Below are 57,671 nucleotides of genomic sequence, written 5' to 3'. Positions count from 1 at the left end.
TCAAAAACATTTTCATTTGCATGATAGTTGTATTTTGCGCCTCATCTAAAATAACAAACGCATCTTCTAAGGTCCGCCCACGCATATAAGCTAAAGGGGCAATTTCGATAATCTCACGCTCCATCAAGCGTGTCGTTTGTTCTTTCCCTAGAATCTGATAAAGCGCATCATAGACTGGACGTAGATAAGGATCAACCTTTTCCTTTAAATCCCCTGGTAAAAAACCTAAGCTCTCACCAGCTTCCACTGCTGGACGTGTCAGAATGATACGCTTGACCTGTCCACGCTTTAGGGCCGTCACGGCTAAAGTCACCGCCAAAAAGGTCTTTCCTGTCCCAGCAGGACCAATACCAAAGACGATATCATGATTTTTGACGCTATCGACATAGGTCCTCTGCCCCAAGGTCTTTACACGAATGGGTTTACCATAACTATCTTTGATGATTTCTTCTTCGTAAAGCGCTACAAATTTATCAATAGCATCTTGGTTGACCATATTAAGTGCCGTAACGACATCAGAGGTATTGATGAGCATGCCACGTCCGACAAGGACAAGGAGCGCCTGAATCACCAAACTCGCTTGAGTAACCGCCTCCTTGTCCCCAATGATTTGAACACGCTCTAGCCTAGCGTGGATAATCACGTCTAATTCTTTTTCTAGTAATTTTAAATGACGTTCATTGCTCCCAAACAGACTCATCATATCATCTGGATGATTAAGAGCAACCTCAACAGAATAATCTTGCAAATTCATTCTCCTTGATGTATTTCATTCATTATATCATTTTCTCAATCTGATTGAAAAGTCACAAGTGTAGGCTAAGCTAGTCTTTTGACTGGTCAAAACTGTCTTTTAAGGCTTGCAGTTTATCCAGAGAATCTTGTGACATAGCACCTGTTATCTCTAACATATGTCGTTTTTTGATGGCTTTAGCCTTCATATCTTGTGTCCTTGGTGGCAAACTGGCTTTCTTAAGCTTGAGCTTGTCATCTTGTTTTGCTAGCTGTTTTGAAGCCGATAAATCTTGGTCAACTCCAGCCGACTCAACGACTTTCTGATCTGCTTTATGAAATTTAGTCCTAAAAAGACCTACTAAGCGCTTGAGTTTTTTTAGAAAAGAGCTCTTTTGCACAGAAAGATAAGGCATATAGACTATTTCTTGTAATGGGTAAAATCGCTCCACATCACAATGATAGCTCATCTCAACAACAGACCTTGCCTCTAATGTCCATACATCCCCATCAAAGTGAGCCCTATGAGGGAGTCGAAAGAGCATTTGTTGCTCTTTTTCTTTCCATCTTGTTTCATAAAGCCTCTCAAACGTATTTAAAAAAGCTTGCGATAAATCTGTAATATAAAGAGGATGGTCACGACTCGCTAACTCCCGACGAATATTGATAACTCCTGTCACCAATAATCGTCGAAGCTCTTTTGCGATTGACTCAGACAAATAAACACGCTTATTATCTCTAGCATAGTCCTCTCTAAGGTAAAAGGTACGCTTTTTAAAGGTTCTTTGCCGATAGGCATCCTGGTAAAAGAGCTGCACTCGATTATCAGACCACTTCTCAATCACTTTTAAAGCCTGATAACTCTCAAAACTAAAGCGTGTCCAAGACTCATTTAAACTCTTATCAATACGTGCTCGCAACGTCTGGCGGTTACTTCCTTTATAATCAATAGTCGGTACCGCTAAGTAGGGAACAGTAGCCTTGTGATCACTAAAACGCAAGACCTTATAATAATATCTATCGCGTAAAACGACGATATAAAAGGACCCCCTTTTACCGATACTCGTCTTTACAAGAAGCTTTTCTCCCTTTTGAAGGGTCTCAGCCACCAAGTCCAAAATCAGCTCATACGTTTTCTCCAAATCTTCCATTTAAACTGCCTCAATGCCACTCATACATATCCCAAATAGCATCAAAGTCACTTAGATTAAAGCTACCATAGACATTATCTTCTAAATAGCGGCTAATCGTCTCAAAATCGTGACTTTGTCTTGGAAAGGCTACATCTTCAAAAACCAAATCCGCTAATCTTGCTAGGGCTGTGTCTGCATTGCTATGGCGGTGTGTCATCAGCCATGTGTAAAATGATTTTCTCATCCCTAAGACTCCTCTCATCGTCATCATCTGTACTTTTTTCTATTGTAACAAAAAAAGAGCGTTAGGGAAAACCCTAACCTCTTTTTAATCTTGAGATGGTCTCGCTTCTAACAATTCTGTCCCAAGACTATCTTGCTTGATTTTCTTTGCCTTCATCAAACCACCTAAAGCTTTTTTAAACTGTCCTTTAGAAATACCAAAAGTGGCTTTAATCTCTTCTGGAGAAGATTTGTCATTTAAGGTCATAAAACCACCATTGGCACTTAGATAGGTCAGTATCATCTGCGCATCATTTTCAAGCATCTCATAAGAACGTGGTTTCAAAGAGAGATTGAGCGTACGGTCAACCTCACGAAAACCAATGACACGTACATCAAGGACTTGACCCAAACGTGGCTCTGTGTAGCGCTCATTAGGGTGAATAAAACCAAGCATATTATTTTCAGGAAGGTAAACAAAGGTCCCTGATAGTTTGAGTCGATACACAATAGCTGGCCAATTTTGATTGTGCATATTGTCATAAGCAGGCTGTGCTAAGCGTTGAAAGACTTCTGCTGGCGCTGGATAAGCCCACATACGTCCCTTTTTATCCAGTTCATAGCGCACATAAAGCTTATCTCCTTTTTTAGGCCATAGCTCCTTTAAGTCAGGTAAGACATCTAAGGAGATGACGACTTCTTTATCAGGTAGCCCAGTATCAACAAAAACACCCAGGTCACGACGTACCTCCGTCACAACTCCCCATCCATAATCAGTAAGACTCGCTTTTTGAGGAAGGGTTGTTAGACGTGGTTTTTGATGTTTATCCACATAAGCAAAGCCCTCCACCATCTCACCAATAGCATACTCTCCTTCTGCCTTATCTAAGGCAAAGGTTATTCCTTCTTTTTGTACAAAGTAATAAGATGTATTCTCATCAGTCACCATTGCTACGATAGTCGTTGCTAGTAAATTTTCCATTGTAAACTCCTCAAATCATTTAAAAAAAGGCAATGATAAGTCACATCATCTTGGCGAGCTTATCATCCACCTCCTTTTTTATCATAGCTTAAACTTCTAACAATTCTTTTTCTTTGTTAGCTGTCATTGTATCGATATGCTTAACAGCAACATCAGTCGCCGCTTGAATATCCTTTTCAAGCTTTTTCAATTCGTCTTCTGTGATTTCTTTGGCTTTTTCTTGCTTTTTAGCTTCATCCATAGCATCACGACGGATATTACGGATAGCAATTTTAGCATTTTCACCCACTTTTTTAACATCCTTAGCCAATTCCTTACGTGTCTCCTCAGTCAAGGCTGGGATAACCAAACGAATAACTGAGCCATCATTAGCAGGATTGATACCAAGATCAGACTCATTGATAGCACGCTCAATATCTTTGATAGAACCTTTATCAAACGGTGAAATCAACAATACACGAGCCTCTGGCACAGTGATAGAAGCCAGTTGGTTAAGAGGAGTTGGGGCACCATAATACTCCACTTCAATACGGTCTAATAAAGACGCATTTGCACGTCCAGCACGAATACTTGCAAATTCACGGGCTAGAGAATGATGTGATTGCTCAAAACGCTCATTTGCTTTATCAATAATAGGGTTTGCCATAATTTACTCCTCAGATACTTTATTTGAAACGGTTGTACCGATTTGCTCACCAAAAACAACACGTTTGATATTACCAGACTCATTCATATTAAAGACAACAAGGTCAATATCATTGTCCATAGAGAGCGTTGACGCAGTAGCATCCATAATCTTAAGGCCACGCTTAATCACTTCCACATGCGTCAATTCGTCAAATTTAATCGCATTAGCATCTTTTTTAGGGTCTGCATTATAGACACCATCTACGCCATTTTTAGCCATCAAAATAGCTTCTGCTTCAATCTCAGCTGCACGAAGAGCGGCTGTTGTATCCGTTGAAAAATACGGAGATCCTATACCAGCTCCAAAAACAACAATACGATTTTTTTCGAGATGACGCAGGGCACGTCCTCGAATATAAGGCTCTGCAACATTTTGCATCGGAATGGCAGTCTGCACACGTGTATCGACACCATATTGCTGAAGGCTATCTGCCATTACCAAGGCATTCATCACAGTACCAAGCATGCCTGTATAGTCAGCTTGGACACGGTCCATACCAGCCTGCGCCGCTGGTTCACCTCGCCAGAGATTGCCCCCACCGATAACTAGAGCAATCTGCACGCCTGATTGGTGAACTTCTGCAATCTCCCTTGCCATAGCTTGAACGGTTGGTAAATCAATACCAACACCCTTGTCACCAGCCAAAGCTTCACCTGATAATTTAATCAAAATACGATGATATTTTGGTTCAACCATTTTTTCTCTCCCTTGTTTTATCCTATTTATTTTATCATATTTAGGGGTAATCTCCTAGTCTTAGGAGCTACTTTTTTTAGAGAGAGCTAGGTTATTTTTCCTTTAGCCAGTTTTGATAACGTTCTAGTAGATTAACAGCCATTTGACTAGCTAGAGCAACTGAAAACGCTTCTGTACCTTCTAAATAATCCTCTGCGACTTCTTGCTTTGTCTCATTGTAGATAGAAGATAGACTCTCTTGCGACAAGGTTTTTTTAAATGCTTCAAATTCTTTCATAGTATTATCCTCTTTTAATCTTACTATTAGTTTATCATCAAGTCAGTCAAAAAGCTAGCTAAAACAAGCTAAAAAGCTCTGATAAACAGAGCTTTTAGACTTATAGAGAACTTGGATCAACTTTGATACCAACACCTTGTGTTGTTGTGATAGACAAGTTTGTGATGTAAGTTCCTTTAGTTGTAGCTGGTTTTGCTTTAACGATAACATCGTTGAAAGCTTTGAAGTTTTCAACCAATTTATCTGTGTCAAATGATACTTTACCGATAAGAGCTTGTACGTTACCTGCTTTATCAGCACGGTAAGTGATTTTACCACCTTTAGACTCTTCAACTGCTTTAGCAACATCCATTGTTACAGTACCAGTCTTAGGGTTTGGCATCAAGTTACGTGGTCCAAGGACACGTCCAAGACGTCCAACGATAGCCATCATATCTGGTGTTGCGATAACAACATCAAAATCAAGCCATCCACCATTGATTTTAGCAACCAAGTCATCTTCACCGACAAAATCAGCACCTGCAGCTTTAGCTTCTTCAGCTTTAGCACCGCGTGCAAATACAAGTACACGAGATGTTTTACCAGTACCGTTTGGCAATACCATTGCACCACGGATTTGTTGGTCAGCTTTTTTAACATCAATGTTTAAGTTGTAAGCAACTTCAACAGTTGCATCAAATTTTGCAAAGTTAGTTTCTTTTGCAAGTGCTACAGCTTCTTCTACGCTGTAAGCTTTTGTGCTGTCGATTTTTTCAAGAGCAGCACGCAAGTTTTTACTTTTTTTAGCCATTATAAATTTCTCCTTGTAATGTGGTCTAACGATTTAGCTAAATCTCCCACGTCACTCATCAGATGTTGATGAAGTCTTGCGGGTTTAGTGGGGTTCTTTAGTCAACAACAGTGAATCCCATTGAACGAGCAGTACCTTCAATCATACGCATTGCAGACTCGATGCTTGCTGCGTTTAAGTCAGGCATTTTAGTTTCAGCGATTTCTTGTACTTGTGCACGTGTCACGCTAGCAACTTTAGTTTTGTTTGGTTCACCTGAACCTTTTTCAACACCTGCAGCCTTTTTCAAAAGAACAGCAGCTGGCGGAGTTTTTGTCACAAAATCAAATGATTTGTCTTCATATACTGAGATAACAACTGGGATAATCATACCAGCTTGATCAGCTGTACGAGCGTTAAATTCTTTTGTGAATCCCATGATGTTGATTCCTGCTTGACCAAGAGCTGGTCCGACTGGTGGAGCTGGTGTCGCTTTACCAGCAGGAATTTGAAGTTTAACAACTTTTTCGACTTTTTTAGCCATTTTAAATGTCCTCCTGTTGTGGTTCTTTCGGTAATTGTAGATTTTTACCTCCCACAGATATGCCATAGCATACCTTACTATTATACCCTATTTAGAAGATAAATCAAGGATTTTACTTAAAAAAGTTTACAAGTGACCGCTAAAAAGCTACAATAGATCTATGATGTATAAACTAATCGCGATATTACTACTTATCTTAACCCCTATTTTTTCATCTATTGTTGTGAAATTGTTGGCACTTGATCGTATCAAGTTGCTATTAACTGATATTGCTTTTCCACTCTATCTTCTAGAAATTATGCTCATTTCAGATAAATTTTTGAATCAGGCAGTACTTCCTTATCTCCTTATTTTACTTGCTATACTAGCTATCAGCATTAGCCTATTTTTAATCATCAAACATCAACGCTTTAGCTACAAACGTTTTTTAAAACTTTTTTGGCGTGTTGGGTTTTTGCTCAGCTTTATCTTTTACCTCGTTCTTATCATTTTAATTTTTACTATCTAGCCTTGACTAAGGCTTTTTTATTTTGTGCACTAAAAAAGCGAGCTTAACGCTCGCTTACAATTATGGTTGTCTGACTATAATTGTTATTTGGGAACTTAATTTCTTAAGCTTCGATTTCAGATACGATACCTGAACCAACAGTACGTCCACCTTCACGGATAGAGAAAGTAGTACCTTGTTCAACGGCGATTGGGTGGATCAATTCAACGTCGATAGTCACGTTATCACCAGGCATAACCATTTCAGTACCTGCTGGCAATTCGATTGAACCAGTTACGTCAGTTGTACGGAAGTAGAATTGTGGACGGTAGTTGTTGAAGAATGGAGTGTGACGTCCACCTTCTTCTTTAGTAAGGATGTAAACTTCACCTTTGAATTTAGTGTGAGGTTTGATAGAACCTGGTGCAGCCAATACTTGACCACGTTCGATTTCATCACGTTGGATACCACGAAGAAGCACACCAACGTTGTCTCCTGCAAGACCTTCGTCAAGTTGTTTACGGAACATTTCAACACCAGTAACAACTGCTTTTTGGATTTCGTCTTTGATACCAACAATTTCAACTTCATCGTTGACACGAACTGTACCACGGTCGATACGTCCTGAAGCAACTGTACCACGTCCAGTGATTGAGAATACATCTTCGACTGGAAGAAGAAGTGGTTTGTCAGTATCACGTTCTGGTTCTGGAATGTACTCATCAACAGTGTTCATCAATTCCATGATGATATCTTCGTACGCTTCGTCACCTTCAAGAGCTTTAAGAGCTGAACCTTGGATAACTGGAAGGTCATCACCTGGGAAATCGTATTCTGAAAGAAGGTCACGGATTTCCATTTCAACCAATTCAAGCAATTCTTCATCGTCAACCAAGTCAACTTTGTTCATGAAGACGATCAAGTGTTTAACACCAACTTGGCGTGAAAGAAGGATGTGCTCACGAGTTTGTGGCATTGGTCCATCAGTAGATGCTACTACAAGGATAGCACCGTCCATTTGAGCGGCACCAGTGATCATGTTTTTAACGTAGTCCGCGTGTCCTGGCGCATCGATGTGAGCGTAGTGACGTTTTTCAGTTTCATACTCAACGTGTGCAGTGTTGATTGTGATACCGCGTTCGCGTTCTTCTGGAGCAGCGTCGATTGCAGCGTAATCTTGTGGTTGGTTAACTGAAGATGGAAGACGACGTGCAAGAACTGTTGTAATTGCAGCAGTCAAAGTAGTTTTACCGTGGTCAACGTGTCCAATTGTACCAATGTTAACGTGTGGTTTACTACGATCGTATTTTTCTTTTGCCATTTAGGAAAAGCCTCCAATAAAATATATTTTATAGATAGACGGTAGGCAATACAGTCTAACTTTACCCTACTATTTTAACAAATTACGCTAGAATTGCAAGCCTTAACCCCCGCTTTTTCAAAAAATTACTGCTTCTAAAGATAGAATCTAACAAAAAGAACCCCTAAGGGGGTCTTTATCAGGAATGGAGAGTGATGATTTTATCATCATCTCGTTCTTCTTGGTTAGCTACTTCTTCACGTGCTTCTTTAAATAAGCTTTCACGGCGCTCACTAGCATCGATATTTAAGACAATACCCACAGCTACTGATAAGACTAATAAACTATTTCCCCCTTGAGATAAGAAAGGAAAGGTGACCCCTGTTGAGGGGATTAAGCCTGAGATACCACCAATATTGACAAACACTTGCATCAAAAGCATCCCGCCAATCCCAAGAGCCATCATTGCATTAAAAGAATCCTTGGCTTTAATACCGACGTGTAAAATACGTAAAATTAAAAAGAAAACAAGTGCTAAAATAAGCGATGCACCAATGAGTCCTAACTCCTCTATAACAATCGAAAAGACAAAGTCTGTCGTCGCTTCAGGAAGGTAGCCACGCTTTTCAATAGAATTTCCCAAACCAAGCCCAAACCAGCCACCATTACTCATCGCATAGTAGGAATTGGCAAGCTGATGTCCTGAATCTGTCAAGTCTGTAAAGGGATTGTAAAAGGCTCTAAAACGCTTTGCGACATAACCAAAGACAGGTACCTTGGCCATAGTATCGACCCCCACCACAGCAATCAAACCCAAAAAGGCTGCTGATACGGTCACAATAGTGGCTAATAATCCAGAAAACCAGCGATAGCCAATACCACTGACTGAAAACATGATAACCCCTGTCAAAACAATGATCGCTGCATTTCCTAAGTCAGGTTGAATAGCTACCATCCCAACAAGAATAAGGCAGTAAAAACGCCAATCATTGAGGTCTGAGACTTGTCTTGGTAGCCAACGCCGCTTAGTCAGAGCTTGATAATCATAAGTCGCTATCATTTTTTCTTTATTAGCAAAGGTAAAAGCTAAAAACCAGACGATAATAATCTTTAGGTACTCTGCTGGCTGAAAGCTAATCGGACCAATGACAATCCAGCCGTGAGCTCCATTTACGGTCTGTGTAAAAAAGCGTGCAATAAAGAGCAAAAACATCTCAAAGTAAACCGCTGCTAAAAGAACACGTCTCTTTTTTAAAAAGGTCAACCTTAGCTTATAAATAAAGGTAATCCCAATAAGACTGACTGCCCAAAACATACCTTGATTTAGCACTGAGCGAAAAGGGTTAAGCCCATTACTTACTAAGGTGGCACTTGTCGTTGAGTAGATGATAATCAATCCTAAAACGGATAAAATCAGATAAGGAATGAGGATAGAATAATTCAGCAAATGCCGTTTATCGATTTTCATAAAAGCCTCGTTTGTTCAAAAAATTATTGGTTTCATTATATCATCTTTACAAAATCTTGTAAAAGGACAAAGACAACGTAAAAAGTCGCAACAGCTGTTGCGACCCTTGACTAACCTGAATTACGGAGCCCTGTGGCAATACCATTGATAGTGATATGAATGAGTTTTTCGTAATCCTCATCCAACTGGTCATTACGCAGACGCTTAATTAGCTCAATTTGGACATAATTCAAGACATTAAAGTAAGGCAGTCGATAATCAAGACTAGCACGCAAGCTAGGAGTCTCAACTAAGAGTTCATCATGATCTTCGATAGCCAAAATCATATTCTTTGTTAATTGCCACTCATCTAAGATAATATTAAAGACATCTCTAGTTGCCTCTTCTTTTGCTAATTGTGCATATTGAAAGGCGATATTCATGTTAGACTTTGATAAGACCATATCTACATTGGACAATAGAGAATTAAAGAAAGGCCACGTCTTATACATATGTTGCAATTTGGCTAAATGGCTAGGGTCTTGGTCAATAAAATGCTTGAAAGCTGATCCAACACCGTACCAACCTGGGAACATAATACGGTTTTGCGACCATGAAAAGACCCATGGAATGGCACGCAAGCCAGAAATCTCGGTAATGGTCTTACGTGCTGCTGGACGAGAGCCGATATTAAGACTAGAGACTTCTTTGATAGGACTAGCTTCAAAGAAGTAATCATAAAAATGTGGGTTACCAAAGACAAGGTCACGATAGATTTTATTGCTATCTTCGACGATACTATCCATAACCTTACGAAAATCCTCTAGTTCATCAGGATTGGTCAACAGTTGTGTGACCATACGGTTAATAGACGCTGAAATCAACATTTCAAGATTATAGTAAGCGGCATCTTTATTACCGTATTTATTTTCGATAATCTCACCTTGCTCTGTCAAGCGAATGCGATCTTTAATGGAGCCAAAGGGCTGAGAGGTAATCGCTTCATAAGATGGACCTCCACCACGTCCAACTGTTCCACCACGTCCATGAAAGAAGGTGATATTAACACCATAAGTCTCACCAATCTTAGTTAGATCATTTTGAGCTTTATAAAGTGTCCAGCCAGATGCCAAATAACCGCCGTCTTTATTAGAATCAGAATAACCAAGCATAATTTCTTGATACTGGTTATTGGCTTTAATCCATTTTTGAACAATATCATAACCAAGATACCGAGTCATGATAAGCCTAGAATTGTCCAAATCCTCAATGGTTTCAAACAGAGGAACAATCTGAATGCGAGAAGAATCTTTATCCACCAAACCGACTTCTTTTAACATAATAGCCAACTCAAACATATCAGACACACTTTCTGTGTGTGAAATAATATGCTGCTTGATGACATCATCACCTAGACGGTCTTTTAGTTCTCTAGCCGCTTTAAAAATCGCTAATTCTTTTTCCAACAACTCTGACTTAGGCGCATGAGTCGATGACAGTGGTCTAGGGTCTTCTAACAATTCTGTCAAAAGTACCTGACACTTTTCTTCTTCGGATAAATCACTATAATTATCCACAATATTAGCCGATTTTAATAGTTCAGCAACACAAGCTTCATGTACGCTAGAGTCTTGACGCATATCAATACTAGCGAGATAAAATCCAAAGACATCAACAGCTTGAAGTAGCTCTTCAAAATCACCTTTTATCAAAGCATGCTCACCATTTAGCTCCAATGATTCCTTAACAATCAGCAGATCGTCCTTAAACGCTTTAGCCGTGGCATAGCTCGGTGCATTTTCCTTAGTAATTTCAGAGGCGACATCTACCACTTTGCCTTGGATATAGCGGGCAACAACACTAGCATTGGTTGTGCTTGTATAGACGTCATTAAGACTACTGGTACGCTTAGGCAGACCATCCGTTTTTAGGTCAATCAAGGTCTGGATAACCTTAGATTGGATATAATTAAAGGCTTTTCGATAAGGCTCGTGCTCACGATAAATAGAAGTATCACTAGATTGCTCTGCTAGCGCTCTTAGCTCTGGCGTGGTTTTAGCCAAAGTAGTGGACAATGAAAACGTGCGATACAGCTCTGTCAACTTTTCAATGTAGTAGTTTAAGATCACCTCACTTTGAACTGTGGCTGACATCTTAAGGGTATCAGCTGTCACGTAAGGATTGCCATCGCGGTCACCACCAATCCACATCCCCATAGTGATTGGCTTGGGATTATCAAGCTCAATGCCATAGCTTGTAGCCAAATGTTTATACTGACTGGTTAATTTTGTAATCGCCTTAATCAAGGAAACATTGTAGTATTCCATGACATTTGTGATTTCATTTTTGACCTTGAGTTTACGCTCACGAATAATATCCGTCTGCATAATAATCTCAACGTAACTGCGAAGTTCCTCTAACCACTTATCTTTATTGACAATACCCGCCTCAACGTCACGATATTTACGTAATAAATTATGGATTTTTGTCGTCAACTCTAAGACTGTCTTACGTTGAACCTGTGTCGGATGCGCTGTCAAAACAGGCACAACATTGACATTTTCTAAAATCGCTTTAGCATCTTCTTTACGACTCACCGTATCAATAGTCGTTGATAGCTTACCTAGATAATCTAGCTGTGTATTATTAGCATAATTGACCTTATAAGCAAGATCGACATCCTCTGAGATATTGATCAATAATGGCAAAATAGAGAAATAGCGTGCTACAATAACCATATCTTCGTTACTTAAGGTAGCCACCAACTTCTCTAGTTCGACATACTGATCAGATGCTGATAGCGCCACTAATTGTTGAATGGTGGCAAAAGCGCTCTCCCCGACTAACTGCTGTGTAGTCTCGTCCAAAAGCTCTTTTAAAATTGCCACCTCCTCGGTGATATGCCCTTTACTGCTACTGCTCTCTAGTTTTTTGATGGTCACAGATTTCACTTCCTCTCATGAGCTGGTCCACTGCTTCATAACAGAGACTTATATAGCTTCTATGATACTCTTTTTAAGGCTAAAAGTAAACTCATTTTCTGAAAAAGCTCTCCTATTTTTACAAATATTCTGACAGTTGCTGTCTTTTTCCCTGTATTTCTTGATTTTATGCTATACTAGGCTAGTACACTATTATCATATAAGGTAAGGAGACTTTTATGGAACTTAAAGAACGCTCTAGCTTTCCCGAGCATGAACTCTGGGATTTATCGGCCCTCTACAAGGATAGAGAAGACTTTCTCTTAGCCATTGAAAAGGCTAAAGAGGACATTGACCAATTCAAACGCAATTATCAGCACAACCTCCATACCGTCGATGATTTTACAGCAGCTTTATTAGAACTTGAGCAAATTTATATCCAGATGAGTCATATCGACACCTACGCTTTTATGCCTCAAACGACGGATTTTAGCAATCAAGAATTTGCCCAAATCGCACAAGCAGGCAGTAACTTCATGACCAAAGCCAGTAGCGACCTTAGCTTTTTTACCACAGCCCTCTCTCAAGCTGATGACAGTATCTTAGATAGTCTAGAGGCTAACCCTCACTTTAGCGCAGAGATTCGTTTGGCTAAGATTCGTAAAAAACACAGCCTTGATCCTAAGGTCGAAAAAGCCCTAACAAACCTACGTGACGTCCTAAGCGCTCCTTATGACATCTACACCAAGATGCGTGCTGGAGACTTTCATATGGAGGACTTTGAGGCTAATAGCAAAACATATCCCAATTCTTTTGTCACCTATGAAAATTTCTACCAAAATCATGATGATAAGCTAGTCAGAGAAAAAGCTTTTCGCTCTTTTTCAGCTGGTTTAAGACAGCATCAACACGCAGCAGCTAGTGCTTATCTAGCCAAGGTCAAGTCAGAAAAAGTCCTTGCCGACCTCTATGGTTATGATTCCGTATTTGATTACTTACTAGCAGAACAAGAAGTTGATCGGAGCTTCTTTGATCGTCAGATTGACCTTATTATGACAGAATTTGCCCCAGTCGCTAGGAAATTTATCAAACACGTCGCTAGTGTCAATCAGATTGACAAGATGACCTTTGCCGATTGGAAACTTGACATCGACCCAGAGCTCAATCCTCAAGTCACTATCGAGGAAGCTTATGATTTAGTCATGAAATCCGTCTCAAGCCTTGGCCCAGAATATAGTCAAGAAGTCGAGCGCTACCAAAGGGAGCGCTGGGTTGACTTTGCTGCCAATGCCAATAAAGACTCTGGAGGCTATGCAGCTGACCCGTACAAAGTGCATCCTTATGTGCTGATGAGCTGGACAGGTCGTATGAGTGATGTTTACACACTGATTCATGAAATTGGACATTCTGGTCAATTCATCTTTTCAGACAATCACCAAAGCATCTTTAATACTCATATGTCCACTTACTATGTCGAAGCCCCTTCTACCTTCAATGAGTTACTGTTAAGCGATTATTTAGAGCATATGTTTGATACACCTCGCCAAAAACGCTTTGCGCTTGCCCATCGTTTGACGGACACTTATTTCCATAACTTTATCACGCATTTACTTGAAGCTGCCTTTCAACGTCGCGTTTATACACTCATCGAAGAAGGAGGAACCTTTGGTGCTGAGCAGCTAAATGCTATCATGAAAGACGTTTTAACTGATTTCTGGGGAGATGCGCTTGTCATTGATGATGACGCTGCTCTTACTTGGATGCGCCAAAGCCACTATTACATGGGGTTATATAGTTATACTTACTCAGCTGGTTTAGTTATCGCCACAGCTGGTTACCTTAATCTCAAACAAAACCCTGATGGGGCTAAGGCTTGGCTTGATTTTCTAAAATCTGGTGGTAGTAAAACACCTCTTGAAACCGCTAAAATTATCGGAGCTGACATCTCTACTGATAAACCACTACGTGACACCATTGCCTTTTTAAGTGATACAGTTGATACCATCATTGCCTACAGTCAAGCTATCTAAAAGCTATTAAAAAGAAGCCCTTAGGCTTCTTTTTAATTACTATAAACTTCTTGATAAAACTCTATCTTGTCTCCGTCTTTGACTTTGATTTGATTAGCTGCTTTATCAGCTACCTTGTCATTGACCTTAAACATCCAGTATTTGCCGGCCGCCTCATCTTGGCTAATACCATCAATAGCTGTAATAAAACCACTCTTTTCTTCAACTTTGTAATTGTCTTTTAAGACATCAAGAACAGTCTCACCGTCTGAAAAGGTCACTGTCTCATCTAAAGTGTTACTATCTTCTTTAACCACAAGCTCTACTTTTCCCGCTTGCTCACTCGATTGAGATGTGTTAGTAGTTGTTGTATTGGAACAAGCCACCAATACAACAGACAATAGTGTTAGAAAAATATATTTAGCATAGCGTTTCATTTGCTAAAAACCTCCTTTAAAATCGGCATCAATAAGCTATAAAAAATAGCTGTGGAAACGGCATGAAGCAAATTAAAACTCGCTCCAGCCAAGACATAGGTCCACCAAGGAATTTGGTAGATAAAGGCATAAATCGTATCGCTAGTCATCCCATATAAGATACTCAACAAACCTGCTATAAAGGCCTGTAAAAAGAGTAAAAACTTATCTGATAAGAGCAGGCTCTTTGTGATAGGATACAACAGATAGCGCCACAAAAGCATAATCACTGTAAATGATATAATTTGCCAAATGACCCAAGGACCAAAGCCAAATAAAAACGAAGAGACCAACATGCTAATCGTCATAATCAAAAGCCCTTCTGAAAAGTTGAGGACAACACAACAAATCAAAAAAAGAGCTGTGATAGGCTTGATATTGGGAAAAGCAGCAAAGGCATAACGTAAGACTACACACAAGCTTGATAATAAAGCAATGCGTGTCAAAGCATCTAGAGAATGTCTATTTGTCATACCACCATTATACCTTAAAACAGCTTAAAACAGTAAAGAAAACGTTTTCTTTTCAAAAAGTAAGTACCTTATTGATAGATAATCTCATAATAATATCATATATGTGGCTAAAAACGATTATTACATAGGAAAAAAGCTATTTTTAACAAAAAATAGCCTAAAAACAAGGCTTATAAGTTGTAAACATTGCTATTTTAGGCATTTTACGGTAGAATAAAATCAAATGAGAAGAAGAATTAAGCCTATTGTGGTCTATGTCTTTCTAGGTATTTTGTGTGGACTTCTGCTAATGAGCCGCTTGTTGATGGAGCGCTCTTATCAAAAACAACTCGAAGCCGCGTCAAAAACAATCCCTACTATCTCTAGTAGCACTAGTAAAACATCTAGCAGCACCACTGAACAAGACGAATTTATTCTAAAACCCATTATTGATGTCTCTGGATGGCAACGTCCCAGTGAGATTGACTATGATACCTTATCTAATAACATCTCTGGGGCTATCGTCAGAGTATATGGTGGCTCACAAATCACAAGTACCAATAATGCCGCCTACACCACTGGCATCGATAAAGCATACAAACAACATATTACCGAATTTCAAAAACGTGACGTTCCTGTTGCCGTTTACAGCTATGCACTTGGAAAAAGTGAAAAAGAAATGAGGGCTGAAGCTAAAACTTTTTACGAAAATGCAGCTCCCTACAAGCCTACGTTTTACTGGGTTGATGTAGAGGAAGAAACCATGTCTGACATGAATAAGGGGGTACAGGCATTCCTAGATGAGCTCAAAAAGTTAGGTGCTAAAAAGGTCGGTATCTATATCGGAACCTACTTTATGAGTGAGCAAGATATCTCAGTAGATGGCTTTGATGCTATTTGGATTCCAACTTATGGTAGTGATTCTGGCTATTATGAGGCAGCGCCAAATACAGATCTTGCCTATCATCTTCACCAATATACGTCTCAAGGCGTCCTTCCTGGTTTTAATAATGTCCTAGATCTCAATCAAATCGCAGTGACTCAAGACCAAAAGAAAACCTACGAAGCACTCTTTGGTAAAATCTCTCGTAAAAAGTAAGCGTGCTCCTTTTAGGAACGCGCTGTTTTTACACTCATTAGTAAGGAAAGGATTCTATCATGTCAAAACGTCATAAACTTAAAAAAACCTTGGTTGACCAAATTTTAGACAAGGCTAATATCACCCATGACAGTCTTAGTCTTAATGCCTTAGAAGGAGACTTGCCTGAGCATATCCAAAAAGAAGATATCTATAAGACCTTAGCCCTATCAGGGGATAAGACAGGCCCTATCATTGGTATCGTCCCTATCACAGAACATCTCTCTGAGAAAAAGCTTGCCAAAGTTTCTGGTAATAAAAAGGTCACAATGATTCCTCAAAAAGACCTTCAAAAAACAACAGGCTACATCCACGGGGCTAACAATCCTGTTGGGATTCGTCAAAGGCACGCCTTTCCCATCTATATCGACAACCAAGCACTTCAAAAAGACTATATCATCGTCTCAGCAGGAGAGATAGGGCGCTCTATTGGGATTAAAGCTAGTCTGTTAGCTGATTTTGTTCAAGCTGAATTTGCTGATTTACAAGACAATTAAGGATAAAAGGAGATGATTTATGAAACTCTACTTTGTGAGACACGGAAAAACACAATGGAACTTAGAAGGACGTTTTCAAGGAGCTGGGGGAGATTCACCTCTTCTCTATGAGGCAAAAGAAGAACTCATCGCCTTAGGTCAATTTTTAAAAGATACACACTTTGATGCGGTCTTTTCTAGTGATCTAAAGCGTGCTTATACAAGTGCTCAAATCATCATGGCAGAAAATAACTACCTCTCACCACTAACAACTACTAAAGCTCTGCGGGAATGGGCACTAGGAAAGCTAGAAGGTCAAAAAATAGCTGTGATTACAGCTATTTATCCCCGTGAAATGCTTGCTTTTCGTCACAATCTAGCTGCCTTTCATGCTGGGTATTTCGAAGCAGAAACCCCTTATGACACAACCAAGCGTGTCCGCCAATTCGTCCAATCGCTGGCAGATACACCCTATGAAAATGTCCTTATTGTGGGACACGGTGCCAATCTCACTGCTTCTATACGTTCTTTACTTGGCTATCGTATTGGCGAATTACGCCAAGTCGGTGGTCTAGACAATGCTAGCCTTACTATACTTGAAACCACGGACCATAAACACTACGATTGCTTATCTTGGAATGACAAGTCCTATCTTGAAGCGGTTGAAAATGTTAGTCTGGCTGTTCGCTCATAAAAAAGAAGAAGCTCCTAGGAACTTCTTCTTTTTTATGACATACGACTATATTTAAGACGTAAAATCTTCTCTTGCTGTTTATTAAGCCGCAGTAAAATAACAACCTTATCCACACTCATATTGCTCTCAAGCAAACGCTCTGCTGCCATCATCAGACCGTTGTTAATACCTAGCTCTAAGATGGGATTTTTCTTATCATTGACATCAAAGATAAATTTATTGGTAGGAAGGTCAAAAAGCACCTTAACCGCACCGTATAATTGCTCAAAATTATCAATCTCAATATCATAGACGGGCTTAATTCCCGCTCGTAGCTCACGCCCTCTATGGTTAAACCACATCGAATGCCAGCCGCTATTAAAAGCACCGACAATATCATTATCATAAGAATCACCGACATAAAGCGTCGTCTGAGGGTCCATATCAAACTGCTTGGCTGCTAGATTGAAGATTTCTTTTTCAGGTTTTTGAAAGCCTGTCGCCTGACTGACCAGCACGCGCTTAGGATCGATATAGTCATATAAGCCCAATTTTTTGACTTTTTTAAGTTGGTGTTCAGTTGGACCGTTCGTGATAACACCCATCGGCACCTTTTTTGACTTAAGAAAATCAAGTGTCATGCGCATCTCATCAAGCATAGTGATATTGTCAAGCTCTCTTTCGTACACCTCTTGAAAATGCTGTCCTGTGGCTTGATCAATCTCACGATAGCCAAACTCCAACAAGGTTTCACGACATCTCCAAAAGCGAAAATACTCAGTCGTCCACTCCCCTGCCATCACACGTGGAAAACCAACATCTGAATAATGACGAAAACGAATATAAGCTTGATTGATGAGTGCCATATCAAAATCAGGAAAGCATTTTTCGATAGCCATACGATAAGGCGCTTCTTGGTCATAAATAGTATCATCAACATCAAATACGATGGAAGTAATCATAACTAGGTCCTTTCTGTAATCAGTTTATTATACCTTTTTTAGAAAATTATGTCAATATCTCCCTTATTGCAGAAAATGAGAAAATGCCTAGTCTTATCATTAAGAAAGCTCAAAATATAGGTGAAGTCTTAACACTTTTATGGTATAATAACCAAGACTAACTACGTGGAGGAAATTATGTCAAACCAACATAAAACTGAACTAAACGATCAGCAAATTGTTCGTCGTGAAAAAATGGTGGCTCTTGAAGAAAAAGGGATCGACCCTTTTGGTAAACGCTTTGAGCGTACCGCAACATCTCAAGAGCTAAAAGACAAGTATGCTGACAAGACCAAAGAAGAATTACACGACATTAACCAAACCGCTATTATCGCTGGGCGCTTGATGACCAAACGTGGTAAAGGTAAGGTTGGCTTTGCTCACCTTCAAGACCGTGATGGCCAAATCCAAATCTACGTGCGAAAAGATGCTATTGGCGAAGACAACTACGACATCTTCAAAAAAGCTGACCTCGGAGACTTTTTAGGCGTCGAAGGGGAAATCATGCGTACTGATATGGGGGAATTGTCTATCAAAGCTACACACATCACGCATCTCTCAAAAGCTCTTCGCCCACTTCCTGAAAAATTCCACGGTTTATCAGATATTGAGACTATTTATCGCAAACGTCATCTTGATCTCATCTCAAATCGTGATAGCTTTGAGCGTTTTGTCACACGCTCAAAAATCATCTCAGAAATCCGTCGCTACCTTGATGGTCTCGGATTTTTAGAAGTTGAAACCCCTGTCCTTCACAATGAGGCTGGGGGAGCTGCGGCACGTCCATTCATTACCCATCATAATGCTCAAGATATGGACATGGTACTTCGTATCGCCACAGAATTGCACCTCAAACGCCTCATCGTCGGTGGTATGGAGCGTGTCTATGAGATTGGACGTATCTTCCGTAACGAAGGAATGGACGCTACACACAATCCTGAGTTTACCACTATCGAAGCCTACCAAGCGTATGCTGATTTTAAAGACATCATGGACCTTACAGAAGGTATTATCCAGCATGCTGCAAAAGCGGTTAAAGGTGATAAGCCTGTCATCTACCGTGATACAGAGATTGCTATTAACCAACCTTTCAAACGTATCCATATGATAGATGCTATTAAGAATGTGACAGGCGTTGATTTCTGGGAGAATATATCTCTTGAAGACGCTAAGGCTATCGCTGAGGATAAAGGTGTCCCAGTTGAGAAGCACTTTACGTCTGTCGGACATATCATCAACGCGTTCTTTGAAGCATTTGTCGAAGAAACACTCATTCAGCCAACCTTTATCTACGGGCATCCTGTAGAAGTCTCACCACTGGCTAAGAAAAATGCAGATGATCCTCGCTTTACAGACCGCTTTGAGCTCTTTATCATGACAAAAGAATACGGTAACGCCTTTACAGAGCTCAATGACCCAATCGACCAGCTAGAGCGCTTCAAAGCTCAAGCTGCCGCTAAAGAGCTAGGGGATGATGAAGCGACTGGCATTGACTATGATTATGTCGAAGCCCTTGAATATGGGATGCCACCAACAGGTGGACTTGGTATCGGTATTGACCGTCTAGTAATGCTCCTCACTGATACGACAACCATCCGCGATGTCCTACTCTTCCCAACGATGAAATAAGACGTCTCAGAAACGTTGTCATATCAACGTTTCTAGAGAGTAATTGGTACAACTTACCAAAAATTTACCACAACTTATACAAGTAGTTGTAAAAACTTATAACGACTTACAGCTTCTCTTGGATTATTCCAAGGGAAGTTTTTTAGTTTCTGGAAAGCAAAAAATGACAGCATATTTTCTACTGTCATTTATGTGTTTCAGAAAAATGATGATTTTTAGGAAAGTTATTGGTTAGGAAAATACAATATTTCCAATAATAACTTCTATTTCTGTTTTTTCAATATTAGCTTTTCTATTTGATGCTCGTTTCACCTTAGCACCTACAGAATTTTCCAATCTTGAAAAATCGAATAGCTCCGCATAATCAGTAAAGTCAAGCCAAAATCTATCAACGTTTGCTGCTATCTCTTTAACATATTGGAACAGCTCACTCTCTTCATCCACCATACGGATTACATTTGCAATCTTGCTCACATCTTTTGGCACTAACCCTGCCTCTTGAAGCTTGCTCATTATTAAACTTCTATTTTTTATATCTTTTACAGAATTACCAATCTCTAATGCTGCTTTCTCAGCGGTCTTATTTTGTAGAGACTGAAGATTTGATTCCGCAGTATCAACTGATTGATTGAAATTATCAACTAACTTTTGCTTATACTTCTCCAATTTTTCTAGTTCATTGCCCAGAAGAATTTCTGATTTTTCTTTTGACAACTCTGCTGTTGAACTTATACCTCCGATTTTTGATTGTCTAAGGTGGCTTTCTGCATTAGTTATGTCAGAGTTAGAGAGTTCACTTGTATCAAAAATCCTCTCTTCAGTAGAGATCGCGGCTCCATTTGCATCCTTATAATTGATACGAGCTACTACAATAGTGTGAGAACTATTGTTCTTAGAAAAGCTGTATTTTGGATATACTGGCTTCTCGGTACGCTTTATCGCTGAGTTTTTCGTATCATAAAGTCGCTTATTAGCTTCTTTATAATCAGTAGAATGTTTTTCTGAAACAGTGCCTTGATTATAGATTGTCTTTTCTACAGTCCTATCGAGCATCGTTTGGACAGCTTTACCTTTATCTCTTTTTACGTCTTCAAGATAGGAGGTATATTCTGGCAAAACAATATCATCAAATTCAGTATCAGACATTACTCCTGCCATTTTCTTTCCAAGGCGCTCTGACATCTGTAACTCTACATCAATTGCTTCATATACTGGGAACGTATAGACAAAAATATTATTTACAGAAGAGTCTTGCCGTGGTCTGTCAATACGCCCTATACGCTGTTCCAACACCATCGGATTATATGGTAAATCCAAATTCATCAGTACTACAGCATCTTGAAGGTTTTGCCCTGTAGAGATAGTATCCGTGCCAACTAGTAAATTTATCTCCTTAACAGTTCCAAAGATATCTTTTCGATTTTTTGATAAAGGAGAAAATCTATCTAGTATCTCTTTCTTTGTTTCTGGATATTCACCAATTCTATTGTCTTCATCATTACCTGTAATAAGTCCAAGGTTGTCAGACAAAATATTATTACTAGATAATAAGTTTTCATAATAATACTTAGCAGTATCAGCAAATTGGGAGATGAGAATAACTTTGCGTCCTTGTTCGAGCTCTTTAACGATATTCTCTTCGACTTTTGTAAATTTCTCGTCTACAAGTGAATAAGCTTCTTTTAATTCTGTAATCAGCTGCTCTAGAACTTCATCATCTTGAATAGCATCAGCATGCATCTGTTTAATAGTCGCTTTTGCAGTGTTTGGCTTAATACTATCTATTTGATTACTGATTTTCTCAAAGTAACGTCTCTTCTTTATCTTAGAATCAAGCTGATACTGAGATAATAGAGTCTCATCTTCAAAGTCTTCTAAACTTACATCAGCAGTCAATAACCCAATTTGTTTAGAGAGATAATCATCCAAGTTATAGCGCCTTGATAGCATCATTTTAAACTCACTCGTTGGATTCGACGAGTTTTTGACTCTATCTAAATCCTCTAGCAGTACTCTGTTCTTTTCCTTGATACCTTCTAAAGAGACAAGGTATGAACGCCAGCTTGAATCAGCACGTTTTAACAACATAAGTTTCAATCGGTCTCCACTCATATCATTCCGTTCAGGATTGATATACCGAATAGCATCCATATATGGAAATTTTAGATTTGAAATTCTTTCAAAGTTGTCAACGAAAATTCGATTTTTACGTGGTTCATAAGGAATCTCAACTGTTGGAAATTGTCGCTGTGCAAATGATACATTCTGCCCGCCATAAGTTTTACGAGTTCTTTGTAGGAATAAATCTTCCCAAAATTCGTTAAATGCTACATCATCACTAACTAATTTATTGATTACTCGTTGGTTATTTCCAAAAAGGAAATATTGTTGATAGTGACGGTTTGATGGAATTGAATCAATATCTAGAAACAGGCTACCTAAGTTCAAGACATCTTTACGGCTATTATTCCATGGAGTAGCGGTCAGCATAAGACCTTTTATTTTTTTTCCAAGAGAGATAGCATGTTGGTCAACAATTTGAAGATTGCGATAGGCTCTAGTTCCTCTGTTTTTGAAGCCCAAGTGTGCCTCATCAACAATAACCAAATCAAATAACTGAGCCATCTGTTCTAATTCCTTACCGTTAGATAAGGCAAATTTTTCCCGAGATAGGTATTGGAATTTAGAAGAATCAATTCCTAAAATAGCCAATTCCTCTGTCCACTGAACTTTTAACTTATTATCAGCAATTATTAGTATTCGTAGTCCAGGATTCTTGTCCAGACTAGTCTTCACAATTCCTGCGGTCGTCCTTGTCTTACCAAGTCCAACACCATCTGCCAATATCGCTGTACCATAGGTATTCAATTTATCCCAAATATCGATAACACCAATTCTTTGATGCGGATAAAGATGCTCTATCCAGTCACTATTTTCATCGAGTTCAGCATAGGGCTTACCATAAATTTGAGCAAAATCATAATAAGTTTCTTGTACTGTTTTATACGGTTCTCCTGTTTGCCAATTTGGAAATTTACCTTTAACGATTTCAATAAGTTCCGCAGAAAAGCTTTCAACTTCATCAGACTCCCATATTTCAGAATACCAATCATTCAAGGCAAAATAATTATCTTGACCAAAGACGTTTAGTTCGGTATTTCCTTCCAGTCCATTTTTGGAGAAGTTTGATGAACCGACAACAGCTTTCCCTTGACTGCTTGAAAACGACTGAGAAAAAAGATAAGACTTTGCATGGAAGTAATTCGCTTCTCCCGTATATACTTTTACTTCAATACGGCCTTCGTTAATCCATTGACGTACCAATTTTAGAAAGTCCTCTTCTTCCAAAATACCATCAATATCATCACTCATCAAGCTAGGTAATTCTTCCAAATATTCTTTGCTAGACTTAGCACTAAGAATATCTACCGTTTCCTGATTTGTTTGGTTCCCCATCATGACTTGAACGGAACCGTTGTGTTCCATCATAAACTTGGTGAACTCATCTTTAATCAGCAATAACCCTGAAATATAGAAATAACCTACTGCTAATCGCAATGTTCGGGTACTATCTTCTGAAATCAGGAATCTCACAGTATCGGTCATCAAAACCTGTCTGTTGTCGATAACCTTTCTCTGAAATATCTGACTTTCAAGTTCTTTTTTATCTACCATCTAATTTAATCCTGTCATATACGTTAATAATACGTTGTGTTTCTTCTTCAACAAACTCTTTATGGTTTGCTGTTTCAAAGCTTTTCATCATGTCCAGCACTTCCTCTCGTGTTAAGTCAAAGGCAAGCATGACACGTGCATTCAATTCTGCAACTAAATCATCATGTGAGACATCTTTGAAGCTATCCCCTGGTATAAGAGAATCAAGTTCATTATACAAGTCTCCGTTTTCCAATAACAAGAACTTAACAATCTGTATAATATCTTTTGCCTGTCCTACCTTCTCTATCGTAGGAAGAGGTAGCTGTTTAAGGTAAGTTTGACTAATGTTCGTATTCACCAATTTTTTCAGAATGTAATCAACTACATAAGAATTTAGAATTCCAAGAATAAATAGTTGTTCAGAAATTTCAGTATCTGAAACATCTCTTTGAACCCAAAGACTGTGAGCCGCTGTAGTGTTTTTAGGTAACAACGTTGAAATTAGGGACCTTTGGTTTGTTGAGCTTGCTATCGCTCGAATAGCAATACGGAAGTGCTCATAATCCCCACCTGTTTTTCTGATAACATCTGATTCTGAAACACCTTCTACTGGTTCACTAAGCAGTTGAAACTGATGCATCATTTTTCCCTCGTATAAAGGATAGTCACCGTCTTCCACATTCATAAATAGTTGAGAGTCATTGGTTTTATGAAAATCGTTTCCTAAATTGATGAGGTTCGTTTCACGTAACGGTGGAAACTTAAGCTTGATTTTCTGGTAAAGATTGAATTCTTTTTGACTACGTGGTTCAAATAAGGAGTATTTTTCTGGCTCTGAATCTTTCACCATGCTCAGTTGATAGGTTAATTTCTGATTTTCATCATTTAAGCTATCAAGTTCCTGTTGATAAAAGAATGCCTTGAAGCTGTCACTTTGCCCTAGAGCTTTTTTAACAGTGACGACTGCAAATTTATACCTACTATCCACCGATGGGAAGATTTTCTTACGATTCTCAAAGGATAGGAATTCTTCTAACTCATAGTTATCAAAGATAAGATGTCGCAATCCAGTTGCACCTAAATCAGTTACTAGGTTATCTGGAACTATCAATGATAAGCGTTGTTCTGCTTTCAAAAGTTGTAGAAATCGCTCTACTGAAAGCTTGTACAAGTTAATATCACTACTTGTTTTTCTTCCTTCAACTTCCCACACTTGATAGGCGTAATTCAGAGTATCTTTGAAATAGTTTGAACCTAACTCAATTCTATTTTGTTCTTCATCCCATTTCCCCTTAATCCGAGAAAATTCTTCCATCAGTTCAAGCTGACGCTCTTTTTTCTTCTTAGCTGTTTTTAATGCTAAATAGTTAACATCATATTGAGAGAAAAACTCATCTGAGTTAGGCTTCCAAATTTCCCAAGGTGGATTCCCGATGACGACATCAAATCCCGCATCTTTTTTCAAGGCACCTTCTTCATCAAAGAAAATCTCTGGAAGATTGATTTCAATAGCTTCAATGTGCAGAAATGTACTTTCGAGTCTGATATCCTCTGGCAAATATTGCAGCATTTCGCTCTGCAACTTTTGGCGTTTTTCTTTATACTTATCTGAACCTGAAAGTTTTAGTTGACGCAGCTCCTTAATCTCTTCTTGGTAATCTGCGTAAATTTCTTCACGCTTAAAATATGGAACAGAATTTATTAAAGAGTTTTGGTGAATGAGATTACGTCCAATTAGAGAAGGGAGTTTCACTTCCTTTGGTCTATGTTCAATGGATGATAAGGTCAACGTTAAACTTGAGATGATAACTGCTTTATAGTCGATGTCTACACCATAAATCATATTTTCAAGAATATGTTTTTCCCATTGATAGATTGATTCATCATCATTTCTGAAAAATGGATATTTTTCTTTAATGCTGGATGGCAGATTGAGAGTCGTCAATAAGCTATGCTTACTAGCTAAAAGCAAGAATGCTCCTCGTAAGAACGAACCGCCTCCAGATGACAAGTCAGCAACTTTCATATCCAATAAATGCTTAACAGCTTGCTCAATTTTCTGTTCGATGTCTGAAGCACTAATTGATTTTTTTATCGCATTGAAACGTTTCTCAAATTCTACTTCAACTGTTCTCTTTACCATGTAGGAGACAAAACGTTCATCCGTATAGTAGGCACCTTTATTCTTTTGTTCAACGACATCTTCACCATAATAGACAACTGGTTTATTTCCTTCCTCAATCCGAATTTGGACATTCTGACTCATTGAATTTTCGTATTGCTTTTCAATAGCATTTGGTGGAAGGTCTTCAAAACGGAAAGAATATTCCTGTGCATTTGTATCTAACCATAGTTTAGTCCAAAACTCAGTATATTCTTGGGATAATTTTGCTTCAATACTGTCTGCCACTAGTCCAACACTTCCAGCAAACAAGTCCCCATCATAGACAGAACGAAATTGCTCTGTTGCTCTATTATTGATTTCTTTGAGTCGGGTCTTCGTATCCGTTTCAAGCTTAATTTGAGAAGTCGCTTGCACTTCATCATCGTCAAAAATATCAAAAAGTGTAATTTCATTTTGAGGTTCGATTACTCTTTTCTTCTTGTTAAGCTTTTTAAATGCATCCTCATCACCAACACGAATAGTTGCTTCGGCTTCTACAATTTTCTTAATTGCACTATCAAGGGTACCATCTCCGATACCAAGTGCGATACCATTCACATTGAAGGCATCACTTCCATAGTATCCTTCTAAAAATCGTCTCATCAACTGTCGAAGAATGATTGTATCTACGACAGTTGACAACACTGACGTATAAGTTTCATCTTCAACAAGATTAACCAAGTCATTGTTGTCAAGATAAAAACGTGCTTTGAAATCAACTAACTCTTTCAATTCATTCTTCAATGTTGTTGCTGTAATCAGTTCAGACAGTTTTTTTCGATAGTAGGAAACTACAGACAAGAAGTGGGTTGAAAGTTGTTGCGTAAAAACGCCATCTGGTATTTTGATAGAGTTCCCGAAGCCAAACTCGTCTTCTTCAACCTGAATATATTCATTTTTCAACAAGTTGAAATTCGAAATATATAGACTCTTATCAGCAGTTTCTGGATTTATATCTAGTCGAACGTCTCTATTTCCACTGAATGTAGGGAAAATAACAACTCGATTTTCTCCGATGAATCCGACAAGTTGAGTATCGAAATCTAATGTAAAGGTCTTTTTCAACTCCTCCACTTGCTTAAATAAGCGACGAATCTCTATCGTCTTTGAAGATGGTGTTAAATCACCCTCAAGCTTTACTGCCATCACACCTTTTGAGTTATCTTCCAACTTATCCGTGAAGAATATTTTCCATTCCCCAAACTCTTCAATTGGGTTTTCACCCACTGAATAACCAAGATAGTCAGCCAGCAATTCAAACGAATACACATCATTTTTTAAATTTTTCATTAGTTCTGTTGGGTTCTGCATTAACTAACCTCTCTTTTGAGCCACTTATAATCCTTGGCATCTATAATACCTTTATTATAGCTTATTTATAGTCAAAAATATACCGTACCTGTTGTATTATTCTGATATCTTAGAAGGTTGATGATACACATGCTGCTTATACTCAAACTTCCTCACTCCTACTTCTGTCTTACTGAACTCAACTGTAAAATAAAAATAGTGGTCTCGTCCGTCCTTACTGTGGCGTTTGCCGAGTTTGAAGTAATTCTTTTGGCTCCTGAGAATATCATCAGTAAGAGTTGTCAGTGGCTCTCCTAGTGCTGAATAGCGATAGAAATCCTCTTCGAACTTGAGATAAGAATCAGAGAAATAGTCCATTTGTAACTTGCCCTCATAAATTTCTTTTCTATTCAAAATCTGTCTCCTCCGTCATATTGATGGATAAAATATCCTTTACTTGAAGCAGCTGATACTTGTCAGCTGTTTTTATTGTAATTTCTTTTGGGCTAATTTCAGTCACTCTTCCAAAGTGGGTGTTCTTAATATTTTTTCCTTTCATGACGAACATTCCTTGGTGTTGCGAAGCGTAGAGTTGACCAATCAGGACTAACTTCTCCATATCAGTTAAATCGGATGTCATATCAATCCTATTTCTATCATCGTCTAATGACGTGGTATGTTCGGATAGGAAAAAGCCCATCCACTTCATCATGCCTCTATCCTGATAATCTCTAGCTGCTTGAAAAGGGAGATAACTTCTATCAATCATCTTAGTCCATCTAAACCACCAGCTGAGTGACCTCCAATCAATTTGCTTCTCTCAACACTACGTGAGGCTTCCAATAATGAATTAGCCTTCTGAATATAAGTAAAGCCAAATTTATCTCGGATAGAATCAATCGCTGTTTGGAGCCTTTCTTCTTTCTCAATTTGTTCAATATCATCAAAAAGTGAAATGAGCTGTAATGACTCATCCACAAAGTTTGAGTAAGTCACCGCAACACTTCTGACTGCACCTAGTTCATACCTCTTCCTGAAAAGACTAAGAACATGGTCAGTCAGTACTCGGGTATTATTTGTCGGATCTACTTTCATTTGGGCTTGAAGATGTCGCTTACCTTCAAACCTTGAAAATCCAATAAAAATTGACACCGTACAGCATTTCTTATGAGCTCGTCTCAACCGAATAGCTACTTGCTCCGCCATTTCCCGAAGGACAAGTTCAATATCCGCCCGTCTATAATAATCTCTTGGCAAAACCTGAGAATTTCCAAGACCGTGTGATTTGGGTTTGTATGGCTTATGAACGTCGCTTTCATCTATACCGTTAGCATGATAAAAAAGCTCCACACCCACTACTCCAAATTCCTTTTTGAGTAAGTCAGCATCAAAATTGGCAAGCTCTTTGATAGAGTGAATGCCTAGTTTATTCAATCGCTTTTCTGTACGCTCTCCTATGCCCCAGAAGTCTGTCAGATTTGGAATATTCCAGACCTTCTCCTCTACATTCTCATAAGACCAATTAGCCCTCATGGTCGGTGTCTTCTTAGCCTCATTATCTAGTGCTAGCTTTGCCAAGAGTGGATTGCTATTAGACATACCTACCGTTGAGTAAACACCAGTTTTTCGGTAAATGTCACGCTGAATCCGAGCAGCTATCATGTCCAACTTGTCCTTACGACTGATATTCTCATCAGGTACAAAGTATTTTAGCGATGATGTAAGGTCAATAAATCCCTCATCAATAGAATAAGGGAGAATGTCATCTGGGCTAGCGTAGTTTTGAAAGATGTGCTGGATTTCCATGTTTTTCTCAATGTATAAATCCATCCGTGGTGTAACAATATGAGTAATCCTAGCCCACTCTTCGATGAATCGGACATAATCAAGTGTAATTGGCTGACCTTGCCTACGTGCTACGTAATAGTTGAACTTCCTGGTCTTGATATCAAAAGGCAGGTCATAGGAACGGCTGACGTTGTTCTTTCCAAAGACTTTCTTAAACATAGGCGAGGAAGCTAATATCAATCCATTAGCATTCTCCGCTCTGCTCATGACACAAAGAGAGGTTTTCAACGGATGCAGTCCACGCTCTACACATTCAACACTAGCATAGAAGGATTTCATATCCACAAAAGCTATATCACTTTTAGGTTCTCGTGAATAATCAAAGTAGCCCATAGTTAGTCCTCCAAAGGCATGAAGTGACCGACAATCTTTCCTATCACTCGTGGATTCTCATCAAATGGCGCAAACTTATCAGGGTAATCCTTATTGATTGACACTAAGCGGAGCCCTTCTTCTTCTCGATAGACTTTCTTGATGTAGGTCTGTGAATCCCAGACAACAGCATAAACTGCCCCATCATAATCGAAGCCTGTTTCTCTGATAAGAGCTACTTCTCCGTTTTGATAAGTTGGTTCCATTGAATTTCCATCAACCCAAGAGGCAAAATCATGTGGCAACTCTTCATTGTAATAAACCACGTCATAGTCCAGGTCACCATAAACAGAAGCACCAATACCTGCAGAAAGTTTCTCGTAAACATGATACTCTGAACGCTTCTCTGCAATGCTGATAACTTTCTGTGATGCTACCAAGTCACGAACATAGGTAATGGCTTTCTCTTGGTTTGGTTCTGTCAGCTGCTTATAGAGGGATGAAATTTCATTTTCACTCAAATAGCCTTCTGGAACCTTTAAGACTTTTTCCAACTTAGCAATATTGGCTTTAGTAGGCTTTGACAAGCCTTTTTCCCACTTGAAGTAAGCCTGCTTTGAAACACCGATAAGCTCAGCCAATTCTTGTTGCTCTAAGCCTAGTTCTTCTCGTTTTTGTTTTAATTTGTCAGGTTGATACATAACTACCTCTTTTCTAATAGGAGTATTGTTTTTGCTCTTGATTTAGCTTGCTTTGCGGTCAACATATCTGTACGCCAGGCGTAACCTACTGATTGTCCAAAATCATATTCTAACCAAGTATCAATATCATCTTCTTGCTCTAATTCCTTGCGAAAGCTATTTTCTAGCAACTCGGGAAACTCTGTACTTGCCACAAAATAACACTCTCTCAGGCGATTCAGAACTTTAGCAAGAACATCCTCTTCCACCGCTCGGTACTCGTCTTCAATCTCAGTATGGACTTCCTCAAAAAGACTGATGACAGTCTTACTTTGACCCGTTTGATATTGGTAAATAGCTGAGCTGACCTCTTGATTGGCTCGTTCCAAACGATAACGGAACAAATCTTGTAGTCTGAATTTCAAGGCATCCGCTGATACGGATAGCTCCGTCATTACTTGCTTGAAACTATCCAAGCGATAATAGATTTTTGACAGCAAGACAATATCAGGCATGAGAATATAAGCAGAGAACAGATTGGCTTCGCTTTCTTCAACTGTATCTTTTTTACTGCTTAATTGTGTAAACTGTTTACCTGAATGTCCCAAGATATAGTGACCTAGTTCATGGCATTTGGTGAAGTTCTGCTTTACTTGCGGGTTCTGACTTTCATAGGAGATTGAAATACCATCCTCATCAATCATCGTCAATCCCTCAATTTTTCGATTGGTAAAGTGATGCTCCATTACCTTTATACCGAATTTCTGGATGCAATCATCAAAATAGTAATGAAAGTGATAATTCAGGGGTGACACCTGATTATCCTTCATAAATTGATATAGTTGTTCACTTGCAATTTGGGTTACTTTTGTATAAAAGTCTCTCACAGTACACCTCCTCACAATTTTATCAGTCAACTATTTGGTTGACTAGAATTATATAAAAAAAATGGACGAATGTCCACTAAAAATTAGTTTAACAACTAACACATTTGTCTTGCAACTAGATTGAAATCCTATTATTAACACGTTTGTAACACGATTCCTGTAAAATAAATTCCATTTAGGAGGAAACCTTTATGAAAAAATTACTTAGCCTTATTGCCCTTGCTTTTAGTACTATTGTCTTAGTCGCTTGCTCAAGCAAACCTAATATGGACGGAGAATACTATGAAATCGGAGAATACGGGACTGACCTGGTCATCACTATCAAAGGTGACAAGGGAACTGTCGATGCTGAAGGTTCAACCAGCAGCATAACCATTGATACTGATACACAAACTTTTGAAATCTCAGGATTTGTCAATCCAACGGTCAAATATGAATACAAAGATGATGTTATTACTGCTAATATTACAGGATCAGAACGCCAGTACTTCAAAAAAGGTAGTGAGGCTTATAAGGAAGAACTCAAGAAGTTTAATGTGACGGAGGAAGAATAGAAAAAAAGCTCAGAGATTTTCTCTGGGCTTATTTTCTTTTGAAATATTTATACAAAATCAAGATTGCAATAATTATTAGAATCCCGCAAAATATAACTAATTCATATTGAGTCATCACTTGAGTTAAATTAACAGCAATCAAAAATAAAGGCGTAATCAGATTAACCATCATAAGGAATAAACATTTTCCTAAAATAATATAAGTGAATGTGAAACCACAACTTGTTTTTGGCATACTCTTTTTAAAGTATTTTAGCATTACCCAAATAAATAAATCACATAAGAATATCCCTATCAGAATAGTACTCCAAGGTTTAATAAATTTCTCTCCTTCAGATAAGAAAAACATGATATTTATCAAAGTTACACTAATTACACGTTCAAATAATTTAAGTAAGTCTATCTTTGAAAGTAACACTACGCTTTGACTGTAATTCCCAATTTTCTTGTAATCAATAACCTTCAAATTTTCATCGTGATACTTTGGCAATATATAAAAAATCAAAATGAACAAAGAGAATGATATCAACACTTGAATTATATTATTTATAATATTTGCAAATCCATATCCGCTTGTTCTAAACATCGTAATAATTACTGGTATTACAAAGGCAAGGTTTCCCAAGAAATTGATTCCATCGTTTATTCTCTTTGCTTGCTGGTCAATATTAATCATTTATCACCTTTCTTTAGTCCAAAGCATTTTTATGCTTATTGCTTCACAAACTCATCCAAACTTACTTCAAAAAACTTAGCCAACTGAATAGCTGTTCCTAAAAGCATATCGGTTTCACCGTTTTCCCAACGGCTGATACTGCGGACAGTAGTTCCGATTTCTTTTGCCAGTTCTGCACGAACCATTCCACGCTGTTGTCTAAGTTCTTTAAGTTTCATTTTTTATCCTCATCAAAAAGTTTTTTACGCTCTTTCATGAATTCAATCAGCTCATCACGAAAGATTACCTTTTCTTCCTCTGTCAATCCATCGGAAGTCATACGGAACAATACTTCGACATTTGATAAATCAATGTCATCTTTTTGTCCCTCTAATAGATAATCCGTAGTTACTCCGTAAAATTTAGCAATTTTTGATAATTTTTCTGGTGTTGGGGTAACTTTTCCATTTTCCCAGCGTGCGTAACTCTGTTGAGTAATCCCTAAAGAGTCTGCCACTTTGGCTTGAGTTAAATTCTTTTGTTGACGTAATTCTTTTAAGCGATATGGTAATGTCATTTTCTGTTCCTCAAAAATATTTAAGTTTTTTACAAAAAACTCTTGACATTACATCATACATGATGTAAACTATAAGTACATCAAGGTTGATGTATCTGATTCCAAAAAAATTTAGTTCTTCTTTTGGAATCACTAATGTTCATTGCAAATTAAATAAAAAGTGCGTCTGACAACCAGAGGACTGACCATCAAACTACACTAAACTTCGTACCTTTATTGTATCTTGTTTGAAAAAGAAAGTCAAGTCCGTTTGTGGTTGAAGTTGAGATAGTAAAACAATTCTAAAAAATTGTGGGCTCACACGCATTTCGGACTTTCGCACTTTTCCGAATAGTAAAGTGAACTGGCTTCGCCAAAGGGCGTAAGAGAATCGTGACAGGCATGATAATGACTACCTGGATGATTGGCTGGGAAAGCGATGGTAATTGACGCAAAGCACCTTGCTAAACGTTGCCACCGTGAAAGGTTTGTCTAGTTCCTAGATAGGTCTTTCAATCAAATAACTCTTTTTCAAACAGACTACTTCTCTTTATTTCACGAGAGTAGTCTATGCTCAAGCTACTGGATGTTTCTAGTAGCTTTTGTTTTTACAATAAAGAAAGGAGGCATTTATGACCTCATATTTTGAACAATGCCTAGAGCGTCACTATCAAAATTATCTCTTTACTCATAAGATATACGCTCACAGCCTAGACTTACAGGCAAGTCTCTTTAGCTCTGCCAAAGAAGAAATTGATACGCTCGTCAAGAAATTCAAGGCAACTGGCTATCCGCTTGCTGAATTGACTTATTATAGTCAAATCTACAAAAACAAAATCAATCGCTTTTACTTTGCTCAAGTCAGCCCTGTTATATGCTGATTTTTTATTACTCAAATATAGAAACGGAGAATACTTATGATTCCTGAAACACTTGCTATGAAACCAGAATTTATTGGAGCTGCTTATTATGAAAAACTTGGTCATACCCCACGTACCGTCTTTGGTAAAGAAGGCAAATACCAACGTCATGTCCTGAACAATCAAGAACATGGCTCTTTCCATGTCATTACTCCTGCAACTAATACCGTCTTTGATGAAGACACGTTTGTCAAAGTCGTCAACCCTATTTTCTTCCCAGACCGTGCGGTCAATGGCTCAAACGTAGCCCCAGCGCTTAATGTCTTTGCGGAAAAACTCGAAATCGTCAAATAAGAAAGGAAACAAAATATTATGGCTAAAACTGGATTGAACTTCGGAGAAAAACTCCAAATTGTTGATAAAAGCTACCGTGTTATTACTGACGCTCTCAAACTGGATGAAGTCTTTGGTAAACTGACCTTCCGCTCTATTGAAGGAGCTGAACTCATCTATGAAGCAGACCGTAATCAGCGTAATGAAGATGGCTCCTACGTCCAAGTTCCGACTGGTGAAATTCGTGGTATCACCGTTGGGATTCACTCAGCTAATCAACACGAAACACTCTTCTTCACTATCGTAGATATGTCTGAACAACAACTCAACGACCTTGGGCTCAATTACCGTGAAGAAGTGGAACTCACTGATATTGTCGTGACCTACTCTGCTATCGGTCGAAATGACAACTACCGTCTCTATGCTTCTGCCATCAAGAAAAAAGGGGCTCAAGTAGCTCCAAAATCTGAACCAAAAGCAGAAGATAAAAAATGATGCTAGGAGGTAATCATGCACCTCTTTACCTATCGGGGACTTCGTGTCCATAAATTCTACCGTCATATCAGGGTGATAACAATTCTTCTTATGTTATCGCCCTTTTTGATTGGTAACGCCTTTTACTTCTATCCCGTCTATGACCTGATTATCGCTGACCCTTTATTTTACCTGCCTAAAATCCTACTGACTACCCTGCCACCTATTGTGATAATTCCGATTGTCAATCTTATTCTCTACCAGAAAGTTCTCATCTTTCAGCGTCTTAACTCGCTGAGGATTATGACTAACTTTCTCCTAGAAAATCGGTACTATATTTCAAAGACAGTCAAACGTGATGGTAAAACGGTTGAAAAGATTGCTCTTCCCAAAGTTTATGTCAAACGTGGTAAATATCAGTTGCTTGCTTCCTTTATTCTCGAAGGAAATAAATTCCAAGACCGATTTATCAATCTTGGAGCTACCCTTGAAGTCATGTATAATGGCGACTTTCGAAACAAAACCTTTGATGAGCGCTTTGTTCAGTATGAAATTGCCATCAATCGTATTGCTTCCCGTATTAACGTTTCAGAAGTTACCCTGACTGACCAGGGCATACGTCTCATGAAAGATGTCTTTTGGGACTATGTCGCTGAGCCTCACTTGCTGATTGGTGGGGGAACTGGTGGTGGTAAAACGGTAATCCTCATGACCATTGTGTTGGCTTTGGCAAAGATTGGTTTTATAGACCTGTGCGATCCGAAGAACGCAGACTTATCAGGTCTTAAAAACATTCCTGCCTTCAAGGGTCGTGTCTTCATTTCCAAAGACGATATTATCACTTGCCTCAAAGACAATGTCACTGAAATGGAAAATCGTTACGAGACCATGCAAAATCACCCTGACTACAAGATTGGGAAGAACTTTGCCCAGTATGGACTAAAGCCCAAATTCATCGTTATTGACGAGTGGGCAGCTTTCATCGCCAAGATTGAAAATGACTATCGCCTGCAGGCAGAAGCTACGGAATACCTGACCCAGATAGTTCTAGAAGGACGTCAAGCTGGAGTTTTCGTCATCCAAGCCATGCAACGTCCCGATGGCGAGTATATCAAGACCGCTCTTCGGGATAACTTCATGAAACGACTCTCTGTCGGACACTTGGAAGACACGGGTTATAACATGATGTTTGGCGATGCTAACCGCAATAAAGAGTTCAAAAAGCTGGATAAAATCAACGGCAAAAAGGTTCACGGACGTGGCTATATTTCCAATAATGGTGAGCTGGCTGGTGAGTTCTTCTCCCCTTACGTTCCCTTCAATAAAGGTTTTTCCTTTGAGGAGGAATTTATGAAATTACCCGTCCTAGAAGATGAGCAGCTTATCACACACAAGGACACCGTGGAAGTTGTGGAACCTATTGAAGAAGACTACGAACCAGTGGAGGATGACATCATGGAGGTTTTGGAAGAAAGACGCTTGCTGACAGATTTTGCCAAGGAAAATGACCTAACAGTCAAGACACTCCGTAAAATCATCTACCTCATGGATGAGCGAGGAGTTCCTTTTGATAAAGAGGATAACTCCCTTGTCGTGACATCATTTCAAGAACAGCTACTTCTTGAAACCTTGGCACTCTTTGAAGAGGAAGGACGGAAGTCTTATCCAAAGGCGGTTGAAAGCTGTCTCGCAAATCATGGGCTAGGACAAGAGCAAGGGCAAGCCTGACAACGTCAGGCGCAGACCGTAGCTCGCAGTTCCTACCGCCCATGATTGTGATTCAACCCCCGATTTCTAATAGGGGGGTAACATTTGTCAAAATGACAACGTCCGACCCCCAACACACCAATAGTACCAAGGTTTTCAAAGATTTACTTAGTGTGTTACTTTTGCTAAAAAACTGTGTCACTCACTAGAAAGGAGTCTTACTCTATGAATGGATAAACTAAGCCCACTCAATCTCAAGAAGTTCCGAAAACAAACAGGCATGACGCAGAAACAATTTGCGGAGTCTGTTGGAATTTCAACTCGTACCTACCGAAGCTATGAAGATGGCTCACGAGGTTTGAGCCTAGAAAAATTCGGTCATTTCAAAGCAGAGCTTGGCTATCATCAAGAGAATGCCGATGACCTGATTGATGTTCATATCGACTACCTCCGCATGACCTTCATGTCTATCCGTGACCTATCTCACTTCTGTCAGACCTATCTTCACTGTTCTTTCACTGAGTTCAAAGAATTTGAAACCAGACTTCTGAATTACACAAGGCTTTGGAAGCGTGGCAACATTTGGTTATTTGATTTTTTTGACAAAATCGAAACAGGAAATTTCCAAGTGACCTTGCAACTCTCTGGTCAAGGTTGCCGTGAAATGGAACTGATTCTGGAAAGTATTGACCTAAGCTGGCAAGAATTTCTCCAAGCTCTGCTCTTTGACCTGACGGATAGTCGGGTAACACGGTTAGACATTGCCATGGATGAACGCTATCTCGGTCTCGATAGAGAAGATGAACAATTTCTTCTCTCAGATATGATTGCCAAAGTCTATAAAGATGAGGTTAGCTTTAAGAACATCCGAACGTGGAGTCACATTGGCGGTGGTAACCTCAGAAACATAGATGAGGTAGAAGGCAGCCAAGGTATCTCCCTTTATTTTGGAAGTCGCCAAAGTAACCTCTACTTCAACTTCTATGAAAAGCGCTATGAGCTAGCCAAAAGTGAACAAATCTCCGTGGAAGAATCCCTGGAGATTTTTGGTATCTGGAACCGTTACGAATTGCGCTTCGCTCAAGAAAAAGCCCAGCTTGCCATTGAAGAATACATCAGCGGTGTTGACCTAGCAGAAATCGCCCGTGGCGTCATCAATCATGAAATGCAGGTTTACGATGGCACCAATAAATTTGGCGCCTTTGTTCCTGACCAGAAATGGCAACGCATGTTTGGTGGTACAGAACCTTTGAAACTCAGGATGAAACCTGAACCCTATTCTATCGATAGGACGATAAAATGGCTCATGTACCAAGTCGCCAATTCGCTCAAACTGGTGGAAGAAGCTGACAAAATCATGGAGACTGACTTTATCAAAATGATTCAGGAAAATGGTGAAATCACCGATAGAGCTGAAAGCATTCTTCAAGATTTGCAAGCATCTTATAACTTAAAGAAAAAGGAAGGTGAGACAATCAATTGACAAAAACAAAAGAAAGGTATACACTCAGTGTATATCAAACACATAGGAGAAAAAACATGACAGTAGTTAAAACACGACAAATCGGTAATTCTCTAAGTATCACTATTCCAAAAGAATTTGAAATTCCACAAGGTCAGGAATACAATGTTTATAAGGGCAGCGATGGTACACTCATCTTTAGCCCAAGCAAAGAAAATCTCTTGGAAGAAGCTACTGACGAGCTTATCCGTGAAAAAATGATTGATGAACTTGGTGCTATCATTGATAGAAACATGGCAGAAATCGAAGCGGGTAACTACGTCACCATTGAAGAAATGGAGGCAGAGCTACTTGGATAGATACACTGTCAATACACCTCAAACGATTTTTGACCAAATCAAAAGCATCAAAAACTACATTCAAGATGTTTTGTTGAGTCCTGATGCTGCTTTGAAAACTAGCCAGCTTCTCCTCGAAGGTATTAAAAGCCTTCAAACATTTCCTGAACGTGGCTTTGATGCGGATGAAAAGGTTGGAAGACAAATTTCTAAACAATACAAAACATTTGGCATCGTAATTGCTAACCGCAAATACCTGCTTTTCTATAACATCAATACGGAAGATAAAATTGTGAACGTCACTCACCTTCTTCCTGTGAAAAGTGATTACGCTAAATTGTTTTTGTGAAGCACTCCAAGGTAACTGAATTCAGTTGCCTTTTTTTGATACCTAAACTTAAAGGAGGTCATTATGGAATACAAAGTTGAACTATCTAGCATCGACAATTTCAAAGCTTGGTCTGGTGCTAGAGAAACCCTAGACACCGTCCGTGAACGTGGCGGAATTGACCAACTCACCAGCCTCTGTGAAGATGTCTTCTCAGAAAGTACACCAACAGAGGGACAAATCAATGACTGGCTCTGGTTTGATGATGACTATATTTATCAAGCTCTCGGCTATCATGACCTAATCGAAGAATGATAAGGAGGTATCTCTGAGTCATGCTTGTCAAAAAAATCTACGAAGGCATCACCTGCTTTCCTGATATTAATGAGTTCTGGAATCTCTATATCGTACTCATGAAAGAAAAAGATTTCTTCTTTGATGCCTTTGCTCGTGAAACCGTTGACCTAGACTCTCCCGCCAAATACCAACACACTTACTTTACAACTGATGGTCAAGTCCTAGACTTTAACCGAAACATGGACACCAAACTGGTCACTCTCTTTCGACAAGTCATCTTAGACCAACAAGAACAATTCATGGAGGAAATAATCATGGCAAAACAATCACTCATTGAAAAGAAAATCAAAGCTACTTCCCTTGAACTAGGCGAACTCATGAAAGCCCATAAAGACAAGGAAGCCTGGACAAAAGCTGGTGAACTGAATCACCTGCTTAAAAATGAAGAAGCCGAAAAGCTACCTGCTGACCTTCTCGAAAAAATCCGCCTGGAACTTCGTGGCTACTACTACGTCAACGGAGAAATCAATAAACTCCACAAACAGCTCTATGCCAAAGGCAATAAATTGATTGAACTGGCTAGTGCCTGATAAGGAGGGATTATGAACAAACTGAAAACAGTCATCCAACAAGTCACCCATTACTTGTCTCGTTTCAAGAAACAAGATAAGAAGCGTGGCTCACCAAAACTCATCAAGGCAACACGGAAAAACGTGAATATCTTAGTCCTTACTGGATTAGGATTTTTAGTTTTAATCGGAGCTACTGGTTCCCTGCGTGCTATCACGCTATCAAGCAAGGTCTCCTCTCTTGAAACGGAAGTCAAAAGAGCTCAATCCTCCCAAGTGGTGACTACGGCAACTGACACCGACTACCGCTTAACTTATTACCTCAATGACTTTGTCGCAGCCTACTTCTCTTTCTCTGATAAAGCCGAAGAACAAGAAGCCCAAATTGAAAAGCTCAATAGCTTTTATGACGTTGAACCTGAGATTAAGTCACAAGGTCAGAAGCGAACACCGATGTCTCTGGTCTCAGCTAGGTTGTTATTGCTGACGGAGAACACCGCCACTTATCAAGTGACCTATAAGCAAAAAGTCGGTGATAAGGAGGAAGAAATTACCACAGGATTTAATATCCCTTACGCTACTAAAAACAGCTCCTACTACGTTTCTGGACTTCCTTGGTATTCTAGTCTCAGTGACAACCAAGCCAAAGGCTTTGACAAAGAATCTGCGCTCAGTCTAACCGCTTCTGACAATCTCCCAGAAAAGACACACAAGAAAGTCAAGAAGTTTCTCAACGTCTTCTTTACCAACTACACCACCGACCAAGACAATCTGGACTTGGTCGGTAAAGATGTAGTTGTGCTTGAAAACACGACTTTCAAGTCACTAGACTATGTCTATCTGACAGAAGACGGTGATGCCATTACCGCCTATGTTCAAGTCACCTTTGAAGTCGCTGGCAACACTCGCTCAGAGAATTTCACTTTGACCCTTACGCCTAAAGGAAATTCATACTACGTCACAAAAGTGGCTCATACCATTCCAAAAGATTATGCAAAACACGAAGGAGAATAACATCTATGAACACAAGCTCACTACAACAATTCCTCCAAGGGGATGGTGCTTGGATTATCACTGCTGTGGCAATCCTTCTTGCCATCAAGGCTTGGAAAAATAGCTCCTGGCTCCAACTCTTTTCCGTTATCGGATTTTGGGGAATCATCATGTCTATGACCAAAGGGCAACAGATACTCTCTGTCATTGGTTGGTTCTTACGCCTCTTTGGTATTGAAACGGGGCTCTGATATGAACAACGAGAAAGAACCACTCTATGACTACGCTAGGGGGCTAAACGCTCCTTACTGGATTCAGGAAATCAAGACACAAAAAGGGGCACGTATCTGGTACTTCGCAACACCTATGCAGCTGTCCTTTTTTGTTGTTTTCATTCTCGTCTTTGTCGTCATGCTCCTGGGACTTTCTTTCATCCTTGTCCCATTAGCTAAAATCACCCACTCTATCTCCATGTTGCTCTATGCTTACGTTCCCTATAAGCTCGCTAAATTCTACACAGAGTATGAACCACACGGAAAGAAAATGCACATCTTTCTGGCTGACTACTTCCGTTACCTCTATGAATTTCGTTGGAACAAGAAAGCCATCTACCACGATGAGCGAGTGGAACCTTATGATGACGAAGACATTGTTTTTGAACAAACACACCTTTAGAAAGGAGGCACTATGGCACTAAAACTACAATACCCGATTAAAGCCACACACGAAAACTTAGCCTTTCGTAAAGACAAGCAAGTAATGGCGTACTATCGTATTCCAAATACGCCCATCACCATTACGGATGATGAGAAAAAAGGAAAGCACAAAATCACAGTCAGCCAAATGCTCAAAAAGTTGGCTAAAAACCAGCACTTTGACATTTCTCTCATTCCCAAGGATTATCTCCTAGAAGAAAAGATGCGTGACTTTATGGATACCCTCTCACCAAACAATCAAGCACTCGGTAAGGAACTGCTACTCTACACTGTGGATAAGCTGACAGATGAAATGGAAATCCCTTATCAGTTTGACTGGCTAGTCGGTGTCCGATTGAGAAAACATGACAAGGGAGCTAGTCTTGCTGACCTCGCCTATGAACGATTCTCTGAGATTTCAGAGACCCTAGCAAATGGGCTAGGCTTTGAACTAGAAGAAGAAAAGCCCTGGTTTGAAGACTATCTCGCTGATGAACAAGTCATCTACCAAGTGCTTTCAACGCTTCGTTGTCGTCGTCTGACAGATGATGAACTCTTCTACTACCAGCGGATGCAATACCTCCGCTACATTCCCCACCTCAAGAAAGAAGTCATTGCTAACCGTTCCCTTTTCAATGTCACAGACACCTTGATTAAAAGCATGAATGGAGGCTTTCTCAAACTCGAAAGCCCCTATGGCAATTCCTTTGTAACCATTCTTCCTGTTGGGAAATTCAACACCATCTTCAACGGTTTCCATCTAGGAGAATTTGTTCAACGTCTCAACTTCCCCGTGGAACTGCGATTCAAGGCTGAATTCATTGACCGCAATAAAATTAAAGGGAAAATGGGGCGTTCCAACACTCGCTATAAGAACATCATGGAAGAAGCTGAGAATACCGATACCGTGCAACAAGACGAAATTATCATGGGCTCATTCTCGCTGAAAGACCTAATGAAGAAAGTAGGGAATAAAGAGGAAATCATTGAATACGGTGCCTATCTCATTATCTCTGGTTCGTCACTTAGTCAACTGAGAAGTCGCCGTCAAGTTGTCCTCAACTACTTTGATGACATGGGCGTTGAAATCAGTGAAGCTAGCCATGACACACCTTATCTCTTCCAAGCTTTGCTCTACGGGCAAGACTTGCAGAAGAAAACACGAACATGGACACACATGGTCACCAGTCGTGGTTTTGCGGAGCTCATGCCCTTCACCAACACATCCGCTGGTAACCGTATTGGCTGGTATATCGGACGAGTCGATAACTGGACAGGTCGCTGGGATAACATCGAAAAAGCCATTAACGCTTCTAAAAACATTGTCCTCTTTAATGCGACTGTCGGTAATAAAGAAGACATTGCAGGCAAGATTACCAAGAACCCGCACATCATCATCACAGGTGCTACAGGTCAAGGGAAATCCTTCCTCGCTCAGATTATCTTCCTGTCAGTCGCTCTTCAAAACGTGAAGACGCTCTACATTGACCCCAAACGGGAACTCCGCCATCACTACCAAGAAATCATCAATAGCCCTGAGTTTGCCCGTCTCTATCCTGAACGTAAAAAACAAATTGAAGCCTTCAACTTTGTCACTCTCGATAGCTCACTCACTTCCAACCACGGAGTGCTTGACCCTATTGTTGTTCTGGATAAAGAACAAGCCGTTGAGGTCACTAAGAATATGCTGGAATTCTTGCTCCAAGCGGTTGACAACGTCACCATGGATCAGAAGACAGCTATTACCGAAACCATCAACGACATTGTCGATAAGAGACAAGCAGGTCAAACGGTTGGCTTTAAGCACGTTCTGGAAGCCCTCAAAGACAGTGACAATGACCAAATCGCCTCAGTTGGTCGCTACCTCACTTCTATTGTGACCAACTCCATCCTAGAGCTTGCCTTCTCTGATGGAACAACGCAAGGGCTCAACTATGAGTCACAAGTCACTGTACTTGAAGTTGCTAATCTGAAATTACCTAAGACAGACGCAACGAAGATTTCAGACCACGAACGAAACTCTATCGCTCTTATGTTTGCCCTTGGTGCTTTCTGTACCCACTTTGGAGAACGCAATGAAAGTGAAGATACCATTGAGTTCTTTGATGAAGCCTGGATTCTTATGAAGTCTGCCGAAGGTCAAGCCGTTATCAAGAACATGCGCCGTATCGGTCGCTCGAAAAATAACACCCTGGCACTCATCACACAGTCTGTCCATGATGCTGAAAATGATGATGACACAACAGGCTTTGGAACCATCTTTGCCTTCTACGAAAAATCAGAACGAGAAGATATTCTCAAGCACGTCAATTTGGAACCAACCGAAAGTAACCTGGAATGGATTGACAACATGATTTCAGGGCAATGCCTCTACTATGACGTCTATGGCAATCTAAACATGATTTCCATTCACAACATCTTTGAAGACATCGACATGCTTCTAAAACCAATGAAAGCAACGGTATCATCTAGCCTTGAAAATAAATATGCTAGTTAGAAAGGAGGGCTCACATGCAAGAAGCCTTTGAGAAACTAAAAGGCGTGGACATCTTCGCCTTAAAATCATATTTGGAAAAGACGTCAAAAATTGAGACCTCCATTATCGTGGCAATGAATGAGATTTTCGTCAATCTCTTTTTCTTTCTGCTCAATCTAGTGGTCGGTTTCTTCTCCCTCATGATTCGTATCATGGAGAACATTGACCTCTACGACTCTTACAAAACCTACGTCTATAACGCTGCTAAGTCCATCTGGCAGGGACTAACAGGTTCAACTTCTGGCGGATTATCAAGTGGTTCCCTAGTTTCCATGCTTCTGACCATCGGAGCCTTTTACCTCTTCTACCAGTATTTCTTTTCTCGTGGAAACTTCATGCGAAAAGTCCTTCATGTGCTGCTCGTCGTACTGCTTGGATTTGGTTACTTTGGAACCGTCGCTTCTACCTCTGGTGGGCTCTACATCCTTGATACGGTTGATAACCTTGCGGATACTGTCACCTCTAAGATTTCCAATATCTCCGTTTCTTATGGCGAGAATAAGTCAATCAAGGTAGGAAAATCCATGGCTGATAGCTATATCGCACAAACTTCCTACACTGCCTATGTCTTTGTCAACACGGGTCAAGAAAACGGAAAATACGTCAATAACCAAACAGGTGAAGAGGAAGCCTTCGATGATGCTAAAGTCTTGGGAAGCGTGGATGACTCAGGAAAATTTGTAGCGGTCAAAAACAAAGATAGAAAAGACTATCTGGATAAACTTGGTGATAAAGCTGATGACGGGAAGGAAAAGAACCGCTGGGTATCAGCCGTCTGGGATTATCTTTTCATCAAGACCTTCTACGTCATCTTCAAAATTATTGAAGCCATCGTTATTGCGGTTCCAATTATCCTGGTACAACTTCTGAATCTGATTGCTCAACTCTTAGTCCTATTCATGATTCTCCTGTTCCCTATCGCTCTTCTCATTTCCTTTATCCCTGCCATGCAAGATATCATCTTTGGGATTTTCAAGGTCATGTTTGGTGGTCTCGTTTTCCCTACGATTACGACACTCATCACACTCATTATCTTCTACATCGAAAAAGTCATTGAAACCTTGATTACCTCTGGATTTGACGGCGTCATCGAAACGTTCCCATCTTTAGGAACATTCGCTCTCCTCTTCAAGCTCATTCTTTCAGTCGTTGCCAAAGCTGCCGTCTATTATTTCCTCTGGATTTATAAGGGGGAACTCATTGAATTCATCATGGGCTCACGGGCTCGCATCAAGATGGAAGACATTGGAAACCAAGTTGAAAACAAAGTTAGCCAGGGCAAAGACCTCATCCAACAGATGCCGTCACGTAGCTTTGAGACTGCCCAACACTTGGGCAACTTTGCCATGGCTGGTACTGGTTTTGTGGCTGGAAGTGCTATGAACGCTTCTTCTCACATCAAGGAAGTTGGCAACTTCTTTAGACGGTCAAAACCAAATCCTGAACCAGCTGAGGAACCGGACCTTCCAACAGAACAACTGACTGAACAATCTGTTCCAACACCTGACCAACTGCCACCAACATCCTCTGAACCAAATCTTCCAAAACAGGATATTCCAACAGATAAGCCAATCCAGGAGAAAACACCAACTCCTGAAGCTATCCCTACTCAACCAACAACTCCTCCACCACCAGAAATGGAATTCCAGGAACTTAAGGAACAATGGGTATCTCCACGTAAACAACGGAAAATGGAACGCTTGGAAAGAGAACTTAGCGCCTATGATGATGGAGGAGCCATGTATCAAGCGAAAGGCTCAAATGCCTTTACCCGAAGCTTCCGTCAAACTCTGACCAGGGACGACAAAATCAAAGCCAATATCGAGCGTAAGAACCGTCTCACTCAAGAACTCAACAGATTGCGAGGTGAACAAAATGGACACTATTAGGATATATACGAGAAGTCAGATTCAACCTGTCCTTGAAAAGTACATTTACCAAGCCTATGAAAATGACCTAAAGGCTATCAAGGTAACTGTCCTTTATACTGTCAATGACCAAGAAGCCAAACGGATTATCGAACTCTGCCGTGCTATTCCAGCCGTCCTAGATGCCAAATGGCTCTTTGGAACAGTTATCTTCAAAGTCTATCTCAAACACTAAAGGAGGTGATAGGGACACATGAAAAAACTATTCAAACTGAGTCTTCTCTCTTCGCTTCTGTTGCCCCTATTACTTGTCATCATTTGTGCAGCTGCGATAGCTGGTGACTCGTCTAACACATCAAGTAATGGTAGTTCAACTGGGACGCGAACGACACTAACAGCTAAAGAGGTGGCTCAAAAAGCCTCAATCACAGAAGAACGGGCAGAGGATGTCATCAAAATCCTCAACTACCAGCTATCCAAAGAAGGCTTTACCTTGGCTGGTTCAACTGGTAGTATAGCCGTTGCAGAACGTGAGTCAGGCTTTGACCCTAAAGCTATCAATACTGGCGGTGGGGTAGCTGGTTACTTCCAATGGTCAGGCTGGTCTAACACCGTCAACGGCGACCGTTGGGCACAGGCTTCAAGCCGAATACTGGATGCTGATGTTGAACTCCAACTCATGTCAACCGAGTTAAACGGTGCCTACAAAAAAGTCAAAACTGAAATGCAAAAAGCAACTGACCCTGGAGATGCTGCCTTGTACTGGTCAGAACATTATGAAGGTGTTGCACTCTCAGACGGTCAGACAAAGGCTGACAAGCTCCAAACGGATGCTGACAAGTGGTTTAAGGTGTTTGATGGAACAATCACCTCCGACTCCTCTGTTGCTTTCTCAGGCGATACAGGGCTTGCTACTGGAACTCTTACTTCTACCTTTGACTTACCGCCAGAATACCTTGGAAAACTCAAATATGGAGTTCCTAGTGAGAACTCGGTCACAACTCAGGGAAACAATACCTATCCAGCTGGACAATGTACCTGGTATGTTTGCAATCGCCTGATTGAGACAGGCATCTGTACCAACTCAGCTATCTACAATTACAACGGAAATGGTCAAGATTGGGTTGCTAGTCTTGTCTCTCGTGGTTGGAAACAAGTATCAGAGCCTCAAGTTGGCGCCGTCATGTCCGTTCAAGGTGGTTATGGAGGCACCTATGCAGAATACGGTCACGTTGCATTTGTGGAAGCTGTCAATCAAGATGGAACCTTCCTCATCTCTGAGTGTAATGTTAAAGGTGTTCAGAACAAGCCACACTATGCCGTTCTCAGCAACCAAAGCTATTACAGTTTTGCGGTTGCACAATAAGATTTACGAATTTTTACGATTCTTTATAGTTTTTACGATTGTTGAGTGTTGCGTTTATACGACAAAAGAGTTAAAATTGTAGTATGAACATAACAAAAGAGGAGAGTTCGTATGTCTAATAAAGAAACCGTTCTGAATTATCTTGAACAGAATAATGGTATCATCACCCATAAAGACTGTAAAGTACTTGGTATTCCCACTGTCTATCTCTCACGTCTTGAACGTGAAGGAAAAATCTTCCGAGTTGACAAGGGCATCTATCTTTCTACAGATGGTGACTATGACGAGTACTACTTCTTCCAATACAGATTTTCAAGAGCTATTTACTCCTATGTTTCCGCTCTCTATCTCCAAGGATTCACGGATGAAATCCCGCAATATTTTGAAGTCACCGTACCAAGAGGCTATCGCTTCAATAACCCGCTTCAAAATCTCACTGTCCATACCGTTCCAAAAGAACTTGTTGACCTCGGTGTTATCTCTGTAAAAACACCTTGGGGACAAACCGTTAAGACCTACGACTTTGAGCGTATCATCTGTGACTTCATTCAAAATCGTAAAAAAATTGATAATGAACTTTTCGTCAAAACTCTTAAGGCTTATGTCAACTACCCAAATAAAAATCTGACGAACCTTTACCAGTACGCTGAAGAAATGAAAATTATCAATCAAACAAAACAAATACTTGAGGTGCTAATGTGAACAAAGCAAAATTAACCGCACTCTGCCATAAAATTTCAAAGGAAACAGGATTAACGTTTAATTCTGTGATGCCCTACTACTTTTTAGAAGTCATTTTGAAAAAATTGAGTCAAAGCTCATACGCTCAAAATTACATTTTCAAAGGAGGTTTCCTACTCTCAAATGTCGTCGGGGTTGCTTCCCGTAGTACCGTTGATATTGACTTTCTCTTTAGTAAAATGAACCTATCAGAAGAGACCGTGTATCAGCAATTGGAGGATATCCTTGAAAAATCCGATGAAGATATTTCTTTCACTATTCAGTCGGTCACAGCAATTAAGGAAAGTGATGATTACGGAGGTTATCGTGCAAGTATCCTTTGCCAGCTTGAGAACATCAGACAGGTCATCCACCTAGATATTGCGACTGGGGACATTGTCACTCCTCAGCCAATCACTTACGACTACAAGCCAATCTTCACATCAGAACAGTTTCCTATCATTGCCTACACCATTGAGACTATCTTAGCAGAGAAACTACAAACCATTTATTCTCGCAGCTTCTTGAATAGTCGAAGCAAAGACTTCTATGACGTCTATATCTTGTCAAAATTGAAGAAATCAGAAATTGATTCGCAGCAACTTCTCACTGCTTGTCAGCGTACCTTCGATTATCGAGGTACTGAATTAGACTTCGATAAATTCATCAATCTGCTAGAAACATTCAAAACAGATTCAACCCAAAACCATCAGTGGGAAAACTACTCTAAAAAGTATAGTTACACTAAAGGTATTACATTTAACGATGTTCTGACAGAGATGACTGATTTGCTTGTAACTATCAAAAATCTCTAAGAAGAATCCTAGCAATCAAATAAAATTAGTTACTATTGATTATGAAGAACAGTTAAGATTACTTTATGGATTACTAGTTATACTTTAATCATCCTAAATAACTTTTCTTTTTCATAATCTCCTTGGAAGCAAGCTCAGAAATGGGCTTGTTTTCGTTTTATCAAAAATAACGGAGGAAAACACATGAAAAAAGAAATTCCATTCTGGGAAAAATCAAACCTAACTGTTGAGGAAGCTGCCTCATATTTCAGTATCGGAGTCAATAAACTTCGTGAAATCAGCAATGAAGATGATTGCGATTTCGTCCTCTGGTGTGGCAGCAAACGACTAATCAAACGAGCAAAATTTGAGAAATTCCTAGAAAACCAATATTCAATTTAATAATCACTCAGAGGGCATAGGCTAATCAAATAGCTTATGCCATCTTTTTTTATGGAGGAAATCTATGATAAACAAAAAACGGAAAGACAATAAAAATCGCATCCTCAAAGACGGAGAATATCAACGTCCAAATGGTAGTTACGAATACCGCTGGCGTGATAAGCGAAGAAAGATGAATAGTATCTATGCCAAGTCATTAGTTGAGCTACGAGAAAAAGAAAAGCAAATTATAAAAGATTCTCTCAACGGATTAAACGTTACCAAAAAAGTTTCTGTAGATGACTTATACAAAAAGTGGAAACTCTTGAAACGAGGTCTCAAGGATAATACCTTCAAAAACTATCAGTACCTATACGAATATTTCGTGTCTGGTCAATTAGGAAATGTCATCATTACAAACCTCAAGAAAAGTGATGTTCGCTCCTTTTACAATTACTTAGCCGAAGAACGACACGTCAAGGTAAGTACCATTGATAGCATCCATACCGTACTCCATCAAGTTCTTCAAGTTGCTGTCGATGATGAGTATATTTTCAACAATCCCTCAGACAATGCTTTGAAGGAGCTAAAGCAATCTCGTACTTCTGGGAAAAAAGGACACAGAGCTTTGACACTCAAGGAACAGCAGCTCTTTGAAAATTTTTTAGAGAATACGAGCCGTTATAAAGGTTGGTACCCAGTATTTATTACGATGTTATGGACTGGACTTCGAGTCGGTGAAGTAACAGGCTTACGTTGGGAAGACATTGATTTTGAAAGCAATACTATTAGTGTCAACCATACACTTGTTTATTATGATACAAGAACGAATCGTGGTGTCACTTTTACAATCAACACTCCAAAAACAAAGGCAGGGGAGCGTACTGTCCCACTACTACCAAGAGTTAAGGAGGCGCTGATTTTAGAAAAGAAACGTCAAGAAGAGCTTGAAATCGTCTGCAAGAGTAAGATTGACGGCTATACCAATTTTATCTTTCTCAATCGTTTTGGTAATGTCTTCCATCAAGGAACACTCAATAAAGCACTGAAACGAATTATTCGTGATTGCAATTTTGCTGTCCTTGATGGTAAAATACAAAGTGAGGTAACACTTCCGAATTTCAGCAACCACTCTCTCCGTCATACCTTCACTACTCGTATGGTAGAAGCTGGAACTAATATGAAGGCGATGCAAGAAATTCTTGGACACTCTGATATTTCAACCACTATGAATATCTACGCCGAAGCTACAAAAGAACTCAAAGAAAAAGAGATGGAAAAGTTCGGAGAAAACCTTCAAAATAGCCTATCAAACCTTGAAGAAACTTACCAATAACTTACCAAAAATTTACCACTGATTTACCAATTTTGTACAAAGTTAGGGAAAAATATAAAACCTAGCAAAATTTCTAAACCTTGGTATAATGGGCTTTAGAGACTTGCGTGAAATAACGTAGAACCAAGTTTCTTTTCCCAACAATGAAATAAACACCAAAACACCTCTAAGAGTTACTTAGAGGTGTTTTTATGACTTTCTCAGTTTAGTTGGTCCTGACAATGTCCTTATGATGATAGGTTCTCTAGTTCTGTGATAAGGTAGTCTGCTAATTGTTTCGGTGCTGAAACGCCTGCCTTGCGTTCGGCGTCAGCATTATAGTTGGTGTTCGTGTTGATGTCATAGACATAGCGATTGCCATTACTATCTTCTGCCCACTCAATAGCTGCTACATCGATGCCTGTCTCACTCAAAAAGTGCGTATAAGTATCCACGATTGCCTTATCTAAGGGCTCTACAATGCGAAATTTCCCATCAATAGAGCAAGGAGCTGTCTGCTTAGCCACATCTAGCTGGCAAGCATCCGCAGGACAGAGCTCAAAACCATCTGATGAATCAATAGCAAGGGTGTAGATATACTCTTTTCCGATAAATTCTGCGCGTCTAATCGAGCCATCATGAGGTTTGATGTAAGCTTGTAGCAATGTGATACCATCAACAGATGGCTCAAAATCATCTCCTGTCACATAATCTATCAGAGCTTCTTCATTGTCAAAGAGATGAACGCCTAAGCCCTTTCCAGCACGATTATGCTTGATAACGAGAGGATACGTATATAAATCTCTAGCCGCTGAGATAATCTCCTCACGCCCAAATGCTGCTACTGTCTTAGGGGTCTTGATCCCAAAATCAGATAAAGCCAAGTATTGCTTGATTTTAGAGATTTCAAGGTCAATAGCTGCCGAGCCATTGATAACTTTTCTGCCATGATGCTCTAGCCATTTGATGACCTGTTGGGTATATTCTGGCGCATAGCGATGACCTCTGGTATGAGAGGACGCTGACATCCGATTATAAAAAATCCCTTGAGGTGGCTCTTTAGCTAGATTGAGACGACCCTTTGATAAATCCCACAATTCATAGGCGACTCCTGCCTCATCCAACCACTTAGTGATGGCTTTTGTCCAGTCTATATGTTCATGAATGATATAAATCGTTGACATCTTCTTCTCCTTTGACATTATGATAAGACGACTAACTCTGAGTCTTCTGAGCTAATAGTCGATGATTTTCCTTCTAAAATGACTACTGCAAGCGCATTTCCAATAACATTTAAGGCTGTTCGTCCTGCATTTAAAAAAACATCTACAGCTAAAATCGCTGCCACGCCTTCTTCTGGCAACCCTAGCTGATTAGCTACTGCTAATAACACAACAATAGCTCCTGATGGGATAGTTGCTATGGTCTTACTAATCAGGCTTAAAAGCACTATAAAACCAAACAATTGCGAAAGACTGAGATTGATTGCATAGCTATGAGCGATAAAAACCGTAGCCAATGATAGATAAACCACCGCCCCATCTAAATTAAAGGTATAGCCTAAAGGTAACACCAAATGCGCTTTATTATCCCTCTCTTCACCAGTATCCAAACGTTCAATCAACTGTGGCAAAACCACACTAGAACTCCCAGAGACAAATGCGAGGGCTACCAAGTCCCAAATAGAACTAAGCAGCTGTCTATAAGAGATGCCAAAAGCCATTGCTAATAAGGGAAAGAACAGCAAAGCTAACAAAGCATACCCTATGTAAGTCCCAAACACAAACTGAGCTAGCGAAGCGATAGCCCCTACGCCAAGTGTAGACACCTTAGCCGCCATAAATCCAAACACACCGATAGGTAAGAGACTAACCACAAGCCTTGTCACCTCATGCATAACATCTATCCAAGTCACTAAAACAGTGATGATAGAGCTAGTGTCCTTATCCAAACTACTAAGGGCCAAGCCTATGATAAGAGCAAAGAGGACACTAGGTAAAAGGGCTCCTGAAGCTAAGGTAGCAAAGATATTATTAGGAATAAGGTCTAGCAAAAACGTATCAATAGCAACACCTTTAGCAATCCCATCTAAAGCTGTTGACTGCGAGGTCAACTCAGCCCCTTGCCCAAACCCTAGATAATAAGCTATAAGCACATAAACAGCAATGATAAGCGTCGTTACTATAAAAAAGTAGCCAAAGGTTTTTACCAAAAAACGAGATAAACCGCCACTTTGATTGGCTTGTGCTACTGATACGACCACAATAGGGACTATCAAGGGCAAAATCACTGCACTAATCAAACGAATAAAGGCTGATCCTAAAAATTCATAGAGTGCACTGCCTTGAGGGAATAAGATACCACTTATCACACCTAAAACTAAAGCCACAACAATAGCGACCCCAGATCTAGCCTTTATCTTTTCTATCAACTCTTTTGTCATACGTCTCTCCAATCTCTAAAGCGTTCGACTTGATCAAGTTATTAGCATTGTAGCACTCTCACAGCCCACTCGTCCAATACCCTTTTTTTATAGACCTGATAGAAGATATTTATCAAGAAAAGCCAACAACTTATGATTAAGTTTGCTTAATTTTTTTGTAAAGCATGCATTTTCTTCTTTTCATTCCCTCATTTTTGCGCTATAATGAGAAAGAATATGTTATGTCACTATTATAGAGAGGTTATTATGCTATCAAAAAGTCTTATCTCACTGCTATCTGCTCTTATCTTTATCAGCTATGGACTGATGAGCCAGCATGTTATGTTTCTCATTCTAGGTCTTGTCTTTATCGTCATTGCCCTAGCCAACTTTTTGACGTCTAAAAAATAACAGCTCTATGAGTTAGAAGGATTTGTCTATGATGTCTATGCAAGAAAAAGCTTCGCTAAGCGAAGTCAATCAAAGTATTGCCGTGCCTGAAAATGCTTCTTTTTGGCGTATGCTACGCACCTTTTTAGGCCCAGGTGCCTTGGTAGCTGTAGGTTATATGGATCCTGGTAACTGGATTACGAGTGTCGTGGGAGGTGCTAGTTACAAGTATCTGCTCTTATCTGTTGTCCTTGTCTCGTCACTGATGGCCATGCAGCTACAACAAATGGCAGGAAAATTAGGGATTGTCACACGCCAAGACCTCGCTCAAGCCACAGCCAATCATCTACCCAAACCCATTCGCTACCTTTTATTTGTCATCATCGAGCTAGCGCTAATGGCGACAGATTTGGCAGAGGTGATAGGCTCTGGTATTGCACTGCATTTATTATTTGATTGGCCTCTGTTATTTTCCATTTTCATTACCATCTTAGATGTCTTTTTACTGCTATCAATTATGAAAATGGGCTTTAGAAAAATTGAAGCCATTGTGGCTACTTTGATTTTGACGATTTTAGTGATTTTTATCTATCTAACGATTTTGTCAAAACCTAGCGTCTCAGGTATTCTAACAGGCTACTTGCCTCAATTAGCCGTCTTTGACAGTGGGCATATGGTCGCTGGAAATAGCCGTCTGACATTGGCTTTGGGGATTATCGGAGCAACCGTTATGCCACATAACCTCTATCTCCACTCCTCTATCTCACAGACACGACAAGTCAACTACGACAAGCCTGACTCTATCAAAAAGGCTGTGAAGTTTATGACTTGGGATTCAAATATCCAACTATCACTTGCCTTTATCGTTAATTCCTTGCTGTTGATATTGGGGGCTTCCCTTTTTTATGGTCACGCTAGTAAGATTAGCGCTTTTGCTCAAATGTACAATGCCTTAGCCGATAGTCACATCGCAGGCAGCGTCGCTAGCAGCGCTCTTTCAACCTTATTTGCCATTGCTTTACTAGCTAGCGGGCAAAATTCGACCATTACAGGTACATTGACTGGGCAAATCGTCATGGAAGGTTTTATCCATCTCAAAATGCCACAATGGCTTATTCGCCTTATCACAAGACTGCTGGCGCTTTTGCCTGTCATCATTGCAGCTCTGCTCTTTGGAAGTAAAGAACAAGTGCTCGATCAGTTAATCGTTTATTCTCAAGTCTTTTTATCCGTAGCTTTGCCGTTTTCCATCTTTCCTTTGATTTATTTTACCTCTAATAAAAAGCTGATGGGAGAATTCGTCAATGCTAAATGGAACACTGCTATTGCTTATCTCGTTGCCATTAGTCTGACCCTTTTAAATATCAAACTCATTATTGACCTTTTTTAAGTTTTAGGAGAAGGAGATTTTATGACCAATACTTATCGCTTACTCATTATAAGCCTATCCACTGCTTTATTAGCTGTTTTGTCCCAATTTAGCATTCCTATCGGGACAACCCCCATTACGCTGCAGACTTTTGCGGTCGGCTTAATCGCTAGCCTCCTCTATTTTAGCGATGCTATAGCAGCTGTCAGCTTATATCTGTTCTTAGGCATTGTTGGCTTACCTGTATTTGCAGGAGGTAGCTCAGGCTTTGCCAGCCTTATCTCACCTTCTGGTGGGTTTCTCTGGGGCTTTCTCTTTTACGCTACCATAACCGCTATCTTAAGTCGCAAAACCAGTCTATCTATCTTTTTAGCCAATATCGTTGGACAAATTAGCTTATTTATCTGTGGCTTTCTCTCTCTTTGGATTTTCGGGCAATTCAGCCCAACAGCTAGTCTTGGTATTATCTTACCATTTATCCCTATCGAGCTTATCAAAATCACCCTTATTAGCTTAATTGCCCCTCGCTTATTAAGTGCACTAGCAAAAACACGTTATTTCACCAATCAAAAAGACTTTTGAGGATAGCCTCAAAAGTCTTTTGTCTAACCAATGATACTTCCATTGGCAACTGCATCATCAACTGTTAGAACAGTCAGCTTACCGTCATGCTCAGCTGAGAGAATCATCCCTTGACTGACATATTTTTTCATCATCTTACGAGGTTTCAGATTAGCTACAATCTGCACTTTTTTACCAATCAACTCTTTTTCATTGGGATAGTATTTGGCAATGCCTGATAGAATTTGACGATGCCCTTTGTCACCAGCATCCAACCTAAAGCGAAGAAGTTTATCTGAACCTTCGACTTTTTCCACATCTATCACTTCAGCGACACGAATTTCAGCAGCATCAAAGATGTCAAACTTAATCTCATCTTTACTGCTAACCAACTCTACTTCTTCAGGGATCCATGTCTCTTGACTAGACGTTTGTGGTGTCATTTGCTCTTTGATATAAGCAATCTCTTCTTCCATATCAAGGCGTGGGAAGATAGGTTGACCTTTTGAGACAACCCTTAGACCTTCTGGGAGGTCAAAAAGACTCAAATCACGCAAATCAGCCACCTCAGGCAAGCCTAATTGGCTCATGATACTATTTGACGTTTCCATCATAAAAGGTTTAAGCAAGTGTGCCACCACACGCAAACTAGCTACCAAATGACTCATGACAGCTTCTAATTGATCACGGCTAGCCTCATCCTTAGCCAAAATCCACGGTGCTGTTTCATCGATGTATTTATTGGTTCTAGCGATAATCGTCCAAATCGCCTCTAAGGCACGTGGGAAATCAACGGCGTCCATCTGTTGATGATAATCAGCAATAGTGGATGCTATCACTTGCTCTAGTGGCTTATCAAAAGGTGTCACATCAGCGCTAAACGTAGGCACCTGACCATCAAAATATTTATTCACCATAGCCACTGTACGATTAAGCAAATTGCCTAAGTCATTAGCCAACTCATAATTGATACGCCCCACATAGTCCTCTGGAGTAAAGGTCCCATCAGAGCCTACTGGTAGCGAACGCATGAGGTAATAACGTAGCGCATCCAAACCAAAACGCTCAACCAACATCTCAGGATAGACGACATTTCCCTTTGACTTAGACATCTTGCCATCTTGCATGACAAACCATCCGTGTGCCACTAACCGTTTTGGCAATGGAAGATCTAGCGCCATTAGCATAATTGGCCAGTAAATCGAGTGAAAGCGCAAAATATCTTTACCAAGCATGTGAATATCGGCTGGCCAAAAAGTCTCCATGAGATTTGGTAGGTCATTGTAGTAGCCAAGTGCTGTGATATAGTTGGTCAAGGCATCAATCCACACATAGACTACATGTTTAGGGTCAGACGGGACCTTGACTCCCCACGTAAAGGTAGTCCTTGAAACCGCCAAATCTTCAAGACCTGGCTCAATGAAGTTTTTAATCATCTCGTTCATACGCCCATCTGGTTGAATAAACTCAGGGTGTTCTTGATAATAGGCTAACAAACGATCCGCATACTTACTCATCCTAAAGAAGTAAGACTGCTCTGATACTTTTTCCACTTCATGACCTGACGGTGCTATACCACCAATCATATTGCCATCAGCATCACGAAAGACCTCCGCTAACTGGCTTTCGGTGAAGAATTCTTCATCGGATACAGAATACCAACCTGTGTATTCACCCAAATAAATATCACCTTGCGCTAATAAGCGCTCAAAAATCTTAGCAACAGCCTCTTCGTGCGCTTTATCCGTTGTGCGGATAAATTGGTCATAAGAAATATCCAGCAGTTGCCAGAGCTCTTTGACACTTGCTGCCATATTGTCAACATACTCTTGAGGAGCTATCCCTGCTTCTTTCGCCTTTTGCTCAATCTTTTGCCCGTGCTCATCAAGCCCTGTCAAATACTGAACATCATAACCCATCAAACGCTTATAACGTGCCAAAACATCACAAGCAATTGTCGTGTAAGCTGAGCCAATGTGGAGTTTTCCAGACGGATAATAAATCGGTGTTGTAATATAAAAAGTATTTTTGGTCATCTTGTCCTCCAGCGCTAATGAAACGCTCTATATTTACCCAAAGGCATTCTTATTCATTTTATCATAAAGCCCCTTAAAAATATAGCCAAAAAGCAGAAAAAGAAAGACTCACATGATTATATGATAGCTAATCCGGGCTTGCTAAACACCATATCTAGTGATAAAATATAAACATAACTACAATATATAGATTTCATAGCTATTATGAATAGATGGAGGTCGATTACTATCGTGATTATTTTAGCAGGGATGATAGGTGTCGGAAAAACAACCTATACTGAAAAATTAGCTCAAGCACTAGGTACTCAAGCTTTTTTTGAACCCGTGGATAAGAACCCCATTTTGGATAAGTACTACAAAGACCCTGACAAGTATGGCTTTGCACTTCAAATCTACTTTCTAAACAAGCGCTTCAAGTCTATAAAGGAAGCTTATAGCGACAATAACAACGTCCTTGACCGCTCTATTTATGAGGATGCTTTATTTACCTACATTAACATGCTTCAAGGTAGCATCTCAAAAGAAGAATACCATATCTATCTCGATCTTTTAGACAATATGATGGAAGAAATGAGTGCGTTGCCTAAAAAAGCACCTGATTTATTGATTTACCTTGATGGTAGTTTTGAGCATATTCTTGCTAATATCAAAAAAAGAGGGCGTCCTTTTGAGCAACCAACAGCAGATAATCAGCTTGAGGACTACTATAAACTGCTCCATAAGCACTATGCTAAATGGTATGAACAATACCAACACAGTCCCAAGATACGTATCCAGACAGACCAGCTTGATATCTATCAACAAGAAGATTGGGACAAGGTTTTTGAGACTATCTCTCAAAAACTCAGCACCCTCTATGGGACACATAACAAATAGAGCACGACTTTAGCCTGATTGTTGGGCGCATTAGTCGCCAAGCCAACACTTTTTTGATAAAATAAAAGCACGATAAAATGAAAAGGATATGACTATGAAACTCATTTCTTGGAATATTGATTCCCTAAATGCTGCCCTAACCAGTGATTCTAACCGTGCGCTACTGTCTCGTGCTGTACTAGAGACCCTAGTCAGCCAAAATGCTGATATTATTGCCATCCAAGAGACAAAACTCTCTGCCAAAGGTCCTACCAAAAAGCATATGAGCATCCTAGCAGACTATTTCCCTGACTATGAAATAGCTTGGCGCTCATCTGTGGAGCCTG

60 protein-coding genes (2 of these 60 cut by a window edge) are annotated in these 57,671 nt (G+C 39.8%); 32 read left to right on the top strand and 28 right to left on the bottom strand.

What is annotated here, in order from left to right; all coding sequences use genetic code 11:
- The 9 genes from ACLN19_RS00920 to rplK all read right to left on the bottom strand — a co-directional run.
- Window positions 1-748, bottom strand: the 5' portion of a protein-coding gene (locus ACLN19_RS00920) for a PhoH family protein (protein WP_413382280.1). The gene continues 302 nt to the left of window position 1, outside the view; the window shows 748 of its 1,050 coding nt (coding positions 1-748); the start codon lies at window positions 746-748; its stop codon lies beyond the left edge, outside the window.
- A gap of 76 nt (window positions 749-824) precedes the next feature.
- Window positions 825-1,883: a hypothetical protein gene (locus ACLN19_RS00915; RefSeq protein ID WP_413382101.1), complete on the bottom strand. Its 1,059-nt coding sequence runs from the start codon at window positions 1,881-1,883 to the stop codon at window positions 825-827.
- A gap of 10 nt (window positions 1,884-1,893) precedes the next feature.
- Window positions 1,894-2,109 carry a YozE family protein gene (locus tag ACLN19_RS00910; protein WP_413382098.1) on the bottom strand — a complete coding sequence of 72 codons (216 nt, stop codon included), beginning with the start codon at window positions 2,107-2,109 and terminating at the stop codon, window positions 1,894-1,896.
- 84 nt (window positions 2,110-2,193) lie between these two features.
- Window positions 2,194-3,069 (bottom strand): CvfB family protein, encoded by an 876-nt coding sequence (locus ACLN19_RS00905; protein WP_413382095.1) that lies wholly within the window; start codon window positions 3,067-3,069, stop codon window positions 2,194-2,196.
- Window positions 3,070-3,157: 88 nt separating this feature from the next.
- Complete coding sequence (gene frr, locus ACLN19_RS00900; protein ID WP_413382093.1) at window positions 3,158-3,715, bottom strand: ribosome recycling factor; 558 nt, start codon at window positions 3,713-3,715, stop codon at window positions 3,158-3,160.
- 3 nt (window positions 3,716-3,718) lie between these two features.
- Entirely contained in the window at window positions 3,719-4,453 is a 735-nt protein-coding gene (pyrH, locus tag ACLN19_RS00895; RefSeq protein WP_413382090.1) for a UMP kinase, read from the bottom strand.
- Window positions 4,454-4,544: 91 nt separating this feature from the next.
- Window positions 4,545-4,730 (bottom strand): hypothetical protein, encoded by a 186-nt coding sequence (locus ACLN19_RS00890; protein WP_413382087.1) that lies wholly within the window; start codon window positions 4,728-4,730, stop codon window positions 4,545-4,547.
- Window positions 4,731-4,830: 100 nt separating this feature from the next.
- Window positions 4,831-5,520 carry a 50S ribosomal protein L1 gene (gene rplA, locus ACLN19_RS00885; RefSeq protein WP_413382084.1) on the bottom strand — a complete coding sequence of 230 codons (690 nt, stop codon included), beginning with the start codon at window positions 5,518-5,520 and terminating at the stop codon, window positions 4,831-4,833.
- 97 nt (window positions 5,521-5,617) lie between these two features.
- Window positions 5,618-6,043 (bottom strand): 50S ribosomal protein L11, encoded by a 426-nt coding sequence (gene rplK, locus ACLN19_RS00880; protein WP_413382081.1) that lies wholly within the window; start codon window positions 6,041-6,043, stop codon window positions 5,618-5,620.
- Window positions 6,044-6,203: 160 nt separating this feature from the next.
- Between rplK and ACLN19_RS00875 the strand changes: the two genes are divergently transcribed.
- A complete protein-coding gene (locus ACLN19_RS00875; protein WP_413382078.1) occupies window positions 6,204-6,551 on the top strand; it encodes a DUF3397 family protein in 348 nt (115 codons plus the stop codon).
- A 103-nt stretch (window positions 6,552-6,654) separates the two neighbouring features.
- Here the strand turns inward: ACLN19_RS00875 and tuf are convergent, their stop codons facing one another.
- The 3 genes from tuf to ppc all read right to left on the bottom strand — a co-directional run bounded on the left by tuf (window position 6,655) and on the right by ppc (window position 12,219).
- Window positions 6,655-7,851, bottom strand: coding sequence for an elongation factor Tu (gene tuf / locus ACLN19_RS00870; protein WP_413382075.1), 1,197 nt, complete (start codon window positions 7,849-7,851; stop codon window positions 6,655-6,657).
- 178 nt (window positions 7,852-8,029) lie between these two features.
- A complete protein-coding gene (gene ftsW, locus ACLN19_RS00865) occupies window positions 8,030-9,298 on the bottom strand; it encodes a cell division peptidoglycan polymerase FtsW (protein WP_413382073.1) in 1,269 nt (422 codons plus the stop codon).
- A 110-nt stretch (window positions 9,299-9,408) separates the two neighbouring features.
- Entirely contained in the window at window positions 9,409-12,219 is a 2,811-nt protein-coding gene (gene ppc / locus ACLN19_RS00860) for a phosphoenolpyruvate carboxylase (protein WP_413382070.1), read from the bottom strand.
- Window positions 12,220-12,437: 218 nt separating this feature from the next.
- On the opposite strand from ppc, the gene pepF reads away from it, so the two are divergent.
- Complete coding sequence (pepF, locus tag ACLN19_RS00855) at window positions 12,438-14,228, top strand: oligoendopeptidase F (RefSeq protein ID WP_413382067.1); 1,791 nt, start codon at window positions 12,438-12,440, stop codon at window positions 14,226-14,228.
- 32 nt (window positions 14,229-14,260) lie between these two features.
- On the opposite strand, the gene ACLN19_RS00850 is transcribed toward pepF, so the two are convergent.
- Both ACLN19_RS00850 and ACLN19_RS00845 read right to left on the bottom strand, forming a co-directional pair.
- Window positions 14,261-14,644, bottom strand: coding sequence for a DUF4430 domain-containing protein (locus tag ACLN19_RS00850; protein ID WP_413382064.1), 384 nt, complete (start codon window positions 14,642-14,644; stop codon window positions 14,261-14,263).
- The gene (locus ACLN19_RS00845) at window positions 14,641-15,156 is read right to left on the bottom strand and encodes an ECF transporter S component (RefSeq protein WP_413382057.1); all 516 of its coding nucleotides are present in this window, start codon (window positions 15,154-15,156) and stop codon (window positions 14,641-14,643) included. The genes ACLN19_RS00850 and ACLN19_RS00845 overlap by 4 nt, the downstream gene beginning before the upstream one ends.
- Before the next feature lie 223 nt (window positions 15,157-15,379).
- On the opposite strand from ACLN19_RS00845, the gene ACLN19_RS00840 reads away from it, so the two are divergent.
- From ACLN19_RS00840 to ACLN19_RS00830, 3 genes are read left to right on the top strand one after another with little or no spacing between them, the layout of a single operon-like run.
- Window positions 15,380-16,234: a glycoside hydrolase family 25 protein gene (locus ACLN19_RS00840; RefSeq protein ID WP_413382054.1), complete on the top strand. Its 855-nt coding sequence runs from the start codon at window positions 15,380-15,382 to the stop codon at window positions 16,232-16,234.
- 59 nt (window positions 16,235-16,293) lie between these two features.
- Entirely contained in the window at window positions 16,294-16,770 is a 477-nt protein-coding gene (locus ACLN19_RS00835) for an aminoacyl-tRNA deacylase (protein ID WP_413382051.1), read from the top strand.
- A 19-nt stretch (window positions 16,771-16,789) separates the two neighbouring features.
- Window positions 16,790-17,443: a histidine phosphatase family protein gene (locus tag ACLN19_RS00830; RefSeq protein ID WP_413382048.1), complete on the top strand. Its 654-nt coding sequence runs from the start codon at window positions 16,790-16,792 to the stop codon at window positions 17,441-17,443.
- A 32-nt stretch (window positions 17,444-17,475) separates the two neighbouring features.
- Here the strand turns inward: ACLN19_RS00830 and ACLN19_RS00825 are convergent, their stop codons facing one another.
- Entirely contained in the window at window positions 17,476-18,384 is a 909-nt protein-coding gene (locus ACLN19_RS00825; protein WP_413382045.1) for an HAD family hydrolase, read from the bottom strand.
- Window positions 18,385-18,561: 177 nt separating this feature from the next.
- On the opposite strand from ACLN19_RS00825, the gene lysS reads away from it, so the two are divergent.
- Window positions 18,562-20,052, top strand: coding sequence for a lysine--tRNA ligase (gene lysS / locus ACLN19_RS00820; protein ID WP_413382042.1), 1,491 nt, complete (start codon window positions 18,562-18,564; stop codon window positions 20,050-20,052).
- A gap of 231 nt (window positions 20,053-20,283) precedes the next feature.
- Here the strand turns inward: lysS and ACLN19_RS00815 are convergent, their stop codons facing one another.
- The 7 genes from ACLN19_RS00815 to ACLN19_RS00785 all read right to left on the bottom strand — a co-directional run bounded on the left by ACLN19_RS00815 (window position 20,284) and on the right by ACLN19_RS00785 (window position 30,890).
- Window positions 20,284-23,727 (bottom strand): helicase-related protein, encoded by a 3,444-nt coding sequence (locus ACLN19_RS00815; protein ID WP_413382039.1) that lies wholly within the window; start codon window positions 23,725-23,727, stop codon window positions 20,284-20,286.
- Window positions 23,717-27,184 (bottom strand): Eco57I restriction-modification methylase domain-containing protein, encoded by a 3,468-nt coding sequence (locus ACLN19_RS00810; RefSeq protein WP_413382036.1) that lies wholly within the window; start codon window positions 27,182-27,184, stop codon window positions 23,717-23,719. Before ACLN19_RS00810 ends, ACLN19_RS00815 begins: the two co-directional genes overlap by 11 nt.
- Before the next feature lie 96 nt (window positions 27,185-27,280).
- A complete protein-coding gene (locus tag ACLN19_RS00805; protein ID WP_413382033.1) occupies window positions 27,281-27,577 on the bottom strand; it encodes a DUF5960 family protein in 297 nt (98 codons plus the stop codon).
- Window positions 27,570-27,932, bottom strand: a complete 363-nt coding sequence (locus ACLN19_RS00800; protein ID WP_070039985.1) for a hypothetical protein — start codon at window positions 27,930-27,932, stop codon at window positions 27,570-27,572. The genes ACLN19_RS00805 and ACLN19_RS00800 overlap by 8 nt, the downstream gene beginning before the upstream one ends.
- Entirely contained in the window at window positions 27,929-29,344 is a 1,416-nt protein-coding gene (locus ACLN19_RS00795; RefSeq protein ID WP_413382030.1) for a Y-family DNA polymerase, read from the bottom strand. The genes ACLN19_RS00800 and ACLN19_RS00795 overlap by 4 nt, the downstream gene beginning before the upstream one ends.
- 2 nt (window positions 29,345-29,346) lie before the next feature.
- Complete coding sequence (locus tag ACLN19_RS00790) at window positions 29,347-30,024, bottom strand: LexA family transcriptional regulator (RefSeq protein ID WP_413382027.1); 678 nt, start codon at window positions 30,022-30,024, stop codon at window positions 29,347-29,349.
- Between the two features lie 2 nt (window positions 30,025-30,026).
- Window positions 30,027-30,890 carry an ImmA/IrrE family metallo-endopeptidase gene (locus ACLN19_RS00785; protein ID WP_413382025.1) on the bottom strand — a complete coding sequence of 288 codons (864 nt, stop codon included), beginning with the start codon at window positions 30,888-30,890 and terminating at the stop codon, window positions 30,027-30,029.
- A 191-nt stretch (window positions 30,891-31,081) separates the two neighbouring features.
- On the opposite strand from ACLN19_RS00785, the gene ACLN19_RS00780 reads away from it, so the two are divergent.
- Window positions 31,082-31,444 carry a hypothetical protein gene (locus tag ACLN19_RS00780; protein ID WP_413382022.1) on the top strand — a complete coding sequence of 121 codons (363 nt, stop codon included), beginning with the start codon at window positions 31,082-31,084 and terminating at the stop codon, window positions 31,442-31,444.
- Between the two features lie 28 nt (window positions 31,445-31,472).
- On the opposite strand, the gene ACLN19_RS00775 is transcribed toward ACLN19_RS00780, so the two are convergent.
- From ACLN19_RS00775 to ACLN19_RS00765, 3 genes are read right to left on the bottom strand one after another with little or no spacing between them, the layout of a single operon-like run.
- The gene (locus ACLN19_RS00775) at window positions 31,473-32,120 is read right to left on the bottom strand and encodes a hypothetical protein (RefSeq protein WP_413382020.1); all 648 of its coding nucleotides are present in this window, start codon (window positions 32,118-32,120) and stop codon (window positions 31,473-31,475) included.
- Window positions 32,121-32,155: 35 nt separating this feature from the next.
- The gene (locus ACLN19_RS00770; protein WP_413382016.1) at window positions 32,156-32,338 is read right to left on the bottom strand and encodes a helix-turn-helix domain-containing protein; all 183 of its coding nucleotides are present in this window, start codon (window positions 32,336-32,338) and stop codon (window positions 32,156-32,158) included.
- Window positions 32,335-32,676 (bottom strand): helix-turn-helix domain-containing protein, encoded by a 342-nt coding sequence (locus ACLN19_RS00765; protein ID WP_039670442.1) that lies wholly within the window; start codon window positions 32,674-32,676, stop codon window positions 32,335-32,337. The genes ACLN19_RS00770 and ACLN19_RS00765 overlap by 4 nt, the downstream gene beginning before the upstream one ends.
- A 611-nt stretch (window positions 32,677-33,287) precedes the next feature.
- Here ACLN19_RS00765 and ACLN19_RS00760 point away from each other — a divergent pair.
- From ACLN19_RS00760 to ACLN19_RS00665, 20 genes are all read left to right on the top strand, one after another.
- Window positions 33,288-33,536 (top strand): hypothetical protein, encoded by a 249-nt coding sequence (locus ACLN19_RS00760; protein WP_413382013.1) that lies wholly within the window; start codon window positions 33,288-33,290, stop codon window positions 33,534-33,536.
- Between the two features lie 36 nt (window positions 33,537-33,572).
- On the top strand, window positions 33,573-33,869 hold the full coding sequence (locus ACLN19_RS00755; RefSeq protein ID WP_413382010.1) for a cytoplasmic protein: 297 nt from the start codon (window positions 33,573-33,575) through the stop codon (window positions 33,867-33,869).
- A gap of 18 nt (window positions 33,870-33,887) precedes the next feature.
- Entirely contained in the window at window positions 33,888-34,343 is a 456-nt protein-coding gene (locus ACLN19_RS00750; RefSeq protein WP_413382007.1) for a conjugal transfer protein, read from the top strand.
- 15 nt (window positions 34,344-34,358) lie between these two features.
- Window positions 34,359-36,050 carry an FtsK/SpoIIIE domain-containing protein gene (locus tag ACLN19_RS00745; RefSeq protein ID WP_413382004.1) on the top strand — a complete coding sequence of 564 codons (1,692 nt, stop codon included), beginning with the start codon at window positions 34,359-34,361 and terminating at the stop codon, window positions 36,048-36,050.
- 208 nt (window positions 36,051-36,258) lie between these two features.
- Window positions 36,259-37,512, top strand: coding sequence for a replication initiation factor domain-containing protein (locus ACLN19_RS00740; RefSeq protein WP_413382001.1), 1,254 nt, complete (start codon window positions 36,259-36,261; stop codon window positions 37,510-37,512).
- Window positions 37,513-37,568: 56 nt separating this feature from the next.
- Window positions 37,569-37,850, top strand: a complete 282-nt coding sequence (gene mazE / locus ACLN19_RS00735) for a type II toxin-antitoxin system PemI/MazE family antitoxin (protein WP_017649870.1) — start codon at window positions 37,569-37,571, stop codon at window positions 37,848-37,850.
- On the top strand, window positions 37,843-38,178 hold the full coding sequence (locus ACLN19_RS00730; protein WP_070484480.1) for a type II toxin-antitoxin system RelE/ParE family toxin: 336 nt from the start codon (window positions 37,843-37,845) through the stop codon (window positions 38,176-38,178). Before mazE ends, ACLN19_RS00730 begins: the two co-directional genes overlap by 8 nt.
- Before the next feature lie 63 nt (window positions 38,179-38,241).
- Window positions 38,242-38,472 carry a hypothetical protein gene (locus ACLN19_RS00725; RefSeq protein ID WP_085634389.1) on the top strand — a complete coding sequence of 77 codons (231 nt, stop codon included), beginning with the start codon at window positions 38,242-38,244 and terminating at the stop codon, window positions 38,470-38,472.
- Window positions 38,473-38,492: 20 nt separating this feature from the next.
- Window positions 38,493-39,044, top strand: coding sequence for a conjugal transfer protein (locus ACLN19_RS00720; protein ID WP_413381995.1), 552 nt, complete (start codon window positions 38,493-38,495; stop codon window positions 39,042-39,044).
- A 12-nt stretch (window positions 39,045-39,056) separates the two neighbouring features.
- Complete coding sequence (locus tag ACLN19_RS00715; protein ID WP_413381992.1) at window positions 39,057-40,037, top strand: conjugal transfer protein; 981 nt, start codon at window positions 39,057-39,059, stop codon at window positions 40,035-40,037.
- Between the two features lie 5 nt (window positions 40,038-40,042).
- On the top strand, window positions 40,043-40,267 hold the full coding sequence (locus tag ACLN19_RS00710; protein WP_065736541.1) for a hypothetical protein: 225 nt from the start codon (window positions 40,043-40,045) through the stop codon (window positions 40,265-40,267).
- Window position 40,268: 1 nt separating this feature from the next.
- Complete coding sequence (locus tag ACLN19_RS00705; protein ID WP_065736542.1) at window positions 40,269-40,691, top strand: conjugal transfer protein; 423 nt, start codon at window positions 40,269-40,271, stop codon at window positions 40,689-40,691.
- A 12-nt stretch (window positions 40,692-40,703) separates the two neighbouring features.
- A complete protein-coding gene (locus ACLN19_RS00700; protein WP_413381987.1) occupies window positions 40,704-43,208 on the top strand; it encodes an ATP-binding protein in 2,505 nt (834 codons plus the stop codon).
- Window positions 43,209-43,222: 14 nt separating this feature from the next.
- Complete coding sequence (locus ACLN19_RS00695; RefSeq protein ID WP_413381985.1) at window positions 43,223-45,136, top strand: conjugal transfer protein; 1,914 nt, start codon at window positions 43,223-43,225, stop codon at window positions 45,134-45,136.
- On the top strand, window positions 45,123-45,350 hold the full coding sequence (locus tag ACLN19_RS00690; RefSeq protein WP_006531355.1) for a hypothetical protein: 228 nt from the start codon (window positions 45,123-45,125) through the stop codon (window positions 45,348-45,350). Before ACLN19_RS00695 ends, ACLN19_RS00690 begins: the two co-directional genes overlap by 14 nt.
- 18 nt (window positions 45,351-45,368) lie before the next feature.
- The gene (locus tag ACLN19_RS00685; protein WP_413381981.1) at window positions 45,369-46,481 is read left to right on the top strand and encodes a phage tail tip lysozyme; all 1,113 of its coding nucleotides are present in this window, start codon (window positions 45,369-45,371) and stop codon (window positions 46,479-46,481) included.
- A 111-nt stretch (window positions 46,482-46,592) separates the two neighbouring features.
- Window positions 46,593-47,183: a type IV toxin-antitoxin system AbiEi family antitoxin domain-containing protein gene (locus ACLN19_RS00680; protein WP_413381978.1), complete on the top strand. Its 591-nt coding sequence runs from the start codon at window positions 46,593-46,595 to the stop codon at window positions 47,181-47,183.
- Window positions 47,180-48,016 (top strand): nucleotidyl transferase AbiEii/AbiGii toxin family protein, encoded by an 837-nt coding sequence (locus tag ACLN19_RS00675; protein ID WP_413381975.1) that lies wholly within the window; start codon window positions 47,180-47,182, stop codon window positions 48,014-48,016. The genes ACLN19_RS00680 and ACLN19_RS00675 overlap by 4 nt, the downstream gene beginning before the upstream one ends.
- 183 nt (window positions 48,017-48,199) lie before the next feature.
- Window positions 48,200-48,397: an excisionase gene (locus ACLN19_RS00670; protein WP_006738512.1), complete on the top strand. Its 198-nt coding sequence runs from the start codon at window positions 48,200-48,202 to the stop codon at window positions 48,395-48,397.
- A gap of 64 nt (window positions 48,398-48,461) precedes the next feature.
- Entirely contained in the window at window positions 48,462-49,712 is a 1,251-nt protein-coding gene (locus ACLN19_RS00665; RefSeq protein ID WP_413381971.1) for a site-specific integrase, read from the top strand.
- A gap of 227 nt (window positions 49,713-49,939) precedes the next feature.
- On the opposite strand, the gene ACLN19_RS00660 is transcribed toward ACLN19_RS00665, so the two are convergent.
- Both ACLN19_RS00660 and ACLN19_RS00655 read right to left on the bottom strand, forming a co-directional pair.
- Window positions 49,940-50,875 (bottom strand): ATP-grasp domain-containing protein, encoded by a 936-nt coding sequence (locus ACLN19_RS00660; protein WP_413381968.1) that lies wholly within the window; start codon window positions 50,873-50,875, stop codon window positions 49,940-49,942.
- A gap of 17 nt (window positions 50,876-50,892) precedes the next feature.
- Window positions 50,893-52,134 (bottom strand): dicarboxylate/amino acid:cation symporter, encoded by a 1,242-nt coding sequence (locus ACLN19_RS00655; protein WP_413381965.1) that lies wholly within the window; start codon window positions 52,132-52,134, stop codon window positions 50,893-50,895.
- Window positions 52,135-52,380: 246 nt separating this feature from the next.
- Between ACLN19_RS00655 and ACLN19_RS00650 the strand changes: the two genes are divergently transcribed.
- From ACLN19_RS00650 to ACLN19_RS00640, 3 genes are read left to right on the top strand one after another with little or no spacing between them, the layout of a single operon-like run.
- Entirely contained in the window at window positions 52,381-52,524 is a 144-nt protein-coding gene (locus tag ACLN19_RS00650) for a hypothetical protein (protein WP_413381962.1), read from the top strand.
- A gap of 31 nt (window positions 52,525-52,555) precedes the next feature.
- Entirely contained in the window at window positions 52,556-53,893 is a 1,338-nt protein-coding gene (locus ACLN19_RS00645) for an Nramp family divalent metal transporter (RefSeq protein ID WP_413382277.1), read from the top strand.
- 21 nt (window positions 53,894-53,914) lie between these two features.
- Window positions 53,915-54,454 carry a biotin transporter BioY gene (locus ACLN19_RS00640; RefSeq protein WP_413381959.1) on the top strand — a complete coding sequence of 180 codons (540 nt, stop codon included), beginning with the start codon at window positions 53,915-53,917 and terminating at the stop codon, window positions 54,452-54,454.
- A gap of 23 nt (window positions 54,455-54,477) precedes the next feature.
- On the opposite strand, the gene metG is transcribed toward ACLN19_RS00640, so the two are convergent.
- Window positions 54,478-56,469 carry a methionine--tRNA ligase gene (metG, locus tag ACLN19_RS00635; RefSeq protein ID WP_413381956.1) on the bottom strand — a complete coding sequence of 664 codons (1,992 nt, stop codon included), beginning with the start codon at window positions 56,467-56,469 and terminating at the stop codon, window positions 54,478-54,480.
- Between the two features lie 231 nt (window positions 56,470-56,700).
- Here metG and ACLN19_RS00630 point away from each other — a divergent pair, with 231 nt between their 5' ends.
- Together ACLN19_RS00630 and ACLN19_RS00625 are read left to right on the top strand one after the other, a co-directional pair.
- Window positions 56,701-57,345: a deoxynucleoside kinase gene (locus tag ACLN19_RS00630; protein ID WP_413381953.1), complete on the top strand. Its 645-nt coding sequence runs from the start codon at window positions 56,701-56,703 to the stop codon at window positions 57,343-57,345.
- Window positions 57,346-57,439: 94 nt separating this feature from the next.
- Window positions 57,440-57,671, top strand: the 5' end (the start) of a protein-coding gene (locus tag ACLN19_RS00625; protein ID WP_413381950.1) for an exodeoxyribonuclease III. Its footprint extends 596 nt past the window's final position; the window shows 232 of its 828 coding nt (coding positions 1-232); the start codon lies at window positions 57,440-57,442; the stop codon falls past the right edge of the window.

This window comes from Streptococcus lishijunsis, assembly GCF_047290665.1.
Classification (GTDB): domain Bacteria; phylum Bacillota; class Bacilli; order Lactobacillales; family Streptococcaceae; genus Streptococcus.
The sequence above is the reverse complement of the archived record's forward strand: the minus strand, read 5'-3'. Positions and strand labels throughout refer to the sequence as shown.

What these genes read in the sequence shown, in the direction of transcription:
- ACLN19_RS00915 (WP_413382101.1), bottom strand. Translation starts at nt 1,883, where the DNA reads ATGGAAGATTTGGAGAAAACGTATGAGCTGATTTTGGACTTGGTGGCT.
- ACLN19_RS00910 (WP_413382098.1), bottom strand. Translation starts at nt 2,109, where the DNA reads ATGAGAAAATCATTTTACACATGGCTGATGACACACCGCCATAGCAAT.
- ACLN19_RS00905 (WP_413382095.1), bottom strand. Translation starts at nt 3,069, where the DNA reads ATGGAAAATTTACTAGCAACGACTATCGTAGCAATGGTGACTGATGAG.
- frr (WP_413382093.1), bottom strand. Translation starts at nt 3,715, where the DNA reads ATGGCAAACCCTATTATTGATAAAGCAAATGAGCGTTTTGAGCAATCA.
- pyrH (WP_413382090.1), bottom strand. Translation starts at nt 4,453, where the DNA reads ATGGTTGAACCAAAATATCATCGTATTTTGATTAAATTATCAGGTGAA.
- ACLN19_RS00890 (WP_413382087.1), bottom strand. Translation starts at nt 4,730, where the DNA reads ATGAAAGAATTTGAAGCATTTAAAAAAACCTTGTCGCAAGAGAGTCTA.
- rplA (WP_413382084.1), bottom strand. Translation starts at nt 5,520, where the DNA reads ATGGCTAAAAAAAGTAAAAACTTGCGTGCTGCTCTTGAAAAAATCGAC.
- rplK (WP_413382081.1), bottom strand. Translation starts at nt 6,043, where the DNA reads ATGGCTAAAAAAGTCGAAAAAGTTGTTAAACTTCAAATTCCTGCTGGT.
- ACLN19_RS00875 (WP_413382078.1), top strand. Translation starts at nt 6,204, where the DNA reads ATGATGTATAAACTAATCGCGATATTACTACTTATCTTAACCCCTATT.
- tuf (WP_413382075.1), bottom strand. Translation starts at nt 7,851, where the DNA reads ATGGCAAAAGAAAAATACGATCGTAGTAAACCACACGTTAACATTGGT.
- ftsW (WP_413382073.1), bottom strand. Translation starts at nt 9,298, where the DNA reads ATGAAAATCGATAAACGGCATTTGCTGAATTATTCTATCCTCATTCCT.
- pepF (WP_413382067.1), top strand. Translation starts at nt 12,438, where the DNA reads ATGGAACTTAAAGAACGCTCTAGCTTTCCCGAGCATGAACTCTGGGAT.
- ACLN19_RS00850 (WP_413382064.1), bottom strand. Translation starts at nt 14,644, where the DNA reads ATGAAACGCTATGCTAAATATATTTTTCTAACACTATTGTCTGTTGTA.
- ACLN19_RS00845 (WP_413382057.1), bottom strand. Translation starts at nt 15,156, where the DNA reads ATGACAAATAGACATTCTCTAGATGCTTTGACACGCATTGCTTTATTA.
- ACLN19_RS00840 (WP_413382054.1), top strand. Translation starts at nt 15,380, where the DNA reads ATGAGAAGAAGAATTAAGCCTATTGTGGTCTATGTCTTTCTAGGTATT.
- ACLN19_RS00835 (WP_413382051.1), top strand. Translation starts at nt 16,294, where the DNA reads ATGTCAAAACGTCATAAACTTAAAAAAACCTTGGTTGACCAAATTTTA.
- ACLN19_RS00830 (WP_413382048.1), top strand. Translation starts at nt 16,790, where the DNA reads ATGAAACTCTACTTTGTGAGACACGGAAAAACACAATGGAACTTAGAA.
- ACLN19_RS00825 (WP_413382045.1), bottom strand. Translation starts at nt 18,384, where the DNA reads ATGATTACTTCCATCGTATTTGATGTTGATGATACTATTTATGACCAA.
- lysS (WP_413382042.1), top strand. Translation starts at nt 18,562, where the DNA reads ATGTCAAACCAACATAAAACTGAACTAAACGATCAGCAAATTGTTCGT.
- ACLN19_RS00815 (WP_413382039.1), bottom strand. Translation starts at nt 23,727, where the DNA reads ATGGTAGATAAAAAAGAACTTGAAAGTCAGATATTTCAGAGAAAGGTT.
- ACLN19_RS00810 (WP_413382036.1), bottom strand. Translation starts at nt 27,184, where the DNA reads ATGCAGAACCCAACAGAACTAATGAAAAATTTAAAAAATGATGTGTAT.
- ACLN19_RS00800 (WP_070039985.1), bottom strand. Translation starts at nt 27,932, where the DNA reads ATGATTGATAGAAGTTATCTCCCTTTTCAAGCAGCTAGAGATTATCAG.
- ACLN19_RS00795 (WP_413382030.1), bottom strand. Translation starts at nt 29,344, where the DNA reads ATGGGCTACTTTGATTATTCACGAGAACCTAAAAGTGATATAGCTTTT.
- ACLN19_RS00790 (WP_413382027.1), bottom strand. Translation starts at nt 30,024, where the DNA reads ATGTATCAACCTGACAAATTAAAACAAAAACGAGAAGAACTAGGCTTA.
- ACLN19_RS00780 (WP_413382022.1), top strand. Translation starts at nt 31,082, where the DNA reads ATGAAAAAATTACTTAGCCTTATTGCCCTTGCTTTTAGTACTATTGTC.
- ACLN19_RS00775 (WP_413382020.1), bottom strand. Translation starts at nt 32,120, where the DNA reads ATGATTAATATTGACCAGCAAGCAAAGAGAATAAACGATGGAATCAAT.
- ACLN19_RS00770 (WP_413382016.1), bottom strand. Translation starts at nt 32,338, where the DNA reads ATGAAACTTAAAGAACTTAGACAACAGCGTGGAATGGTTCGTGCAGAA.
- ACLN19_RS00765 (WP_039670442.1), bottom strand. Translation starts at nt 32,676, where the DNA reads ATGACATTACCATATCGCTTAAAAGAATTACGTCAACAAAAGAATTTA.
- ACLN19_RS00760 (WP_413382013.1), top strand. Translation starts at nt 33,288, where the DNA reads ATGACCTCATATTTTGAACAATGCCTAGAGCGTCACTATCAAAATTAT.
- ACLN19_RS00755 (WP_413382010.1), top strand. Translation starts at nt 33,573, where the DNA reads ATGATTCCTGAAACACTTGCTATGAAACCAGAATTTATTGGAGCTGCT.
- ACLN19_RS00750 (WP_413382007.1), top strand. Translation starts at nt 33,888, where the DNA reads ATGGCTAAAACTGGATTGAACTTCGGAGAAAAACTCCAAATTGTTGAT.
- ACLN19_RS00745 (WP_413382004.1), top strand. Translation starts at nt 34,359, where the DNA reads ATGCACCTCTTTACCTATCGGGGACTTCGTGTCCATAAATTCTACCGT.
- ACLN19_RS00740 (WP_413382001.1), top strand. Translation starts at nt 36,259, where the DNA reads ATGGATAAACTAAGCCCACTCAATCTCAAGAAGTTCCGAAAACAAACA.
- mazE (WP_017649870.1), top strand. Translation starts at nt 37,569, where the DNA reads ATGACAGTAGTTAAAACACGACAAATCGGTAATTCTCTAAGTATCACT.
- ACLN19_RS00725 (WP_085634389.1), top strand. Translation starts at nt 38,242, where the DNA reads ATGGAATACAAAGTTGAACTATCTAGCATCGACAATTTCAAAGCTTGG.
- ACLN19_RS00720 (WP_413381995.1), top strand. Translation starts at nt 38,493, where the DNA reads ATGCTTGTCAAAAAAATCTACGAAGGCATCACCTGCTTTCCTGATATT.
- ACLN19_RS00715 (WP_413381992.1), top strand. Translation starts at nt 39,057, where the DNA reads ATGAACAAACTGAAAACAGTCATCCAACAAGTCACCCATTACTTGTCT.
- ACLN19_RS00710 (WP_065736541.1), top strand. Translation starts at nt 40,043, where the DNA reads ATGAACACAAGCTCACTACAACAATTCCTCCAAGGGGATGGTGCTTGG.
- ACLN19_RS00705 (WP_065736542.1), top strand. Translation starts at nt 40,269, where the DNA reads ATGAACAACGAGAAAGAACCACTCTATGACTACGCTAGGGGGCTAAAC.
- ACLN19_RS00700 (WP_413381987.1), top strand. Translation starts at nt 40,704, where the DNA reads ATGGCACTAAAACTACAATACCCGATTAAAGCCACACACGAAAACTTA.
- ACLN19_RS00695 (WP_413381985.1), top strand. Translation starts at nt 43,223, where the DNA reads ATGCAAGAAGCCTTTGAGAAACTAAAAGGCGTGGACATCTTCGCCTTA.
- ACLN19_RS00690 (WP_006531355.1), top strand. Translation starts at nt 45,123, where the DNA reads ATGGACACTATTAGGATATATACGAGAAGTCAGATTCAACCTGTCCTT.
- ACLN19_RS00685 (WP_413381981.1), top strand. Translation starts at nt 45,369, where the DNA reads ATGAAAAAACTATTCAAACTGAGTCTTCTCTCTTCGCTTCTGTTGCCC.
- ACLN19_RS00680 (WP_413381978.1), top strand. Translation starts at nt 46,593, where the DNA reads ATGTCTAATAAAGAAACCGTTCTGAATTATCTTGAACAGAATAATGGT.
- ACLN19_RS00670 (WP_006738512.1), top strand. Translation starts at nt 48,200, where the DNA reads ATGAAAAAAGAAATTCCATTCTGGGAAAAATCAAACCTAACTGTTGAG.
- ACLN19_RS00665 (WP_413381971.1), top strand. Translation starts at nt 48,462, where the DNA reads ATGATAAACAAAAAACGGAAAGACAATAAAAATCGCATCCTCAAAGAC.
- ACLN19_RS00660 (WP_413381968.1), bottom strand. Translation starts at nt 50,875, where the DNA reads ATGTCAACGATTTATATCATTCATGAACATATAGACTGGACAAAAGCC.
- ACLN19_RS00655 (WP_413381965.1), bottom strand. Translation starts at nt 52,134, where the DNA reads ATGACAAAAGAGTTGATAGAAAAGATAAAGGCTAGATCTGGGGTCGCT.
- ACLN19_RS00650 (WP_413381962.1), top strand. Translation starts at nt 52,381, where the DNA reads ATGCTATCAAAAAGTCTTATCTCACTGCTATCTGCTCTTATCTTTATC.
- ACLN19_RS00645 (WP_413382277.1), top strand. Translation starts at nt 52,556, where the DNA reads ATGTCTATGCAAGAAAAAGCTTCGCTAAGCGAAGTCAATCAAAGTATT.
- ACLN19_RS00640 (WP_413381959.1), top strand. Translation starts at nt 53,915, where the DNA reads ATGACCAATACTTATCGCTTACTCATTATAAGCCTATCCACTGCTTTA.
- metG (WP_413381956.1), bottom strand. Translation starts at nt 56,469, where the DNA reads ATGACCAAAAATACTTTTTATATTACAACACCGATTTATTATCCGTCT.